52 protein-coding genes and 1 tRNA gene (2 of these 53 running past the window's edge) are annotated in these 57,671 nt (G+C 32.3%); 21 read left to right on the forward strand and 32 right to left on the reverse strand.

From position 1 onward, the window contains the following. Positions 1-2,507, forward strand: the 3' portion of a protein-coding gene (locus Ollyesu_RS02535; protein ID WP_279302235.1) for a T9SS type B sorting domain-containing protein. It extends 145 nt beyond the left edge of the window; 2,507 of the gene's 2,652 nt are visible here — the last part of the coding sequence; its start codon lies beyond the left edge, outside the window; the stop codon is at positions 2,505-2,507. Positions 2,508-2,513: 6 nt separating this feature from the next. On the opposite strand, the gene Ollyesu_RS02540 is transcribed toward Ollyesu_RS02535, so the two are convergent. Then, a complete protein-coding gene (locus Ollyesu_RS02540; protein ID WP_279302236.1) occupies positions 2,514-4,019 on the reverse strand; it encodes a potassium transporter TrkG in 1,506 nt (501 codons plus the stop codon). Further along, positions 4,019-5,368 (reverse strand): Trk system potassium transporter TrkA, encoded by a 1,350-nt coding sequence (gene trkA / locus Ollyesu_RS02545; RefSeq protein WP_279302237.1) that lies wholly within the window; start codon positions 5,366-5,368, stop codon positions 4,019-4,021. Before trkA ends, Ollyesu_RS02540 begins: the two co-directional genes overlap by 1 nt. A 118-nt stretch (positions 5,369-5,486) precedes the next feature. On the opposite strand from trkA, the gene ubiE reads away from it, so the two are divergent. Next, positions 5,487-6,215 carry a bifunctional demethylmenaquinone methyltransferase/2-methoxy-6-polyprenyl-1,4-benzoquinol methylase UbiE gene (gene ubiE / locus Ollyesu_RS02550; RefSeq protein WP_279303053.1) on the forward strand — a complete coding sequence of 243 codons (729 nt, stop codon included), beginning with the start codon at positions 5,487-5,489 and terminating at the stop codon, positions 6,213-6,215. A gap of 2 nt (positions 6,216-6,217) precedes the next feature. Next, entirely contained in the window at positions 6,218-6,943 is a 726-nt protein-coding gene (locus Ollyesu_RS02555) for a porin family protein (RefSeq protein WP_279302238.1), read from the forward strand. Between the two features lie 9 nt (positions 6,944-6,952). Here Ollyesu_RS02555 and Ollyesu_RS02560 read toward each other — a convergent pair whose 3' ends face one another. Both Ollyesu_RS02560 and Ollyesu_RS02565 read right to left on the reverse strand, forming a co-directional pair. After that, positions 6,953-7,261: a hypothetical protein gene (locus tag Ollyesu_RS02560; protein ID WP_279302239.1), complete on the reverse strand. Its 309-nt coding sequence runs from the start codon at positions 7,259-7,261 to the stop codon at positions 6,953-6,955. Positions 7,262-7,275: 14 nt separating this feature from the next. Further along, positions 7,276-7,989, reverse strand: a complete 714-nt coding sequence (locus tag Ollyesu_RS02565; RefSeq protein WP_279302240.1) for an RNA methyltransferase — start codon at positions 7,987-7,989, stop codon at positions 7,276-7,278. A 162-nt stretch (positions 7,990-8,151) separates the two neighbouring features. Here Ollyesu_RS02565 and Ollyesu_RS02570 point away from each other — a divergent pair, with 162 nt between their 5' ends. The 6 genes from Ollyesu_RS02570 (at position 8,152) to Ollyesu_RS02595 (ending at position 18,099) form a co-directional block, all read left to right on the forward strand. Then, entirely contained in the window at positions 8,152-10,689 is a 2,538-nt protein-coding gene (locus Ollyesu_RS02570) for a BamA/TamA family outer membrane protein (protein ID WP_279302241.1), read from the forward strand. A gap of 115 nt (positions 10,690-10,804) precedes the next feature. Continuing rightward, positions 10,805-11,872 carry a class II fructose-bisphosphate aldolase gene (fbaA, locus tag Ollyesu_RS02575; RefSeq protein WP_279302242.1) on the forward strand — a complete coding sequence of 356 codons (1,068 nt, stop codon included), beginning with the start codon at positions 10,805-10,807 and terminating at the stop codon, positions 11,870-11,872. 225 nt (positions 11,873-12,097) lie between these two features. Beyond that, the gene (accD, locus tag Ollyesu_RS02580) at positions 12,098-12,955 is read left to right on the forward strand and encodes an acetyl-CoA carboxylase, carboxyltransferase subunit beta (RefSeq protein ID WP_279302243.1); all 858 of its coding nucleotides are present in this window, start codon (positions 12,098-12,100) and stop codon (positions 12,953-12,955) included. A gap of 215 nt (positions 12,956-13,170) precedes the next feature. After that, positions 13,171-13,440, forward strand: a complete 270-nt coding sequence (gene rpsO, locus Ollyesu_RS02585) for a 30S ribosomal protein S15 (protein ID WP_279302244.1) — start codon at positions 13,171-13,173, stop codon at positions 13,438-13,440. 332 nt (positions 13,441-13,772) lie between these two features. Next, positions 13,773-16,010 carry a polyribonucleotide nucleotidyltransferase gene (locus Ollyesu_RS02590; protein WP_279302245.1) on the forward strand — a complete coding sequence of 746 codons (2,238 nt, stop codon included), beginning with the start codon at positions 13,773-13,775 and terminating at the stop codon, positions 16,008-16,010. 97 nt (positions 16,011-16,107) lie between these two features. Continuing rightward, positions 16,108-18,099 (forward strand): BspA family leucine-rich repeat surface protein, encoded by a 1,992-nt coding sequence (locus tag Ollyesu_RS02595; RefSeq protein WP_279302246.1) that lies wholly within the window; start codon positions 16,108-16,110, stop codon positions 18,097-18,099. 49 nt (positions 18,100-18,148) lie between these two features. Here the strand turns inward: Ollyesu_RS02595 and Ollyesu_RS02600 are convergent, their stop codons facing one another. Next, complete coding sequence (locus Ollyesu_RS02600; RefSeq protein ID WP_279302247.1) at positions 18,149-18,811, reverse strand: hypothetical protein; 663 nt, start codon at positions 18,809-18,811, stop codon at positions 18,149-18,151. A 117-nt stretch (positions 18,812-18,928) separates the two neighbouring features. Between Ollyesu_RS02600 and Ollyesu_RS02605 the strand changes: the two genes are divergently transcribed. The 3 genes from Ollyesu_RS02605 (at position 18,929) to rpe (ending at position 21,836) form a co-directional block, all read left to right on the forward strand. Next, on the forward strand, positions 18,929-19,897 hold the full coding sequence (locus Ollyesu_RS02605) for a hypothetical protein (protein WP_279302248.1): 969 nt from the start codon (positions 18,929-18,931) through the stop codon (positions 19,895-19,897). Positions 19,898-20,125: 228 nt separating this feature from the next. Beyond that, the gene (locus Ollyesu_RS02610; protein WP_055435630.1) at positions 20,126-20,989 is read left to right on the forward strand and encodes a sigma-70 family RNA polymerase sigma factor; all 864 of its coding nucleotides are present in this window, start codon (positions 20,126-20,128) and stop codon (positions 20,987-20,989) included. 184 nt (positions 20,990-21,173) lie between these two features. Continuing rightward, a complete protein-coding gene (rpe, locus tag Ollyesu_RS02615) occupies positions 21,174-21,836 on the forward strand; it encodes a ribulose-phosphate 3-epimerase (protein WP_279302249.1) in 663 nt (220 codons plus the stop codon). A 59-nt stretch (positions 21,837-21,895) separates the two neighbouring features. Here rpe and Ollyesu_RS02620 read toward each other — a convergent pair whose 3' ends face one another. The 18 genes from Ollyesu_RS02620 to mraZ form a co-directional block, all read right to left on the reverse strand. Next, positions 21,896-22,315 carry a CBS domain-containing protein gene (locus Ollyesu_RS02620; protein ID WP_279302250.1) on the reverse strand — a complete coding sequence of 140 codons (420 nt, stop codon included), beginning with the start codon at positions 22,313-22,315 and terminating at the stop codon, positions 21,896-21,898. An 80-nt stretch (positions 22,316-22,395) separates the two neighbouring features. Continuing rightward, entirely contained in the window at positions 22,396-23,259 is an 864-nt protein-coding gene (locus Ollyesu_RS02625) for a zinc-dependent peptidase (RefSeq protein ID WP_279302251.1), read from the reverse strand. 11 nt (positions 23,260-23,270) lie between these two features. Continuing rightward, entirely contained in the window at positions 23,271-25,673 is a 2,403-nt protein-coding gene (locus Ollyesu_RS02630; RefSeq protein WP_279302252.1) for an O-antigen ligase family protein, read from the reverse strand. A 310-nt stretch (positions 25,674-25,983) separates the two neighbouring features. After that, positions 25,984-26,057, reverse strand: a tRNA-Arg gene (locus Ollyesu_RS02635). Between the two features lie 8 nt (positions 26,058-26,065). Further along, entirely contained in the window at positions 26,066-26,515 is a 450-nt protein-coding gene (locus Ollyesu_RS02640) for a GatB/YqeY domain-containing protein (RefSeq protein WP_279302253.1), read from the reverse strand. Between the two features lie 272 nt (positions 26,516-26,787). After that, positions 26,788-28,767, reverse strand: a complete 1,980-nt coding sequence (gene ftsZ / locus Ollyesu_RS02645; protein ID WP_279302254.1) for a cell division protein FtsZ — start codon at positions 28,765-28,767, stop codon at positions 26,788-26,790. 67 nt (positions 28,768-28,834) lie between these two features. Further along, the gene (gene ftsA, locus Ollyesu_RS02650; protein WP_279302255.1) at positions 28,835-30,157 is read right to left on the reverse strand and encodes a cell division protein FtsA; all 1,323 of its coding nucleotides are present in this window, start codon (positions 30,155-30,157) and stop codon (positions 28,835-28,837) included. 3 nt (positions 30,158-30,160) lie between these two features. Beyond that, a complete protein-coding gene (locus Ollyesu_RS02655; RefSeq protein WP_279302256.1) occupies positions 30,161-30,880 on the reverse strand; it encodes a cell division protein FtsQ/DivIB in 720 nt (239 codons plus the stop codon). After that, entirely contained in the window at positions 30,870-32,222 is a 1,353-nt protein-coding gene (gene murC / locus Ollyesu_RS02660) for a UDP-N-acetylmuramate--L-alanine ligase (RefSeq protein WP_279302257.1), read from the reverse strand. The genes Ollyesu_RS02655 and murC overlap by 11 nt, the downstream gene beginning before the upstream one ends. Continuing rightward, positions 32,222-33,328: an undecaprenyldiphospho-muramoylpentapeptide beta-N-acetylglucosaminyltransferase gene (murG, locus tag Ollyesu_RS02665; RefSeq protein ID WP_279302258.1), complete on the reverse strand. Its 1,107-nt coding sequence runs from the start codon at positions 33,326-33,328 to the stop codon at positions 32,222-32,224. The genes murC and murG overlap by 1 nt, the downstream gene beginning before the upstream one ends. Before the next feature lie 2 nt (positions 33,329-33,330). Beyond that, on the reverse strand, positions 33,331-34,536 hold the full coding sequence (locus Ollyesu_RS02670) for an FtsW/RodA/SpoVE family cell cycle protein (protein WP_279303054.1): 1,206 nt from the start codon (positions 34,534-34,536) through the stop codon (positions 33,331-33,333). Between the two features lie 82 nt (positions 34,537-34,618). Further along, on the reverse strand, positions 34,619-35,950 hold the full coding sequence (gene murD / locus Ollyesu_RS02675) for a UDP-N-acetylmuramoyl-L-alanine--D-glutamate ligase (RefSeq protein ID WP_279302259.1): 1,332 nt from the start codon (positions 35,948-35,950) through the stop codon (positions 34,619-34,621). Between the two features lies 1 nt (position 35,951). Continuing rightward, positions 35,952-37,184, reverse strand: a complete 1,233-nt coding sequence (gene mraY / locus Ollyesu_RS02680) for a phospho-N-acetylmuramoyl-pentapeptide-transferase (protein ID WP_279302260.1) — start codon at positions 37,182-37,184, stop codon at positions 35,952-35,954. 14 nt (positions 37,185-37,198) lie between these two features. Beyond that, a complete protein-coding gene (locus Ollyesu_RS02685; RefSeq protein ID WP_279302261.1) occupies positions 37,199-38,662 on the reverse strand; it encodes a UDP-N-acetylmuramoyl-L-alanyl-D-glutamate--2,6-diaminopimelate ligase in 1,464 nt (487 codons plus the stop codon). Next, positions 38,659-40,611: a penicillin-binding protein gene (locus Ollyesu_RS02690; RefSeq protein ID WP_279303055.1), complete on the reverse strand. Its 1,953-nt coding sequence runs from the start codon at positions 40,609-40,611 to the stop codon at positions 38,659-38,661. The genes Ollyesu_RS02685 and Ollyesu_RS02690 overlap by 4 nt, the downstream gene beginning before the upstream one ends. 67 nt (positions 40,612-40,678) lie before the next feature. Beyond that, the gene (locus Ollyesu_RS02695; RefSeq protein ID WP_279302262.1) at positions 40,679-40,996 is read right to left on the reverse strand and encodes an FtsL-like putative cell division protein; all 318 of its coding nucleotides are present in this window, start codon (positions 40,994-40,996) and stop codon (positions 40,679-40,681) included. Between the two features lie 36 nt (positions 40,997-41,032). Next, positions 41,033-41,938, reverse strand: coding sequence for a 16S rRNA (cytosine(1402)-N(4))-methyltransferase RsmH (rsmH, locus tag Ollyesu_RS02700; RefSeq protein WP_279302263.1), 906 nt, complete (start codon positions 41,936-41,938; stop codon positions 41,033-41,035). Continuing rightward, positions 41,916-42,386 carry a division/cell wall cluster transcriptional repressor MraZ gene (mraZ, locus tag Ollyesu_RS02705; protein ID WP_279302264.1) on the reverse strand — a complete coding sequence of 157 codons (471 nt, stop codon included), beginning with the start codon at positions 42,384-42,386 and terminating at the stop codon, positions 41,916-41,918. The genes rsmH and mraZ overlap by 23 nt, the downstream gene beginning before the upstream one ends. Before the next feature lie 282 nt (positions 42,387-42,668). Here mraZ and Ollyesu_RS02710 point away from each other — a divergent pair, with 282 nt between their 5' ends. The 3 genes from Ollyesu_RS02710 to Ollyesu_RS02720 all read left to right on the forward strand — a co-directional run bounded on the left by Ollyesu_RS02710 (position 42,669) and on the right by Ollyesu_RS02720 (position 44,755). Further along, positions 42,669-43,433, forward strand: coding sequence for an alpha/beta hydrolase (locus Ollyesu_RS02710; RefSeq protein ID WP_279302265.1), 765 nt, complete (start codon positions 42,669-42,671; stop codon positions 43,431-43,433). 64 nt (positions 43,434-43,497) lie between these two features. Next, positions 43,498-44,103 (forward strand): ribosome biogenesis GTP-binding protein YihA/YsxC, encoded by a 606-nt coding sequence (gene yihA / locus Ollyesu_RS02715; protein ID WP_279302266.1) that lies wholly within the window; start codon positions 43,498-43,500, stop codon positions 44,101-44,103. A 103-nt stretch (positions 44,104-44,206) separates the two neighbouring features. Further along, positions 44,207-44,755, forward strand: a complete 549-nt coding sequence (locus Ollyesu_RS02720; RefSeq protein ID WP_279302267.1) for a hypothetical protein — start codon at positions 44,207-44,209, stop codon at positions 44,753-44,755. A 152-nt stretch (positions 44,756-44,907) separates the two neighbouring features. Here the strand turns inward: Ollyesu_RS02720 and Ollyesu_RS02725 are convergent, their stop codons facing one another. After that, a complete protein-coding gene (locus Ollyesu_RS02725) occupies positions 44,908-45,111 on the reverse strand; it encodes a hypothetical protein (protein WP_279302268.1) in 204 nt (67 codons plus the stop codon). Positions 45,112-45,192: 81 nt separating this feature from the next. Beyond that, on the reverse strand, positions 45,193-45,894 hold the full coding sequence (lipB, locus tag Ollyesu_RS02730) for a lipoyl(octanoyl) transferase LipB (protein WP_279302269.1): 702 nt from the start codon (positions 45,892-45,894) through the stop codon (positions 45,193-45,195). A gap of 158 nt (positions 45,895-46,052) precedes the next feature. On the opposite strand from lipB, the gene lysS reads away from it, so the two are divergent. The 3 genes from lysS to Ollyesu_RS02745 all read left to right on the forward strand — a co-directional run bounded on the left by lysS (position 46,053) and on the right by Ollyesu_RS02745 (position 49,269). Continuing rightward, positions 46,053-47,747 (forward strand): lysine--tRNA ligase, encoded by a 1,695-nt coding sequence (gene lysS / locus Ollyesu_RS02735; protein ID WP_279302270.1) that lies wholly within the window; start codon positions 46,053-46,055, stop codon positions 47,745-47,747. Between the two features lie 545 nt (positions 47,748-48,292). Then, positions 48,293-48,790 carry a hypothetical protein gene (locus tag Ollyesu_RS02740; RefSeq protein WP_279302271.1) on the forward strand — a complete coding sequence of 166 codons (498 nt, stop codon included), beginning with the start codon at positions 48,293-48,295 and terminating at the stop codon, positions 48,788-48,790. Between the two features lie 119 nt (positions 48,791-48,909). Continuing rightward, positions 48,910-49,269 carry a hypothetical protein gene (locus Ollyesu_RS02745; RefSeq protein ID WP_279302272.1) on the forward strand — a complete coding sequence of 120 codons (360 nt, stop codon included), beginning with the start codon at positions 48,910-48,912 and terminating at the stop codon, positions 49,267-49,269. A gap of 72 nt (positions 49,270-49,341) precedes the next feature. On the opposite strand, the gene hemL is transcribed toward Ollyesu_RS02745, so the two are convergent. Genes hemL through Ollyesu_RS02765 form a run of 4 tightly spaced genes read right to left on the reverse strand, consistent with a single transcriptional unit; the run spans position 49,342 to position 52,684 of the window. After that, the gene (gene hemL, locus Ollyesu_RS02750; protein WP_279302273.1) at positions 49,342-50,619 is read right to left on the reverse strand and encodes a glutamate-1-semialdehyde 2,1-aminomutase; all 1,278 of its coding nucleotides are present in this window, start codon (positions 50,617-50,619) and stop codon (positions 49,342-49,344) included. 6 nt (positions 50,620-50,625) lie between these two features. Then, on the reverse strand, positions 50,626-51,441 hold the full coding sequence (locus Ollyesu_RS02755; RefSeq protein ID WP_279302274.1) for a glucosaminidase domain-containing protein: 816 nt from the start codon (positions 51,439-51,441) through the stop codon (positions 50,626-50,628). 3 nt (positions 51,442-51,444) lie between these two features. Continuing rightward, on the reverse strand, positions 51,445-52,356 hold the full coding sequence (locus Ollyesu_RS02760) for a pyridoxal-phosphate dependent enzyme (RefSeq protein ID WP_279302275.1): 912 nt from the start codon (positions 52,354-52,356) through the stop codon (positions 51,445-51,447). Continuing rightward, entirely contained in the window at positions 52,346-52,684 is a 339-nt protein-coding gene (locus Ollyesu_RS02765; RefSeq protein ID WP_279302276.1) for a hypothetical protein, read from the reverse strand. Before Ollyesu_RS02765 ends, Ollyesu_RS02760 begins: the two co-directional genes overlap by 11 nt. Positions 52,685-52,731: 47 nt before the next feature. Between Ollyesu_RS02765 and Ollyesu_RS02770 the strand changes: the two genes are divergently transcribed. The 3 genes from Ollyesu_RS02770 to Ollyesu_RS02780 are packed head-to-tail and all read left to right on the forward strand — an operon-like array spanning position 52,732 to position 55,481. Beyond that, the gene (locus Ollyesu_RS02770; protein ID WP_279302277.1) at positions 52,732-52,899 is read left to right on the forward strand and encodes a DUF5522 domain-containing protein; all 168 of its coding nucleotides are present in this window, start codon (positions 52,732-52,734) and stop codon (positions 52,897-52,899) included. A gap of 14 nt (positions 52,900-52,913) precedes the next feature. Then, positions 52,914-54,899 carry a urocanate hydratase gene (locus Ollyesu_RS02775; RefSeq protein WP_279302278.1) on the forward strand — a complete coding sequence of 662 codons (1,986 nt, stop codon included), beginning with the start codon at positions 52,914-52,916 and terminating at the stop codon, positions 54,897-54,899. A 12-nt stretch (positions 54,900-54,911) separates the two neighbouring features. Beyond that, positions 54,912-55,481 (forward strand): DUF4136 domain-containing protein, encoded by a 570-nt coding sequence (locus tag Ollyesu_RS02780; protein ID WP_279302279.1) that lies wholly within the window; start codon positions 54,912-54,914, stop codon positions 55,479-55,481. A gap of 67 nt (positions 55,482-55,548) precedes the next feature. Here Ollyesu_RS02780 and Ollyesu_RS02785 read toward each other — a convergent pair whose 3' ends face one another. The 3 genes from Ollyesu_RS02785 to Ollyesu_RS02795 form a co-directional block, all read right to left on the reverse strand. Beyond that, complete coding sequence (locus tag Ollyesu_RS02785) at positions 55,549-55,791, reverse strand: hypothetical protein (protein WP_279302280.1); 243 nt, start codon at positions 55,789-55,791, stop codon at positions 55,549-55,551. Between the two features lie 65 nt (positions 55,792-55,856). Further along, a complete protein-coding gene (locus tag Ollyesu_RS02790; protein WP_279302281.1) occupies positions 55,857-56,186 on the reverse strand; it encodes a thermonuclease family protein in 330 nt (109 codons plus the stop codon). Positions 56,187-56,303: 117 nt separating this feature from the next. Beyond that, positions 56,304-57,671 carry the 3' portion of a M1 family metallopeptidase gene (locus Ollyesu_RS02795; RefSeq protein WP_279302282.1) on the reverse strand. The gene runs 942 nt beyond the window's last position, so only the last 1,368 of its 2,310 coding nucleotides appear in the window; its start codon lies off the right edge, out of view — the gene reads right to left on this strand; the stop codon is at positions 56,304-56,306.

Raw genomic sequence — 57,671 nt, forward strand, 5'->3', positions numbered from 1 at the left:
ATAGTAATGGTGATTTATTATTCTACACCAATGGTCAAACCGTATGGAATAAAAACCACGAGGTTATGACTAATGGTAATGATTTAAATGCAGAGATTGAAAACAACCAATCTTGCATTATCATTCCTGATCCTAGTGATATAAATAATTACTATATCCTGACCACAAGAATTAACCCAGATTATGGAGGTGTTTTTTATTCTAAAGTAGTCTTTAATGCTCAAAACCCTTTAGGGTTTATTTTTACCAAAAATAATAGAATCACAACTACTTCTACCGAAAGGATAACTGCAGTATATTCGCCAGAAACCAATTCTTACAAAGCAGTTGGATTGGGTAAAGTAGGTGGTTCTTCAGAACCAACATTTAATGCTCTATTTGTTATAAACGTTGGCACTTTAGGCACTGCGCCTTTAAATAATATAACTTTAGAGAATACTATAACGCTTCAAGAAACTTACTATACTACTCTTGGTCCAATTAAATTTTCTCCAAATGGACAATTAATAGCTATTGGTGATAGTAGCAGCAGCTCTAGTGTATATATTTATGATTTTAATCCACTTACAAATAGCGCATCTTATCAACAAAGCTTTAATGCTGGTTATATTTTCAATCCTATTCCAGTTGAAGGACTAGAGTTTTCTGCAGATTCTGAATACCTTTATATCACTGGTAATTTATTTGGTACAGCTTATCTTCATCAATATATTGTCAATTCTTCAGCATCATTTAACGAGAAAATATTATTAGCCACTTCACAATCAATTAATTTTGGAGCTTTACAATTGGCAAGTGACTCAAAAATTTATATGGCTAATTATGCTACAGATTCGCCTTATCATTTAAATACTTTAGGTGTCATACATAGTCCAGAAGATCCTGATGATATTAACTTTGAACCTTCAAGTATTACGCTAGTAAACTCTGCTAGCACCAAAGGATTACCCAATTTTGTAACCTCTTATTTTAGAAATAGAATTATTGCAAAAGACGATTGTTTTTATGAAACCATAGATTTCTCATTAGATGCTTATGGACCAATAACAAGCGCTAACTGGGAATTTGGTGATGGCAATACTGCTACTGGATTAAACCCATCACATCAATACACACAATCGGGAACGTATATAGTAAGAGCTGTAATTACTGTTGGGACGAATCAAATAGAACTTTTCAAAAAAATTAAAGCTCATCCAGTTGCGACCATGACAGATGGTTACACATTATCTCAATGCGATATTGATAACGATGGAATATCAAATTTTAACTTAACAGAAGCTTATAACGGTTTAGAAAATGGTGTTAGGGATAATTATCAATATCAATTTTATGAAACGCAATTAGATGCAGATAATGACACTAACCCAATTACTAATCCAGAATTTTACACTAACACCTCTAATCCGCAAGAACTATTTTTAAATATCACTAATGAATTTGGTTGTGTAAATATAGATTCATTTTATATTGAAGTGCAAAGTCAAGACTTAGTGGTTTTAGACCCTTATATTGTTTGTGAGGATTCTAATGATATTTATGGTGACTATATTGGACGATTTAATTTAGCAGATAAAATAGAAGAATTAAGCACGTATTTTAATCTTGCTGATGACGAATATATAAGATTTCATAGCACTTTAGAAGATGCATTATCAAACACAAACCCGTTGTATTTTGAATATGACACAATAAGTACAACCCTTTGGATAATTGTTAGAAAAACTAATGGTGACTGTGGTATAATTGCGTCTATGGAATTACAAGTAAATCAACCCATAGAATTTGATATTGAAGACAGCTATCAACTATGCATGCTACAACCTAACCCTGTTTTAGATGGAGGAGTATCCAATGATTCATGGAAATGGCAAGACACTACATCTGGTGCAATACTATCTACACAACGATTTTATGAATTATCAAATCCAGGAACCTATCAACTTACTGTTACAAAATTAGAAAATGGATTACTGTGTACAAAGTCAAAAGTATTTAACGTATTAGCACCTGTTTTACCAACTTTTGAAGTAATTGAAATTGATGGCACCAACCTATATATTTCAATCAATGGAAATAGTCAGTATGAGTTTTCATTAAATAATCAAAATTTCTTTGGACAAAATACAGCATACACATTTTACGATGTAGAACCAGGAATTATTGAGATTTTTGTGAGAGATGTTAATGACTGTGAGCAATCTATACAAACGGAAGTGTCTTTTATATATTACCCAAAATTTTTCACTCCAAACGATGATAATAAGAATGATAAATGGTCTGTTTTTGGTGTCAACGACAACCTATATAAGAAAGCAGAGGTTACAATTTTTGATAGGTTTGGTAAAAAACTATATGGTTTTACATTAAAAACTATCCATCGAGGTTGGGATGGTATGTATAATAACGTTCCATTACCAAATTCTGACTATTGGTTTAAAGTTACACTAGTAGATCAAAACGATCAAGTCATTGAAAGTTCAGGACATTTTACTTTAAAACGTTAGTTTTTTTTATCTATTACGCCAAAAGAAAGGTGTAAGCAAAATCAATACAGTAAACAATTCTAAACGACCAATTAGCATTAAAAATGCAGACCACCATTTACCAATTGGTGGTAAAGACGCGTAATTATTAACTGGTCCAAAATCTCCTAAAGCAGGTCCTACATTACCTAAACTAGAAGCTGCAATACCAACTGAAGATTCAAAATCAATTTGCATCATCGAAAAACCCAATGAGCCAATTATAAAGGCAATCATGTACAAAATAAAAAACCCTAGAATATTAAATACAATGTCTCCAGATACTGCTCTTTTATTATAACGGACTGGTAATATGGCATTGGGATGCAGCGTACGTTTAAATTCTAAAAATCCATTTTTAATTAACAGTAAATGACGTACTACTTTAACTCCTCCAGACGTACTTCCAGCAGAACCACCCAAAAACATTAATCCAAAAAAGAACACTACTAAAAATGGAGTCCACAACGTATAATCTGCAGTGACAAAACCAGTTGTAGTTATAATTGCTAGTACTTGAAATAATCCATGTCTAAAAGCACTTTCGCCTTCACCTAAAACTTGTGGATGTGCAATACTTGAAACTGATACATCAGCTCTAAAATAGATTAATATAGCAGCAACTAAGGTGAAAATAGCGATAAACTTAAAGTATAATTTAAACTCTTCGTCTTTTATAATTTTTTGTACTTTTCCTTTAAAAGCAAAATAACTAAGTACAAAGTTGGTACCTGCTAAAAACATAAAAACAATAATAATATACTGTATCATTGGTCTATCATTCCAAAACGCAATACTGGCATTTTTAGTAGAAAATCCTCCAGTAGACAAAGTACTCATAGAATGATTAATCGCGTCAAAAAATGACATTCCTGCGATATTAAGTAAAATTGTTTCTGCAGCAGTATACCCAAAATAGATTAACCATAAGCGCTTAGCTGTATCTGTAATACGAGGATGTAATTTATCTGCATTTGGTCCTGGTGCTTCAGCAGCAAATAGCTGCATACCTCCAATACCTAAAAGCGGAAGAATAGCCACAGCCAATACAATTATTCCCATACCTCCAATCCAATGGGTTAAGCTTCGCCAAAATAAAACACCATTAGGCAAGATTTCAATATCATTTAAAATAGAAGCTCCTGTGGTTGTAAAACCTGACATAGTTTCAAAAAAGGCGTCCGTAAAATTAGGTATGCTACCAGTTGCCAAATAAGGTATCGCGCCTGACAAAGACATGACTATCCATCCAAAAGCTACAACAATGTAACCTTCGCGTTTGTTCATCTCTTTGTTGTGGTTACGATGATGCAACATTCCAAACAATCCAAAAATTAGCACACCCAAACCAGACAAAAGTAATTGTAAGGTCACACCGTCTTGATACAACAAGCTTACTAAAGCTGATAGCAAAATAAAACCACCATTAAAGACTAGTAGTAGTCCAAAAAAGTATAATATAATTTTGTAATTAAGACGCAGTCTTTTTCCCATTATAAAAATAGTTTTTCAACCTCTTTAATAGATCGAGGTAAACAGCATACTACTATATAATCTCCTTCTTCTACTCTAAAATCTCCAAGTGCAATTAAACCTTCTTCATTTCTTATAACGCCTCCAACAATTGCAGAACGTGGAAACTCAACTTCTTTAATTAGTCGGTTACAAATTTTAGACGTTGCTTTTACTTTAAACTCTAACAACTCTGCATTCATGTTGTTTAGTTTAGTCATAGCCACTACTTCTCCTTTACGGATGTATCTAAAAATATTGTTTGCTGCTAATAACTTTTTATTAATTAGTGTATCAATACCTATAGATTGTGACAACTCAAAATAGTCCATATTTTCTACCAGAGCTATCGTTTTTTTTACACCTTTGGATTTTGCCATTAGGCAAGACATAATATTAGTTTCAGAATTACCTGTAACCGAAATAAATGCATCCATTTCGCTAATACTTTCTTCTTCCAAAAGCTCTACATTACGACCATCGCCATTAATAACTAACACATTTGGCAAATCGTCTGCGAGATCAAAAGCTATATCTTTATTACTTTCTACAAGTTTAACATTAAAGCTACCTGCAGATAAGTCTCTTGCTGTTTTAAACCCAATTTTACTACCACCTAAAATCATGACATCTTTGATTGGTGTATTGGATTTTCCTGTCATTTTACACAATTCATCGTCACCACCTTCGCTAGTTACAAAAACCACATGATCGCCTTCTCTAAACTCGGTATCACCTCTTGGAATGATTGTGTATTGCGTCCCAAATCGCTGAATAGCAATAGGTACAAAATGAATTTCTGAAAACAATTGAGCAGCTTCTTTAACCGTTTTACCAACAAAACTTGCAGTTCTTGACAAACTTAGACTCACCATAGTTAAAGCACCACCTTCAAACTCGTAACTATCTTTAAAGGCAGATTGATTAAGTAGTAATTCTATCTCTGATGCTGCTAAACTTTCAGGAGAAATTAACTCGTCTATACCAAATCTAGTAAAACCAACTTCATCCTTATGTGTAATAAATTCTGTATTAGATATTCTAGCAATAGTTCGTTTTGCACCCAACTGTTTAGCCAAAACACATACGGTAATATTAGTCGTCTCAGATGCAGTGACACCAATTAGTAAATCTGCCGAATCTATTCTAGCATCTTTTAAGACACTAATAGACGTAGCATCACCTTTTATGACCTTAATATCTAAATGGTTTTCTGCGTAGGTAAGACTGTCTCTATCAGTATCAATAAGTGTAATTTCTTGAGACTCGTAAGACAATAATTTTGCTAAATGAAATCCAACTTCACCAGCTCCAGCAATAATTATTTTCATATATCTTTTTAAGTAAAGGGAGTACAAAGATAATTAATTTAAAGATTTAAGTCTCAATTATTTATTCTTTTGAAGTTTTACAGACTATACTTAATGCATTATCTTTGCAAAAAAATTGATTTTGACAAAAGTAAATCCTTACAAGAATAGCGACTTGGGTAAAAAAGAGCAGGTAACCAAAATGTTTGATACCATTTCTAAAGAATATGATGGTTTAAACAGAGTTATCTCTTTTGGAATAGATATTAAATGGCGAAAAAAAGTTGTTGATTTAGTCAAAGCCACTCAACCTAAAAACATTTTAGATATAGCTACTGGAACTGGTGATTTAGCAATTAATTTAGCTGAAACAAGTGCTGAAAAAATAGTAGGCTTAGATATTAGTAGTGGTATGCTTGAGGTTGGAAAGCAAAAAATTAAAGCTAAAAATCTAGATAGCAAAATTGAAATGATTATTGGTGATTCCGAGAATATGCCTTTTGATGACAATACGTTTGATGCTATTACTGTTGCGTTTGGCATCCGTAATTTTGAAACTTTAGAAAAAGGATTAAAAGATATTTTACGTGTACTTAAACCTGGTGGTATTTTTGTAATACTAGAGACTTCCGTACCTACTAAATTCCCTTTTAAACAAGGGTATCAATTTCATTCTAAAGTTATTTTACCAACAGTTGGTAAATTATTTTCTAAGGACAAAACTGCTTATAAATATTTAAGCGAAAGTGCTAACGTTTTTCCTTATGGAGAGGCACTAAACAATATTTTACGTAATATTGGGTTTATAAATGTTACAGATATGCCTCAAACATTTGGTGTAGCTACAATTTACAAAGCATCAAAATAATAATGAATACAAAACATATTTACCTAATACTATTTGCGTTATGTTTTACAACTGCTTCTCAAGCGCAACTATTTTCTAAAGAAAAAGTAAAAAACTTAGAATCCGTTGATAAAGCCACACTAAGTTGGGGTTACTATTTAGGTTTTAATAACCTAGATTTTAAATTTGATTACAATAATAATTTAGGAGACATCCAAACAGAACGTACCATTGGTTTTAATGTTGGTCTTTTAGGTAATGTGCGTATCAACGATTATTTTGATTTACGTTTTGAACCAGGATTGGTCATATCGCAACGTAATTTGATGTATCAAGAAAATTATTTTGCAGATTTTGACGAAGACATTTCAGACTCGGATTTGTTACGTGAAGTTAAATCGACTTACATCTATTTTCCTTTACTATTAAAAATATCTACAAAGCGTGTTAATAATTTTAAACCATTTATTTTAACTGGTATTTCTACTGCGATTAACCTATCAAGTAACGAGCAAAATCCTGACGACAATTCTGCAGGAGAGTTTAGGATGGTAAAAAATATGCAATTTTTTGAGCTAGGTTTTGGTATGGATTTTTACTTAGACCGTTTTAAATTTACACCATCTATTAGAGGTGTTTTTGCTATGAAAGACGAGATTGTAAGAGATAAAGACCCAAATAGTCCTTGGACTAGCAACATAAGCTTGATGCAAACACGAGGTATTTTTATTAATTTTACAGTGCAGTAAAATCTATTTTTAATCAGTTATTGAGCTAAATATATCCATAGCAATTAAAAAATATGAATATGCAATTGGGATATTTAGAAGCATCAATAGGATGCTTAATTTAATTCTCTTTTTTTCATCACTTTCAGGATATTTTACAATTAAACCAATAAGAAAATTTACATTTATTAGCAAAGCAGCTATTAAATAAATCAAACCTATTATTAGAAATAATGAATTTTCTGATAAACAAAAAAACAATAAAATAAGTGAGCCAAATAAGAAAGAAAGCAAAGCAACTAATCTGCTTATTTCTATAATTCCTGTATCTGTTTGCAAAGCCTTCATAAAACTTAACCTCTCCTAAACTCACTTAACAAAATAGCACCTGCTGTAGCAACATTTAAACTTTCGGTTGCTTGAAGTTCTCCAAACCTTGGGATACTAATTTTATCGGTCACACAAGCTTCTATTGGTTTTGAAATTCCGTTAGCTTCATTGCCTAAAATTAAAATTCCTTCTTGTGGTAAGTTAGATTTGTATACATTTTTACCATCCATAAAAGCACCAAAAATAGGTAATTTAGCATCTTTTAAATAGCCTTCTAAATCTACGTAATGCACGGACACTCTAGTTAAAGAGCCCATAGTAGCTTGCACAACTTTAGGGTTATAACAATCTACAGTTTCTTGACTACAAATTAATTGCTTTACACCAAACCAATCGCATAACCGTATGATTGTACCTAAGTTTCCTGGGTCACGAACAGCATCTAAAGCTAATACTAAACCTTGGTCAGTTAGATTTTCCTTTTCTGGAATTTTAAAAACAGCCAAAGCTATGTTAGGTGTTGTTAAACAACTAATTTTTTTTAATTCGGTTTCAGAAATTAATGTTTCATTTTCAACATTAAAAGGCTGAGTTGTCATTAAATCCACCAAAGTAAAATTAGAATCTAAAAACTCTCGTATAACTTTAACGCCTTCTGCGATAAACAATTGATCTTGCAGTCTATATTTTTTTTGCTTTAAACGATTTATGTTTTTAATCTGATTTTTAGAAATCACAGCTTTAAAATTTTTATAAAGAAAACAAAAAAAAAGCAGTTAATATTTGTGGGTTTCTAATTATTTAAAATTTGTTTGTTCAATAAATAGTGTATTTTTGAATCTACAGTTTTTGTTAGGCATTATATTTGTAATTAACATCGTTATTAGTTAGCAATCCATTTGAAACATTTTAATATTAAAATATTAGTTTTAGTAGCTTTTATCCTGCTACTTTGTGGTTGTAACTCGGTAAAACGTGTTGCTAAAAACCAACACCTATTAACCAAAAATAATATTACTATTAACGATAAAAAAGTGTCCAACGATACGATTTCTAATCTGTTATACCAACAACCTAATACTAGATTACCAATTCCGTTTACAACAATTCCGCTTAGACTTTACATATTCAATACTGCGCGACCAAATATAGATTCTATTTTAAATGCTAAATACTATAGTCAGCCAGATAAAATGGCTAGACAATCTAGGTTTTTATCTAGAAAACAATTAGAGAAAAAAATACAAGCCAAAGCAAATTTTAATAGATGGTTAAAAAGTATTGGTGAAGCTCCAGTAGTAATAGACACTTCACTGACAAAAAAATCTGTTACACGTATAGAAAATTATTATAAAGTTAATGGTTGGTTTAATGCAAAAGCAGACTATAAAATTAATATAGTTGACGACAAAAAAGCAACTGTTGATTATTTTATAGACACTGGTAAGCCTTACATTTTAGATACTATTTCGTCTAGAATTAGTTCACCAATGGTAGAGAATATTTACAATCAACACAAACAAGACAGATTATTAAAATCTGGTAAACAATACAGAATCAACACGGTTTACGCAGAAGAAGATAGAATTGTGGAGTTAATGAGAAACAATGGTGTGTATCATTTTAGTCAAGATTATGTGCGATTTGTTGGTGATAGTATTTTAGGAAACAATAAAATTAACATCGAGACAATTATTGATGACCGATTAATTAGAGAAGAAGAAACCTCAAGACGTGAGCCTTTTAAAGTCTTTAAAGTTAAGGACGTTAACATCTACACCAATAGTTCGTTTAAAGACCGTAACCAAACCATAAATGACACGACTGAGTATGATGGCTACAATATATACAGTATTGGTAAACTTGAATACAAACCAAGAGCTTTGACCAATGCAGTTTTTATAACTCCAAATACTATATTTAAAGATAAAAACAGACCGCTTACCTCTAGAAAAATTAGTGACTTACGCACATTTAAATATCCAAATATTGATTATATAGAAAATCCAGATACAACGTTAACTGCTAATATATACTTAACTCCATTAAAAAAGTTTGAATTAGAATTTAGTGCAGAAGCTTTGCAAAGTAATATTCAAACTATTGGTTTTTCAATTAACCCTAGCTTATTAATTAGAAATGTATTTAATGCTGCAGAAACATTAGAGATTTCTGGTTTTATTTCTATAGGTGCCTCAAAAGATGGTAATAATAGTCAAGACGAGTTTTTTGATATTAATGAAACAGGAGCCAATTTAAAATTGACTATTCCTAGATTATTTTCTCCATTTAACACAGAAAATATCATCCCTAAATCCATGTTTCCATCTACGCGATTAACAGTTGCTACATCAAGCCAAACTAATATTGGATTGGATAGACAAACCTTTACTGGATCATTTAATTACAGGTGGTATCCTAACAACACAGTCACTAATAGATTAGATTTACTAAACATTCAGTTTGTAAAAAATTTGAATACTGCAAATTATTTTAATGTTTATGAAAGCTCATACAACTCCTTAAATAGTATCGCTCAAACTTCTGGATTTATTGGTGCTACAGACAATCTTGGTATTCCAACAGGAGCAGATACGTTTTTAAACCTTGTCGAAAACGGATCTTATGATACTATTTTATCTAATGACGATTTAGAAACTGTTAATGCAATAAACGAGAGAAAACAAAGATTAACAGAGGATAATTTAATTTTTTCTTCAAATTTTAATTATGTAAAAGATAAAAGAGATAACATTACAGATGAAGACTTTTCTATTTTTAGAGCAAGATTAGAGTTGGCAGGAAATGTTTTTGCTGCAACCTCAAAAATATTAGGCTTAGAAAAAAATGAAAATGGTAAATACGAATTATTTAACGTTGCCTTCTCTCAATATGTCAAAACAGAATTGGATTATATCAAACACTGGAGTTTAGGCTATAAAAATGTATTAGCCATAAGAACATTTTTTGGTATAGCAATTCCTTATGGTAATTCAACCAACATTCCGTTTTCTAAAAGTTTTTTTGCAGGAGGAGCTAATGACAACAGAGCATGGACAGCCTATAATTTAGGACCAGGACGTTTAGAAACAACTAACGAGTTTAATGAAGCCAATTTAAAAATTGCTTTAAGCGCAGAGCAACGCTTTAATCTTTTTGGACCATTAAATGGTGCTATTTTTGTTGATGCAGGAAATATCTGGAATGTCTTTGATGATATAGAACAAGATGAAGCCACTTTCTCTGGTTTTGAATCTTTAAAAGACATAGCTGTAGGCTCTGGTTTTGGATTACGTTACGACTTTAACTTTTTTGTACTACGTGGTGATATAGGCTTTAAAACCTACGATCCTTCCTACCCAATGGGCAATCGATGGTTCAATGACTACAATTTTTCAAATGCAGTGTATAACATTGGTATCAACTATCCTTTCTAATTAATTTTTATCATTTTAGCTAAAACGTTTGCGTGGTTTTATGAGTATTTCCTCATAAAATATTCCAATTTTCATTACTTTTGAAACCATACAATTTCAACTAAAATAAATAAAAATGGCTCATAATATTAAACCAGGAGTTGCAACTGGAAAAGAAGTTCAAGAAATTTTTAAACTAGCAAAAGAAAAAGGATTTGCCTTACCAGCAGTAAATGTTATTGGATCCAACACAATTAATGGTGTTTTAGAAACTGCAGCAGCATTAAATGCTCCAGTTATCATACAATTTTCAAATGGTGGCGCACAATTTAATGCAGGAAAAGGATTAAGTAACGACAATCAAAAAGCAGCAATTGCAGGATCTATAGCTGGTGCAAAACACGTACATTTAATGGCAGAAGCCTATGGTGTACCTGTAATTTTACATACAGACCATTGTGCTAAAAAATTACTTCCTTGGATAGATGGACTATTAGACGCAAGCGAACAACATTTTAAAGAAACTGGTAAGTCATTATACAGCTCACATATGATTGATTTAAGTGAAGAACCACTTGAAGAAAACATAGAAATATGTAAACAATACCTTGCAAGAATGAGCAAAATGGGTATGACTTTAGAAATAGAATTAGGGATTACAGGAGGTGAAGAAGATGGTGTAGATAATAGCGATGTAGACGAATCTAAATTATACACACAACCAGAAGAAGTGGCATATGCTTATGAAGAACTAATTAAAGTGAGTGACCAATTTACCATTGCAGCAGCATTTGGAAATGTGCATGGTGTTTATAAACCAGGAAACGTAAAACTAACTCCTAAAATTTTAAAAAATTCGCAAGAATTTTTATCTAAAAAACACAACTTGCCACACAACCATATAGACTTTGTATTCCATGGTGGATCAGGATCTACATTAGAAGAAATTAGAGAAGCAATTGGCTACGGAGTCATAAAAATGAACATCGACACAGACATGCAATACGCTTTTATGAGTGGTGTTAGAGATTATATGGCAGAAAAAACAGACTACTTACAATCTCAAATTGGTAGTCCAGATGGTGCAGATTCTCCGAATAAAAAGTACTACGACCCACGTGTTTGGCTACGTAAAGGAGAAGTAACGTTTGTTGAGCGACTTAAACAAGCGTTTGAGGATTTAAATAACGTCAATACTTTATAATAATATAATTTTCATTATAAAATCCCGCTTAAACTAGGTTTAAGTGGGATTTTTACTTTAAAGCACGACCATAAATTAATATAGCTTATACAATTTTTGAGATTGATTAATAAAAAATGTAATTTTGTACGCTTGCATAAAGCAAACTAAAACTAACTAATAGCAATAACGATTAGAGGTTATTTATTTAATCCAAAAATCGTAAATCTAAAATCGTAAATCAATATGGCTTGGTTTAAAAGAAAAGAAAAAGGTATACAAACTGCAACAGAAGAGAAAAAAGACATCCCAAAAGGATTGTGGTATAAATCTCCTACTGGTAAAATTGTTGACTCTAAAGAGTTAGAAAAAAACTTTTATGTGAGTCCAGAAGATGGTTACCATGTTAGAATAGGAAGTAAAGAATATTTTGAAATATTATTTGACGACAATAAATTTAAAGAGTTAGATGCTAATCTAACATCAAAGGATCCATTAAAATTTGAGGATACCAAAAAATACCCAGACCGTTTAAAAGCAGCAGAAGACAAAACAAAACTAAAAGACGCTGTGCGTTGTGCAGTAGGTAAATCTAAAGGTAAGGACTTAGTTGTAGCTTGTATGGATTTTGCGTTTATTGGAGGATCTATGGGTAGTGTTGTTGGAGAAAAAATTGCTCGTGCAGCAGACTATGCTTTAAAAAAGAAATTACCATTTATGATTATCTCTAAATCTGGAGGTGCACGTATGATGGAAGCTGCATTATCTTTAATGCAATTAGCAAAAACCTCAGCTAAATTAGGACAATTAGCAGATGCAGGAATCCCTTATATCTCATTATGTACAGATCCAACAACAGGTGGTACAACTGCTTCTTTTGCTATGTTGGGTGATATTAATATTTCTGAACCTGGTGCTTTAATTGGATTTGCTGGACCACGAGTGGTACGCGATACAACTGGACAAGAATTACCAGAAGGCTTTCAAACCTCAGAATTTTTGCTAGAGCATGGCTTTTTAGATTTTATTACACATCGTAAAGAATTAAAAAACAAAGTCAATCAATACATAGACCTAATTACTAATCAACCTTTAAGAGCGTAGATTAGATTTTAACTTATAAATCATAACCTCATTAATTTAGACTAGTGAGGTTTTTTTTATGCTCTATGAGTTTCAAACTTCTCGTAATAAAAAAATCAAATAAACTTAATAGGTCTTTTCTAGTTAAACTATTTGCCTTTCAATAAAAATAACTATATTTGCGCCTCGAAAGATAGACTTTCGTGTACATAACAATCATTTACAATAATATTAGCATGTATTTAACAAAAGAAGACAAGCAAAAGCTTTTTAAAAAGCACGGTAAAGATGCAAAAGACACAGGTTCTGCAGAAGGACAGATTGCATTATTTACAGAAAGAATTAACCACTTAACAGAACACTTAAAACAAAATCGTAAAGATTATAATACAGAGCGTTCGTTAGTAAAATTAGTAGGAAAGCGTCGTTCATTATTAGACTACCTAACTAAGAAAGATATCTTAAGATATCGTGCAATTGTTAAAGAATTAGGATTAAGAAAATAATCTAAATACAAAGACCACGCTTTTTAGCGTGGTTTTTTGATATATATAACTCGGGTTGGTCGAGTATAACCTCCAACATTGAAGAAGCTAATTACAGTTTTTCATTGGTCAAACACTAATTAAAACTAAAATGAACAATCAAAAAATTGAATTATTTTTTGATTAAACAAAGAAAAAAATTAAAACATAGCCATAGCTACGGTTTTATTTTATGATGACGTTTAAGCGAAAAAGAAACGATTTTTATTGTTTGATTTTGGATTTAAGAAGTATTAAAACAACAACTACTACCACAACACAACGACCATTGTTTAATTAGAATTAAAAAATTTATGATTCCAAAAGTTTTTAAAGAGGTCATAGACCTAGGCGACGGTAGAACTATTTCTATCGAAACCGGAAAATTAGCAAAGCAGGCACATGGTTCTGTTGTTGTACAATCAGGAAACTGTATGTTACTTTGTACTGTAGTTTCAAATTATAAGCAAGCAGATGTAGACTTTCTACCGTTAACAGTAGACTACAGAGAAAAATTTGCTGCAGCTGGACGTTATCCTGGAGGTTTCTTCAAAAGAGAAGCAAGACCAAGTGATGGAGAAGTATTAACTATGCGTTTAGTAGACCGTGTTTTACGTCCATTATTCCCAAAAGATTATCATTCTGAAACTCAGGTGATGATACAATTAATGTCACATGATGACGATGTTATGCCAGACGCTATGGCTGGTTTAGCTGCATCTGCTGCGATACAATTATCAGATTTCCCGTTTGAATGCCCAATCTCTGAAGCAAGAGTTGGTCGTATTAATGGCGAGTTTGTAATTAACCCAACACGTGCGCAATTAGCAGAGTCTGATATAGACATGATGATTGGTGCTTCTGCAGATTCTGTAATGATGGTAGAAGGTGAAATGGATGAAGTTTCTGAAGAAGAAATGACAGAAGCCATCAAATTTGCACACGAAGCTATTAAAGTACAATGTGCAGCACAAGTAAGATTAGCTGAAGCTTTTGGTAAAAAGGAAGTACGCGAGTATGAGCCAGAAAGAAATGATGATGAGTTAGCTAAGAAAATTCATGATATGGCTTATGATAGAGTGTATGCTGTAGCTAAAGCTGGATCTGCTAAACATGAGCGTGGAGCCGCATTTGCAGAAATTAAAGAAGAAATAAAAGCCACTTTCTCTGAAGAAGAATTAGAGGATTTTGGTGGACTAGTATCTAAATATTACAGTAAAGCTGAAAAAGCTGCTATTAGAGATTTAACCTTAAACGAAGGGTTGCGTTTAGATGGTCGTAAAACGGACCAAATCAGACCAATTTGGTGTGAGATTGATTACTTACCATCAACACACGGATCGTCAATCTTTACACGAGGAGAAACTCAAGCATTAGCTACTGTAACATTAGGAACGTCAAGAGAAGCTAACCAAATAGATATGCCATCTTTTGAAGGTGAAGAGCGTTTTTACTTACACTATAACTTCCCTCCGTTTTCGACAGGAGAAGCTAGACCAATTCGTGGTACTTCTCGTAGAGAAGTTGGACATGGTAACTTAGCACAACGTGCCTTAAAAGGTATGGTCCCAGAAGATTGTCCTTACACAGTACGTGTAGTGTCAGAAGTTTTAGAATCTAACGGTTCTTCAAGTATGGCTACAGTTTGTGCAGGTACTATGGCGCTTATGGATGCTGGTGTACAATTAAAAAAGCCTGTTTCTGGTATAGCAATGGGATTAATCACTGATGTAGAATCAGGAAAATACGCTGTTTTATCGGATATTTTAGGTGATGAAGATCACTTAGGAGATATGGACTTTAAAGTAACTGGTACTGCAGATGGTATTACTGCTTGCCAAATGGATATTAAAGTAAAGGGATTATCGTATGAGATTTTAGTAAACGCACTAAAACAAGCACGTGATGGTCGCATACATATCTTAGGTAAATTAACAGACACTATAGCAGAACCTAAAGCAGAAGTTAAAGAACACGCACCAACAATGGTAACAAGACGTATTCCAAACGAGTTTATTGGAGCATTAATTGGACCAGGTGGTAAAGTCATACAAGAGTTACAAAAAGAAACAGACACTACAATTGTTATTAACGAAGATCCTGTAACAGAAGAAGGGATTGTAGAAGTTTTAGGTGTTGGTAAAACAGGTATTGATGCTGTTATGGCAAAAATAGACTCTTTATTATTTAAGCCGGAAGTTGGTAAAGTTTACGAAGTCAAAGTAATTAAAATGTTAGATTTTGGAGCAGTTGTAGAATATACACAAGCACCAGGAAACGAGGTATTATTACACGTAAGCGAATTAGCTTGGGAGCGTACAGAAAACGTATCTGATGTAGTTAACATGGGAGACGTTTTTGAAGTGAAGTACTTTGGAGTAGATTCTAGAACTCGTAAAGAAAAGGTATCACGTAAAGCAATCTTACCAAAACCAGAAGGTTACGTTGCAAGACCACCAAGAGACAATAACCGTTCTGGTGGACGTGACAACAGAGGTAGAGATAACCGTCGTGACGACCGTAAACCAAGAGAAGATAAGAAGGAGGATTAATTCTTTTTAACTTCTTTAATATAAAAAACCTCACAATTATATAATTGTGAGGTTTTTTATTAAATAGTTATATTGCAACTATTTAAGTCCCATTTTTATGAAAATAAGAATTACTCTACTATACTTAATATTAGTTTCAATTCAATTTGCTTACTCGCAAAATGAGTTTATTACAACTTGGCAAACAACAACTACAAACGAAAGTATAACAATTCCAACAACTGGATTGGGTTATAACTATGATGTAGATTGGGAAAACGATGGAGTTTTCGATGCTATTGGTGTTACAGGAAATACAACTCATAACTATACTGATTCAGGAATACATACTATTGTAATACGTGGTAATTTTCCACGTATATATTTCAATAACTCAGGTGATAAAGCCAAAATACAATCAATTGAACAATGGGGAAATATAGCCTGGACTTCTATGGATCGTGCATTTTATGGTTGTAATAATTTAGTTATAAATGCTACTGATGCACCTGATTTATCGAATGTAACAAATATGGGAAGCATGTTTCGTGGAGCAACTATATTAAATCAAAATATTAACCATTGGGATGTTAGCACTATAACTAACATGAGTCACTTATTCAATGCAGCTAATAACTTTAATCAACCTCTAGATAATTGGGATGTAAGTAATGTTATATACATGAGTCATATGTTTGATAATAGTTGGTATTTTAATCAACCCATTGGAAATTGGGATACTTCAAATGTTATAGATATGGGTTACATGTTTGCTACTGCATATCTGTTTAATCAGCCTATTGAAAATTGGGATGTGAGTAATGTTATAGATATGTCTTCTATGTTTTATCTCACTTATTATTTCAATCAACCATTAGATAATTGGGATGTGAGCAATGTAATATACATGAATGAGATGTTTGAGAATACAACAAACTTTAATCAACCATTAAGCAATTGGGATGTAAGTAATGTAACAAGTATGATTAGTATGTTCCATAGCGCACAAAATTTTAACCAACCTATTGGAAATTGGAATGTGAGCAATGTCACTAATATGAGAAATATGTTTCTTTATGCCATATCTTTTAATCAGCCTATTGGTAATTGGGACGTTAGTAATGTAATTTTTATGAATGGGATGTTTCAACACGCTTGGAGCTTTAATCAACCTATTGGAAACTGGAATGTTAGTAATGTAACAAACATGAGTAATATGTTTAACGCTGCTATGGTTTTTAATCAACCTATTGGAAACTGGAATGTTAGTAATGTTACTAAAATGGGTGGAATGTTTGCGTTTACTGATTTTTTTAATCAACCAATAGGTAATTGGAATGTAAGCAATGTAAATACTATGCATGCAATGTTTAACAGTGCCATTTCATTTAATCAGCCAATTGGAAACTGGAATGTTACTAACGTAACAAGTATGAGAGGAATGTTTCAAAATGCTACATTGTTTAATCAACTTATTGAAAATTGGAATGTGGAAAATGTAACCGATATGAGTGCAATGTTTAGATCCGGACCTAACACTACTGTATTCAATCAGCTTATTGAAAACTGGGACGTTAGCAGTGTGCTTAACATGGATAATATGTTTCAAAACGCAACAACTTTTAATCAAAATCTAGAAAATTGGGATATCTCTAATGTAACTAGTATGGCTTCTATGTTTCAAGGCACAGGATTATCAACAGAAAACTATGATGCACTTTTAAATAGTTGGAGTAATTTAACCTTACAAAATAATGTGAATTTTCATGTTGGAAATAGCAACTATTGTAATGGTGAAGCAGCAAGAAATACTATTATAGGGAATCATGGATGGATTATTACTGATGACGGTTTAGATTGCACCACTTTGTCTACAACAGGTTTTTCTATGGATACTATTAAAATGTATCCCAATCCTGCTACTGAATTTATTTACATCAATAATAATTCTTCAAAAACAATAATACTATATAATGTAATAGGACAAGAAGTTAATTCATTTAATTTAAATGGAAACTTAGAAAACGAAAAAATAAACATCAGTCATTTAAAATCTGGTATTTATTTTATAAAAATAAATAATACTTTACAAAAAGTAATTATTAAGTAATTATAGAAGTCTATTTAACTTTAAATAGACTTCTACTATCCAAAAAATTTTAGAAACTATACATAATTCTGGGCGTAAAACTAATCGAGCCTATATTCTGTTTTACAGCGCCTTCTATTTTATAAGGTGTGTAATTTAAACCAAAACTAAAAGTAAACTGTTCATTATTTTTAAATGTTTTAACGTAATCTATTGTTGGTGACACCAAAAAAGCAGTTGCTGTTTCATATTTTTCTTCCTCTTGATTGTTTCCTGTAAAAAACGGGTTTCTGGCATCTGTTTTAATTACCGAAGCACCCAAAGCAAAACCCAAATGTAGTTGTGAAAATTTTGATTGACTTAGGTTTTTCTTAAATCTAAGCATAGGATTAAATATAAAAGATGCTTTGGCATTAATAGTATCTAGCGTTCTTACATAGACAAAAGATTCTTTCTGATCAGGTATTACAAATTGTAAAGCCAATTCTAAAGATTTAGTTTCCGTGACAGGAAAATCTAGGCTTAACTCAATTAAAGGAGACAGACCAAAATACCGCTTTAAATCGCCTTGAGGTAATAAAACTCCACCTCCAATTTTAAAAGTAACCCGTTTAAAATACGCAACTGTTGGATCATTATATTCAGTATCAGTTATTGAATACAAAGTTTCATTTTGAGCAATACTAAACTGTACAAGACTAAATAAGCCTAATAGTAACATTAATTTTTTCATAATTATAGTTTTTAGATTCAAGTCAAAATTATTGCTATAATCACATTTATATTAGTTGAAATCACGAAAAAAGAAACTAATTTTTGTGATTATCACAAATTAGATGTAATTTGCAATATGTTTCAAACCACATTTTTAGACCATCTAAAAACCGAATTACCTGCTAACACCTCTACTATTGAAGCAGTTGCAACAGCTTTGGACATAAGTTATGATGCAGCACACAGACGCGTGAGTTTAAAAAGTAAGTTATCTTTAGATGAAAGTGTTGCGCTAGCCAAATATTACAATCTGTCATTAGACCGATTATTTGAAACCACCTCTACAGAGTTTGTTACTATTGAAAAAACAAAACATATTGAAACCGAAGCAGAGCTTCAGCAATATTTTGAGGATTCATACAACTCGTTATCGCCTTTATTAAAAAGAACCGATAGTACTATTTTATATTCGGCTAAGGATATTCCTTTATTTTATAACTTAAATGGTGATGCGTTAAGCCAGTTTAAATATTATGTATGGCTAAAGTTGTTAAACCCAGAATTGGCAAACAAAAGCTTTGAAACTTTTGCACCTAATCCTGCTTTAGTTGAAGCTGGAAAACAATTAGGTAGCCTTTATCACAATTTAAACACCCATGAGATTTGGGATATTACCTCTGTAAACAGTACGTTAAAACAAATTTATTTTTATTACCAAGCTGGACAAGTCAAGACTAAAACCGCTTTACAGTTATGTGAATTATTAAAACAATTAATTACACGCATTTTAGATAAACTTATTAATAATCCAAATGAGTTTAAATTATATTATAACGAGCTACATTTAATGAATAATAACGTATTGGTCAGTACACCAGAGTCCAAGTTGCTTTATGTTCCTTTTACATTATTATCCTATTATAAAACCAGTGATAGCTATACGTGTAAAGAGGCAGAGGTCTTTTTAAATAAGCAATTACAAAACTCTAAGCTTTTAAATACTGCTGGAGAAAAAGAGCGTAATACGTTTTTTAATAAAATTGAAGCCAAAATTGGGGCGTTGCATAATTTAATTAAAGCTACACAGGTTTTAGATTTTGAGTAAGTCGCAGCAAAAAGCGCGCTAAGCCTGCCTGTTGGCAGACAGGGATTATTTGAAAAAGCCTGAAGTTTTTAGTTTTTTCAAGCTTAAAAAGGTAACGCAATATTTAGAAAAAAAACTACAAGTAAAAATAATTGAAACTTTTTGTAACAAAATGTGTCTTTTGTGCGTATAACCATTGATAGCAATTTATTCATAACCTATTTTAGGACAAAATCACAACTTATTTAGATGAGACAACTTAAGATTACCAAACAGGTAACTAACCGTGAAACCGCGTCTTTAGACAAATACTTACAAGAAATTGGAAAAGTTGACTTAATTACTGCAGACGAAGAAGTAGAATTAGCACAACGAATCAAGGCTGGCGACCAGATTGCACTTGAAAAATTGACAAAAGCTAATTTACGTTTCGTAGTATCGGTAGCTAAGCAATATCAAAACCAAGGGTTAACGTTACCAGATTTAATTAACGAAGGTAATTTAGGACTAATTAAAGCTGCACAACGTTTTGACGAAACACGTGGTTTTAAATTTATATCCTATGCTGTTTGGTGGATTAGACAATCTATTTTACAAGCGTTAGCAGAACAATCTAGAATTGTGCGTTTACCGCTTAACAAGATTGGATCTATTAATAAAATAAACAAAACGTTTGCCTTTTTAGAGCAAGCACATGAGCGTCCTCCAAGTGCAGAAGAGATTGCAAAAGAATTAGATATGACTATTAACGATGTTAAAGAGTCTATGAAAAATTCTGGACGTCACGTTAGTATGGATGCGCCTTTAGTAGAAGGTGAAGATTCTAATTTATACGATGTATTAAACTCTGGTGAGTCGCCAAATCCAGATCGTGAGCTTTTACATGAGTCTTTACGTACAGAAATTGAGCGTGCTTTAGAAACTTTAACGCCTCGTGAAGCTGATGTTATTAGATTATATTTTGGTTTAGGTAACCAACACCCAATGACGTTAGAAGAAATTGGTGAAACCTTTGATCTAACCAGAGAACGTGTAAGACAAATTAAAGAAAAAGCTATACGTAGATTAAAACATACGTCTAGAAGTAAAATACTGAAAACATACTTAGGATAACACTAAGTGACAATAACAAACAGTTATTCATAACTGTTCGTTTTTTGATTGATGAAAGAACCCGAAGCTGATTACTTCGGGTTCACTCATTTTATAAACTATCGTTAATATCTTTTAAAGCAATTAGTAAAGACATCGCTTCTACTTATTTATATTTGTGCAAACAACACAAACTACTACTCTAATGGCTGAAAAATTAATTGCTCCTTCCATGCTTGCTGCCGATTTTGGCAATTTACAACGCGATACCGAAATGGTTAATAATAGTGATGCCGACTGGTTTCATATAGATGTTATGGATGGACATTTTGTACCCAACATCTCTTACGGAATGCCAGTAATTGCTGCTATTAAAAAACACGCTACTAAGCCATTAGATGTGCATTTAATGATTGAAAAACCTGAGCGTTACATTGAAGAATTTGCAAAAGTTGGCGCAGATATTATTACTGTGCATCATGAATCTACAGTACATTTGCATAGAACATTAAGGCAAATTAAAGATGCTGGTTGCAAAGCAGGTATAGTCTTAAACATAACTACACCAGTGTCTGTTTTAGAAGATATTTTACCAGAATGTTACATGGTATTACTAATGTCTATAAATCCTGGTTTTGGTGGTCAAAAATTTGAAGAGGTCACTTACCAACGTGTACGCAAATTGCGTAACATGATTAACGAGCAAGGTTTAGATACTAAAATTGAAATTGATGGTGGTGTCACAGATAAAAATATCCAAAAACTAGTTGAAGCTGGTGCTGATGTTTTTGTTGCTGGTAGCCATGTGTTTAAAAGTAACAATCCAAAACAAACCATTGCTAATCTGAAAACTTTAGCAAACTCATAAAAAAAGGCTCCAAGATTTGGAGCCTTTATAAATTACTTATTTAGCAACATTGTTTTCCCTTAAAACTGATTAATTAAGTAATTTATTAAATCTGTTGTAGTTACAATACCAACCAATTTTCCGTTATCTACAACAGGTAATGCATGAAATTCTTTTGTTGCTAACAATTCTGCAACTTCTTTAATTGTGGTAGCACTAGACACGCTTACCAAGTTTTTAGCCATCACTTGCTCTATTGTAAACATATTATACACTACACTTTCTACGTCTAAAGCATACTCGTCTGCTGCATCTGCAAAACTAATTCTTAGTAAATCTGTGTAACTTAACATACCTATAATAGCCTCACCACTAACTACTGGAATATGTCTAATATTATGCTGTTTAAATAATTGTTCGGCTTGTTCTAAATCGTCTGTTTTATTTAATGAAATGACATGTTTAGTCATTATTTCTGCTACTGGTGTTCTTTTTTTCATGAGTATTGGCTTTTAAATTCATTATTAAAGTTAGTATTAATAAACCTTAATAAACATGATAAAAGTCAGTAGAATCGAAATTAGTAACCTGCAAAATTAAAATTAAGCATTTGCTTCACTTTTGTGTAAATCTCTGGAAATTGAGATTTGAAGTCTTGAGGAGTTTCTATAAAGGATTCGATAATTACAGAAACAAATTCAAATTGATTGGTATAAGCATAATCCCTAAAATATTTTGAAGCGACAAGGCGGTTTTTGTAATCTTCATTGTTTTCAAGATAATCAGCAATATCTGCAAAACTGTTTAAAAACACTGCTGCTTTTGGACCACGTGTCTGTAAATTATCAATATGAATAGCATGAACAAACTCATGAATAGCCAAGTTATAGTTGTCATTCTCTATAGAGTAACCATACAAGAAATCTTCCCATGAAAATACTATTGCATTGTAAGCTGGATTAAATTCGCCTTTATGCAACTGTTGGTTGGTATTAGAATAAAATGCTTCTGGGTACAGTATAACCTTATTTAATAATTTGATGTTATATCTTCTAAAACCAAAGGTTAACATAGTTGCTGTAGCAGCTACTAGCACTTTCATTTGGTCTGTAATTTGCAGATTGTCTTTACCAATATATTGATGTGTGCCTATAAATTGTGCGACACGATGTTCAAAATAGGTTTGATGTTTTGGAGATAATTTTTTAAAAAATGAAAACTCATTTTTTAAAATAAAAATCTGAGCTGGACTTAACTTTTTTAACCTTAAATAAAAATGATTATATAATGGTTTTTTAAATTTTGAAACATACTGAAACTCGACAATCAGATATATTCTGTACAGAACAAATAAGATAATTACAACGGTTCCTACAGCTAGGACATATTTGTAAACTAACGGATTTTCTTCAAGTTCTGATTGAGATTGAAATAAGCTAAACAATTTTATAACCATTATTCAAAAAAAGAATCATTAAGGTTTAGTGCTGCTTGCCAACCTTTTTGTCGACTCACTAAAAAATCTTTTTTTGCGTTTGCCATATCGTTTAGTTTTAAATAAGATACACCTCTACTATACTCTGGCCTACCATTATCTAAATATTTATCATCTATAACTTTAGTAAAATACGGTATTGCGTTTTGATAGTTTTTGGTAAGATTTTCAAGTAATCCTAATTTAAAATGCGTTGGTAGATTATTAGGCTCTATGTTTAACACTTTTAAAAAATTAACTCTGGCATTAGCATAATCTTTATTATTAAAATACTTATTTCCTTCTTGGAAATACTTAGTCATTTCTTCAATGACACTTTCATCTAATGTACTAGCTATGATATCAGATTTTGACTTTTTGGACATAATTGTTTTAAGCTCACTTTTAAACTTTAAAAGGTTTTCGTCATAAGGAAAACTTTCTAAAGCATAATTAATCTTACTTAGTGCCAAAGAGTCGTCTCTATAATACCTTCTAATATCGTTAGACATGCCAATCCATCCAAGTATATTTTTAGGTCTCACCCTAAAGTGTCTATCGTATAAGTTAAACAATGCTGCTGTGTCTTTTTTTCTTTTGTAATAATCTCTTAAAATGTAGAAATTTGATTCTATACTTGGTGCTAAATCAAAAACTTCTTTAGAATAAAACAGTGCGCTATCTTCTTTTTTAGTGGCATTAAAAACCATAGCTTTCAAAGTTTTTGGCCAGATATTATTTTCTACTGTAGCTATAGATTTATCTAAATGTACATTTGCTTTTTTATACTGCTTACTATTAATAGCGTACATTGCTTTAATATCATCATTAGTCATACCTATTTGGTTTACATAAGGAAAATCTGGCAACATTCTACTAACCTGATCATAAGTATAATTAAATTTTGAAGTAAAAGCGTCTTTAGTTTTCACTTCTCCCATTAAAGTGTACTGAACTGTTGATGATTTATAATCTTTGTAATGACTAAAAAGATTTATAAACATAATTACAGTAATTATTGATCCTATAATTTTAATACTTTTAGGTAATATATGCTTATCAGAGTTTTTATTTTTACTAATTGAAAAGCTTAAAATAATTGCAAGTATACATGCGAGAATAATTTGAATTGGAGCTCTATGATGAGGAAAATTAAAGAAGGCATCAATTGCGTAACTTAACAAAGCTAAAGCAATAGTAATTAAGAAAAATTTCTCTAAATCAGTTTTTAGATTTCTATACTTTTGGATAAGTATTATAAAACTTAAAACATAAACTATTACATATAGTAAAAAACCTATCACGCCAGTCTCTGCTAAAGCCTGTAAAAAATCATTATGGACGTGAGTTGAAAATAAAAATCCTTTTCTGTCATAATTAATCAAAAGTTCTTTTTTGGAATTATGTCGCCAATTACCAATCCCAACTCCAATTATTGGTGATGTTTTAAAATCTTTAATAGCCGATTTCCAAATGTACTCTCTACCGGAACCTTGTATTAAATTTGTTTTGGCTTTAGGATTATATAGGTCTTTCTCACTTTTTGGAAAAAACAACTCATTATAAGTATTAAATTTATCCTTGTAAATTTTATTCACTGATATTGAACTCCCATAAGCTATAATTGCAGTTATAAACAAAGGTAAAATCACACCTATACTTTTCTTAAACGAGTATTTGGAAACTACAAAATAAGCTATTGAAAACGTAGCTAAAACAACTAACATAATTAAAACTGATGTTCTCGCTCCAATTAATAACAAGCTAGTTATCACAAATAACACAGCCACCAAACTAATTATTTTTTTTAGACCCTTTAACTGTAGGAATAAGTATAATAAAAATGGCAACTTTATTACTATTGCAGATCCAAGAATATTTGGATTACCATATCTATGTGGAATTCCAAAAATTAATTCTTCTGTTCTTAACTCATTTAGTCTTGAAAAAAAATAGTAGACTACCTCAAATGATTCTATAAATAATATGATACTCATTACTATACTCAGTCCTAAAAAACCAAATCCTTTTTTTCTTCTAAAGACAAGAAATAAGTTAAAGACTGAACATATAAAAGTGAAAATCCTAGATAGATAGATGACGCTTTCGTCAATTATAATGGATTGTGTCATGGAAATGCAAGACACTAAAAAAATTGCCAATTGAATACCAAAAAATAGTTTAACATATTTTGACATTGAAAAGGACAAATATTCTAAATTAAAAAGATAAAATATAAAAACACCAGTATTAAGAATACCAAGATAAAACCACTGTGTTGAAGCAAAATCAAATGCCCCAAAATTAGGCACAAAAACTGTCAATAGATATAGTACTACTATTATATAGTCAGAAATTTTGGTTGTATTTGAAAGTTCTTTCATTATTAAAATCTAAATAATATAATTAGTGTTAATTAGCTACAAAATAGCATTTTTACAAATCAACTTACAAAAAATACATAATTTAATTTTATCAATCTCTTAGTATAAACGTATGTTGATTGCTATGACTTAAAGCTCCGCTTTGATAATAAAAAAGATTTTTTTACAAATTCAAGCAAGCTTGATTTGACTTTTATTAGGATTACTTCGCTTCGCTTCGTTATCCTCAAAGCTCCGCTTTGATAATAAAAAAGATTTTTTTACAAATTCAAGCAAGCTTGATTTGACTAAAATCTTTTTTATTCATTCGTGACCTCGAGAGGATTCGAACCTCCAACCCTCAGAGCCGAAATCTGATATTCTATCCAGTTGAACTACGAGGCCTAATACTATTAAGATAATTTAGCCTTTACAATAGTAGATATGGTTTTACCATCTGCCTTTCCTGCCAATTGTCCACTAACCATTCCCATAACTTTACCCATATCTTTCATACCATCTGCTCCTGTTTTTGCGATAACATCATCTACTATTTTAGCAATCTCTTCCTCACTCATGGCTTCTGGTAAAAACTGAGCTATAACTTCTGCTTCAGCTAATTCTGGTGCTGCTAAATCTTCTCGACCTTGTTCTAAAAATATTGCTGCACTGTCCTTACGTTGCTTAACTTGTTTTTGAAGTATTTTAAGCTCTTCTGCTTCCGTTAATTCTGCTTTTGCGCCAGTTTCTGTCTGTGCTAAAAGTATGGCAGATTTAACTGCTCTTAAAGCTGTTAACGCAACAGTATTTTTACTTTTCATTGCCTCTTTTAAGGCTGTCATTATATCTTTAGATAAACTCATTTTATTTTGTTTTTTAGAACTACGAATATAAGTAAAAGTATTGATTTTGAATGTGATTAGGTTTAGTCTACAGAAACTAGTCTTAATAAACCTTACTGTAAGCTCAACCAACTATTTTGAGTGCGACTATGTGCTTTCAAAATTGGGTTTTACTAAAAAAAACCCGGAAAGTTTGAGGGAACTTTTCGGGTTAAAAATGGATTAATTTAAGTGATTAGTTTCCGAAACATTTCGGAATAAATTCAACTAACTATTTTAATAATAGCGTTTTATTAATCTACGTTATCATGTAAGAAAGAGTTGTTACTTCTTAATTGAATATCATCATTATCATCAACACTTAGTGTTGTTTTAGAAATATTATTATCTGATGAATGTTGACTATCGTCTAACTCTAATCCTTGACGTTTATATGCTGGAATTTTCTCTATATCTTCAATTTTAGAACTATTGAATTTATGATTAAAATTCTTCATTTTTTTTCTGCGCTCGTCTGCTCTACTTTTTAATAACTCTGAGATTGGCGTATTCATAGGATCCACCTCTGTTTCAGTCACATCTTCCTCAGCATCTTCAACAGTTTTTTGTTCAAAAGCTACTTCTTTATCAATTTCAACTTTAGGTTCAGCCACTTTATTAATTGCAGAATTTACCTCAACATAATCATCTAATGCGTATCTTACTTCACCTGTTTCAGAGTTTTCGGTCACGGGAATAATTTCGACAAAATCATTCACTTCCATATCGTTAACCTCTTCCGTTAAATTCATAACCACTGGACTATCCTCTTCAACTTTTGGCTCAACAACTGGCTCTGATAATGGCATATCAAAACTTAACGTGATTTGTTGTTTCTCTTCTTCCTCCTCTATTCTAATAGGTTCTTCTACCTCTGCATTAGAAACAGTTGTAATATTAAAATCTTCTGTATCTTCTACATTAACATCAACTTCAGAGTAAATAACATCCATATCTTTAATAAGCTCACTAGTTGGTATTAAATCCAAATCGTCATAGCTTACTGCTGCTTTTTGTTTGTTTATTTGAGCCATTTCAAAAGCAGACAACTCATCTTCGGTATCTTCTTCAATATCTAAGGTATGTTTTACTACTGCTTGAGGCGTGTCTTGTGCATCTTCTAACTCTATATTTGGTAAGATTATAGCAGGCTCTCTATCGTTACCACTTAAATCTTGTTCCATATTTTGATCATCTTCCAAAGCATGGATTACTTTTTTAATTTCAGTATTCGAAATTTCGTTTTGCTGCTCGACATCAAATCCAGTTGCAATGATTGTTACAGAAATTGACTCTTCTAAGCTTTCATCTTCACCAACACCCATAATGATATTGGCACCATGACCAGCTTCGTTTTGTATGTGATCGTTAATTTCTCCAATTTCATCAATAGTAATTTCTTGAGCTCCAGAAACGATTAGCAACAATACGTTTTTGGCTCCAGTTATTTTATTATCATTTAATAACGGAGAATCTAATGCTTTTGAAATCGCTTCGTGTGCTCGGTTTTGTCCCGAAGCTTCAGCAGATCCCATTATAGCAGTTCCGCTATTACTTAATACTGTTTTAGCGTCACGTAAATCGATGTTTTGTGTGTAGTGATGTGTAATAACTTCTGCAATACCACGTGCTGCAGTAGATAATACCTCATCTGCTTTAGAAAAACCTGCTTTAAAACCTAGGTTACCATAAACCTCACGTAATTTATTGTTGTTTATTACTACTAAACTATCGACTTCTTTACGTAATTTTTCAATCCCTTCTTGGGCTTGTTCATTACGCATTTTACCTTCAAACTGAAAAGGCATGGTAACAATACCTACTGTTAAAATATCTAAGTCTTTAGCCATTTTAGCAATTATTGGTGCTGCACCTGTACCAGTTCCTCCACCCATTCCTGCAGTAATAAATACCATTTTTGTGTTAGTATCTAACATACGTTGGATGTCATCAAAACTCTCAACCGCAGATTGCTCTCCTACATTTGGATTAGCTCCTGCACCAAGTCCTTCTGTAAGGTTAACACCCAATTGAATTTTGTTTGGCACTCCACTGTTTTGTAGTGCTTGCGCATCTGTATTACAGATTACAAAATCTACACCTTTAATGCCTTGAAGGAACATGTGATTGATAGCATTACTACCTCCACCACCTACACCGATGACTTTAATGACATTAGATTGATTTTTTGGAAGATCGAATGCTATGTTTTCGAATTCGTTGTTGCTGCTCATAAATTCTAGTTTTCTGGATCAATTATTATTTTAAAGCGATACATACTCGCTTATGTTATCTTTAATTTTATTCTGCGTTATCTAAAAAGTCTTTGACTCTTTCTGTTAACGTATCTAAAAACGACTTACGTTGTTTTTTTGGTGGTTCTACTTTTTCTACTTCTGGAGTATTTTCATCTTCGCCTTGAGCCTGAATTTCTTCTTCAATTTTAGCTTCCGCTTTTTTGCGGTCTTGACGTTTTAATCCGTCCATCACTAATCCTACTGCTGTTGCAAATAAAGGACTTGTAATCGCATCATCACTATCTCCTGCAAGATGCTCGTTAGGATACCCAATTCTGGTATCCATTCCTGTAATATATTCTACTAATTGTTTTAAATGCTTTAACTGGCTTCCTCCTCCTGTTAAAACAATACCTGCTATTAGCTTCTTTTTTTGTTCTTCGTGTCCGTAATTTTTAATTTCGACATAAACTTGCTCTACTATTTCTACAACACGTGCATGAATAATTTTAGACAGGTTTTTTAAGGTGATTTCTTTAGGATCACGACCTCTTAAACCTGGAATAGACACTATTTCATTATCCTTATTTTCTCCTGGCCATGCGCTACCGAATTTGATTTTTAATAATTCGGCTTGCTTTTCTATAATAGAACAGCCTTCTTTAATATCTTCTGTAATTACATTACCTCCAAATGGGATAACTGCTGTATGACGAATAATACCATCTCTGAAAATAGCTAAATCTGTTGTACCACCTCCTATATCAATTAAAGCAACTCCTGCTTCTTTTTCTTCTTGACTTAGTACTGCATTAGCACTTGCTAAAGGCTCTAAGGTGATCCCTTCTAATGCTAAACCTGCACTTTGTACACAGCGTCCAATATTTCTAATAGATGATACTTGCCCAACTACTACATGAAAATTTGCTTCTAAACGTCCACCATACATGCCGATTGGCTCTTTAATTTCGGCTTGACCATCAATTTTATACTCTTGTGGTAAGACGTGTATAATCTCTTCTCCTGGAAGCATTACCAATTTATGTACTTGATTGATTAATCGTTCTATATCATCTTCATCTATAACTGTTTCGCTATTAGGTCTTGTAATATAATCGCTGTGTTGTAAACTTCTTATGTGTTGTCCAGCAATTCCAACAGTTACACCTTCTATCTTTAATGCTGCAGCAGCTTCTGCTTCTTGAATGGCTAATTGAATAGATTGAATAGTTTGTGTTATGTTATTAACCACACCACGATGCACACCCAAACTTTTAGACTTACCAATGCCTAAAATTTCGACTTTATCATATTCGTTTTTACGACCAATCATAGCCACAATTTTTGTGGTTCCTATGTCTAATCCTACTGCAATGTTTTGCTCCATAACTTATGCTTTTGTACACACAACTTGATTACCAAATTGCAAGTTTACTTTACTGTAATTGTTTAAGGTTTTATCCTTTGTCGCTTTAAGATAAAAGGCTTTTAGATTGTTTATTTTTTTATCCAATTGCTTCAAACTTCCTAATTTGACTATAAACTCACATTGTCTCAGCTTAAGATCTATAGTCCCATTCTTATTTTGATGAATGCGAACTACATGCTTTTTTAAAAATTCGTCTTCCTGAATTTTTATTGCCATTTTATGTGCGTTCTCTAAGGTTTTTTTATTGACAAAACCGGTAACAATTGGGACGCGTTCTGTATAGTTTTTTGATAATGGCATATAACCTCCATTACTATCTATATAGTACGACGCGTCTGTTACCACTCTAGCAATAGGTGTTTTTTGTTTAACCTTAGCTGTTAAATTACCTGTTACACTAACGTAAACGTCTGCAAACTCTACAATTGGGTTTGCGTTTAGAGTCGTTTCTAACAAGTTCAAATCTAAAATTTCTTTAGGTTCATTTGTAACGGACTGTTGATTTTGTATTAACAACTTACTAACATCTTCTTGTGTCATAAAAAGATTGTTGTTTCCAAGGAATTCCACATGAGGTTTGGATACTGTTCTTTTAGCATTTCTTTTAGAAGAAAACGCATACAAAAACACTACTAAACCTAGTAGAACTAACAGTTTTATGTCATTCCAATTAACTTTCATTTTGAAGTGCTTTTTTAATTTTTAAAACTTCTGCACCTATATCTCCAGCTCCTATAGTTAAAATAATATCTGCTGTACTTTCTTTTATATTTTTAATTAAAGTGTCTTTGGTTACTAGTTTTTTATTTTTTGAAGTCATTAAACTAAATAACCATTCTGAAGTCACACCGTCAATTGGTAACTCTCTTGCTGGATAAATATCTAACAATAAGACCTCATCAAATTGCGATAAACTTGTAGCAAATTCTTGAGCAAAATCTTGAGTCCTTGAAAACAAATGTGGTTGAAAAATGGCTAATACTTTTTTATTAGGATACATTTCTCTAACTGCCTGATGGACTGCATTAATTTCTTCTGGATGATGTGCATAATCATCGATATACACTAAATTATCTGTCTTTATCTGATAAGTAAATCTACGCATTACACCTTTATAAGACGCTAAAGCTTTGGCGAGCTGCTGGACAGGGACTCCATATTCTACAGACATCGCCAGAGCGACTAAAGCATTTGATAAATTATGTCTACCAGGTAGGTTAAATTGCAAATTTTTAAGCACTGTTTTTGGTGTTTTTACATCAAAAACATAGGTGCCATTTTCTATTGTTATGTTTTGTGCAGCATAATCTGCATCATCATCTATTCCGTAAGTTATTCCTTTAATTGGAAGACCATTTTTGACAAATAATTTTCCGTTAGGTTTTAATTGTTTTGTAAAATCTTCAAACGAAGCTATCAATGCTGAAGCATCTCCATAAATATCTAAATGGTCTGCATCCATGGACGTGATACAAGCCATATCTGGATGTAAGGTTAGGAAGGAACGATCAAACTCGTCTGCCTCAACCACACTCACCTCAGTTCCGTTAAGAATTAAATTGGAATTGTAATTTTCGCTAATTCCGCCCAAAAATGCAGTTAGTGGTACATTACACTCGTGTAACAAATGCCCTAAAATACTAGTTGTAGTTGTTTTACCATGTGTACCAGCAACTGCTAAACAAAACGTATTTTGAGTAATTAACCCTAATACCTGCGAGCGTTTTAAAACAGTAAACCCATTGTTTTTAAAGTAAGTCAGCTCCATGTGACTTTTAGGCACTGCAGGTGTATAAATAATTAAGGTCGTTTCTGGATTTAAAAAACGGTTATCCAAATTAGCTACAGAATCTTTAAAATGAATGGCGATATCTAAATCTACAAGACTATCTGTAATATGTGTTTTAGTTTTATCATAACCAGCAACACACTTACCATTGGCTTTAAAATAGCGTGCTAATGCAGACATACCTATGCCTCCAATACCTATAAAGTAAATGTTATGTATGTTATTTAAATTCATTACTTATTTAGAAGTTTTTCTACTTCGTCTGCGATATCTTTTGTAGCATTAACTAATGCTAATTTTTTTATATTTTTACTTAACTCTTCTTGTTTTTCTCTTGAAGCTACTAATTGCCCAAATTTATTTTTAAAGTCTACTTTTAAATCTTCTTGTGCTATTAAAAGTGCTGCATTTTCATTTACAATAGCTGCAGCATTTTTGGTTTGATGGTCTTCTGCAACATATGGAGAAGGCACAAAAATGGTTGGCTTACCAACTATACACAGCTCGCTTACAGAACTTGCTCCAGCTCGAGAAATAATAAAATCTGCAGCTGCATAAGCATAATCCATTCTGTTTATAAATTGATGCACTTGTACATGCTTTGTGTTTCCGTAAAGTTTATAATTTTGGTAGTATAACTTTCCACATTGCCATATGATTTGAATGTTTAGCGTTTGCAAAAAATCCAATTCATTAACCATTAATTCGTTAATCGCTTTTGCACCAAGACTCCCTCCTAAAACCAATAAGGTTTGTTTGCCTTCTTCTAATTGAAAATGCTTGATGGCTTCAACTCTTTTAGAGGAAATGTCTAATAAATCTTGACGCACAGGATTACCTGTTTTTATAATTTTGTTGGCAGGAAAAAAACGCTCTAATCCATTATAGGCAACACAAATTTTTTGAACTTTTTTTGATAATAATTTATTAGTGATTCCTGGATATGAGTTTTGTTCTTGAATTAAACTTGGAATTCCTTTTGAAGTAGCTACTTGTAAAAGAGGTCCACTTGCAAAACCACCAGTTCCAATTGCTACGTCAGGTTTAAACTGATTTACAATTTGTCTAGCATTCCATAAGCTATTTATTAACTTAAATGGAAACATCATATTTTTAAGCGTTAGTTTTCTTTGAATACCAGAAATCCATAACCCTTTTATAGCATAACCTGCTTGCGGAACTTTTTCCATTTCCATACGGTCTTTAGCTCCAACAAATAAAAATTCTGCGTTTGGAAAACGTCTTTTTAATTCGTTAGCTATCGCAATTGCAGGATAGATGTGACCACCTGTTCCGCCACCACTTAAAATAATTTTATATGCTTTGTTTGTGTTACTCACTTTTAATCCTCTAATGTTTCTGATAAAATCTCTAACGGATTCTCTACAACTACTTGTTTTTCTTTTTGTATAATTTCTTCACGCTTTGCACTAACGCTTAAAATAATACCAATTGCTAAACAGGTCATCCAAATACTAGTCCCACCACTACTTATTAATGGTAGTGTCTGTCCTGTTACAGGAAACAACTCAACTGCTACAGCCATATTTATCATTGCTTGAAAAATAATGGGTATACCTACACCCAATACTAATAACTTACCAAAAATGGTATCTGCTTTTTGTGCGACAATTATGATTCTAAATAATAACCACATATATAAAATCATTAAAGCAAAACCACCTAACAATCCATATTCTTCAACAATTATGGCGTAAATAAAATCTGAAGACGATTGCGGTAAAAAGTTTTTTTGAATACTTTTTCCAGAACCAACACCAACAACTCCTCCTGATGCTATTGCTATTTTAGCTTTCTCTATTTGGTAATCTTCTTCTGTGTCTTCTCCATTAAAAAAACTTTCAATTCTACTAGTCCAAGTATCAACTCTATTAGGCATAGCTTCAGGAAATGCTCTTGCGATTAATACAAACAATGCTAAGCCTGCAACTCCTGCTAAGCCCATTGCAATAAGATATCTTAATGGATAACCACCTAAAAATAGTAATGCGCAAGCCATCACAAAAATAATAGCTGTTGTAGAAAAATTAGATGGTAAAATAAGTGCTAATATGATAAAAACCGGAATCCAAAGAGGTAATATAGACTCTTTAAATGTGATGGTTTTATCTTTAATTTTTGATAAATATCTCGCGATGTAAACCATTAATACTACTGCTGCCAAAGTAGACGTTTGAAAAGACATATTAACAAACGGTATGCGTATCCAACGACTAGCATTAGCACCTTGTATTGTGGTGCCTTGTAAAATAGTCAATATTAATAACACAAATACAATTGGCAACATCACCATAGATAAGCCTCTAAAGTATCGGTACGGAATTTTATGCACACCATACATAATAGAAAACCCTAAAAATAAATGCATGAAATGTTTAACAAAATAACCAAAGGTATTTCCATCGCCACCAATATATGCTAAGTTACTTGCTGCACTGTAAACAGGCAAAAAAGAAAATATAGCTAATAGTGCAGCTATTGCCCATATTAACCTGTCTCCTTTTATGTTATTAAATACTGTTTGCATCACATCTACCCTTACGGACATTTCCCAAAGGGAAAGATTTTTTTATTAATGTTTTTTAGATTTCTTCCTATACAGGAATTTGTTATAAATTTCTTACTGCATCTTTAAATTGACGACCTCTATCTTCATAATTTTCAAATAAATCAAAACTTGCACAAGCTGGTGATAGTAATACATTATCTCCTGCTTCCGCAATTTTGTATGCTATTTTTACAGCTTCACTCATAAACTGAGTTTCTACGATAATATCAACCATTTTCCCAAAGCTTGCCATAAGTTTTTCATTATCTACACCTAAACAAACAATAGCCTTTACTTTTTCATTTATAAACGGATACAACTCTTCATAATTATTTCCTTTATCTACACCTCCAACTATCCAAACTGTTGGTGCTTCCATACTTTCTAACGCAAAATACGTTGCATTAACATTGGTAGCTTTAGAGTCGTTTATGTACTGTACTTTATTAATCTTCAATACATTTTCTAATCGATGCTCTACACCTTGAAAGTTTTCTAAACTTTCACGAATAGTTTGTTTTCTAATTTTAAGTAAATGTGCTACTGTAGAAGCAGCCATTGCGTTTTTAATGTTGTGTTTACCCTCTAATGCGATGTTTTTTGTTGGCATAATTATCTGGTTATTATCTATGGTTATCTTAATATTATCTTGATCTAAATACGCTCCGTTTTCAATTGTTTTGGTTAGTGAAAACGGTAATAGTGTGGATTGAATGGAATTGTTTTTTAGGTACTCTATAATCACTTCATCATCCGCATCATAAATCAAATAATCGTCTTTAGTTTGATTTTGAGCTATTCTGAATTTTGAAGCGATATAGTTTTCAAACTTATAATCGTAGCGATCTAAATGATCTGGAACAATATTAGTTATGATGGCTATTTTAGGATTAAAATTGAAACAACCATCTAATTGAAAACTGCTAATTTCTAACACATAATTATCAAAATCATGATTCAAAACTTGCTTTGCAAAACTGTCACCAATATTACCTGCTAAACCAACATTTATCTCTTGATTTAACACGTGATGCGTTAACATAGATGTTGTGGTTTTACCATTACTTCCTGTAATGGCTACAATGGTAGCATTAGTATATTTTGAAGCAAATTCTATTTCAGAAATTACCGGAATACCCTTTTTTAAAAGTGCTTTTACCATAGGCACCTTATCTGGTATTCCTGGGCTTTTCATCACGACATCTGCATTTAAAATTTTAGCTTCTGTGTGCTGTTGGTCTTCCCATTCAATATTATTATTTATAAGAACGTTTTTATATTTTTCTTTTATTATTCCTTTATCAGAAACAAAAACTTCGTAGCCTTTTGCCTGCCCTAAAAGTGCTGTGCCTACTCCACTTTCTCCTCCTCCTAATACTACTAAGCGTTTCATTTTATCTTAATTTCAAGGTCACAATGGATAGTATGGCTAGAAAAATTCCGACAATCCAAAACCGTGTCACTATTTTACTTTCGTGATATCCTTTTTTCTGATAGTGATGGTGTAAAGGCGACATTAAAAATACACGTCGTCCTTCACCATACTTTTTTCTTGTATATTTAAAATAGGTGACTTGTATAATGACTGATAAAGATTCTGCAAAGAAGATTCCGCATAGTAAAGGAATTAGTAATTCCTTTCTAACCGCAACTGCTATAACTGCAATCACACCACCAATAGTTAAACTTCCAGTATCACCCATAAAGACTTGTGCTGGATAGGTATTGTACCATAAAAATCCAATGAGAGCTCCCACAAAAGCAGCTATAAACACTACCATTTCACCTAAACGAGGGATGAACATAACATTGAGATAATCTGAGAATACGATGTTTCCAGAAATGAAAGCAAAAATGGCTAATGCAAATACAATTATGGCAGAACTACCTGCTGCTAATCCGTCTATTCCATCTGTTAGATTAGCTCCATTAGAAACAGCTGTTACTATAAAAATGACAATTGGGATAAAAATTAACCACGCATATTTTGCATAATCATCTCCCATCCATGTTATTAAATCTGAGTAATCAAACTCGTTATCCTTTACAAAAGGAATAGTTGTTTTAAGCGATTGCTCTTCTACATTAAACTCCCTTGGTGAATTTTGAGTGATTAATTCGGTTTCATAAATTGGATTAACTTTTTCAGTCTTGATGGTGATTCCTGGGTGAAAATACATGATTGCACCAACAAACAAGCCTAACCCAACTTGACCCATAACTTTAAATTTTCCGCTAAGTCCAGCTTTATCTTTTTTAAATACTTTTATATAATCATCTGTAAAGCCAACAGCTCCCATCCAAAGCATGGTAACAATTAGCATAACTACATAAATATTATCTAATTTGGCTAATAACAATACAGGAATTAAAGTTGCTAATATGATTATAATTCCACCCATAGTAGGTGTACCAGCTTTTTCTAACTGTCCTTCTAAACCTAAATCTCTAACCGATTCTCCAACTTGTTTTTTCTGTAATGCAACTATAATACGTTTACCGAAAATTGTAGAAAACAACAAGGATAATATGATTGCTAAAGCAGCTCTAAAGGTGATAAATTGAAACACACTTGCTCCAGGCATTTGGTATTGTTTTTCTAAAAATTCAAATAAGTAGTATAACATTTATGTTGGTTTTTCTATTTCTGTAATTGTTTTAAAAATTCTTTAACCATTTTAAAGTCATCAAAATCATGACGCTTACCATTAACTTCTTGATAGGTTTCATGTCCTTTACCTGCTATTAAAATGATGTCGTTAGGATTTGCCAATTGACAAGCTGTTTTAATGGCTTGTTTTCTATCTACTATGGACATTGTTTTTTTAAAGTTTTGAGGCTCGACACCTTTTTCAATCTCTTCAATAATAGCTTCTGGTTTTTCGCTTCTTGGATTGTCACTAGTAAAAATGACTTTAGTACTTAAGGCAGAAGCAATGTGACCCATTTTTGGACGTTTAGTGGCATCTCTATCTCCACCACAGCCCACAACAGTAATCACTTCTTCATTTTTGGTTCTAATATCATTGATAGTTTCCAATACATTTTGCAAGGCATCTGGTGTGTGTGCATAATCTACAATAGCAGTTATTTTATCGTCAGATATTAAAAACTGAAATCGTCCACTAACACTTTCAAGTTCACTAATAAGTCTTAAAGTTTCTTCTTTTTCAAGACCAAGTAATTCTGCAGTAGCGAAAATGGCTAGAATATTATACGCGTTAAATGTGCCTATTAATCTTACCCAAACTTCATTACCATTTAGCTTTAATAACAAGCCATTAAACTGGTTTTCTAAAATTTGTGCTTTATAATCTGCGAAGCTTTTTAAAGCATATGTGTATTGCTTTGCCTTAGTGTTTTGAAGCATCACACTTCCATTTTTATCGTCTGCATTAGTTAGTGCAAACGCTGTTTTTGGCAACTCGTCAAAAAAGCGTTTTTTTACATCTCTGTATTCTGCAAACGTGTCGTGATAATCTAAATGGTCATGAGAGAGGTTTGTGAAAATACCGCCTTCAAATTTTAATCCAAGTGTGCGGTTTTGATGAATTCCATGAGAACTTACCTCCATAAAGCAGAATTCTACACCTTCATCATTCATCATTTTTAAATATTGATTTATGGTCAATGAATCTGGCGTCGTATGCGTCGCTGGATATTCTGTGTTATCCACCATAATTTTTACAGTTGATAACAATCCGACTTTATATCCCGCTTTTTTAAATAACTGATACAATAATGAAGCAATAGTGGTTTTACCATTTGTACCAGTTACACCGACTAATTTTAAATTCTCTGAAGGATTGCCATAAAAATTGGCTGCCATAATTGCTAACGCACGACTAGAATCATCAACCTGTATATAGGTTATTCCAGATTTTGTCTTTTTTGGAAGTTGCTCGCAAACTATAGCAATAGCACCTTGTTTTACTGCATTTTCGATAAACTGATGTCCATCTGTCACACTACCTTTTATAGCAACAAACACATCGTTAATAGCTACTTTACGAGAATTAAAATGAACATTGCGCACCAAAATATTAGTACTTCCCACTACCGCATCTAAGGTTACCTTATATAATATGTCTTTTAATGAATTCACGAAGCTTCTAAAACTATGGTTTGATTATTTTTTAATTTGGTGTTTTTACTTACAGATTGGCTTTTTACTGTTCCGACTCCTTGGCATTTTACATTAACTTTTACATTCATGTTTTCTAACAAAGCCAATGCATCCATAACAGGAAGACCAGTGACATCTGGCATAATGGTTTTATAAGTTCTTGCTAGGTTATAATACCCTTCATATTCTTTTTCTACTGAAGCATCTTTAACCTGTAAAGAAGCCACTTGGTCAATTAATGGTGTGTCTGTAAATATTTTTTGAGCTATTTTTTTAAATACTGGTCCAGATACATCTGCACCATAAAATCCTTTTTTAATACTTGGTTTATGAATAATTACAATGCACGAATATTTAGGAGTTTCTGAAGGAAAATAGCCAGCAAAAGAAGAAATGTACCTAGGGTTATCTGCCCAATCTTTCATCCAATATTCAACTCTGGCAGTTCCAGTTTTTCCGCTCATAGAAAAATAATCAGAGTACAAAGAACTACCGGTACCTCTAACTACTACGTTTTTAAGCATCTCTTTTGCAGCGTTAAGCGTTGCATCAGAGCATATCTTGTTATTTATAACTGTTTTTTCAAATACTTCTATAGTTTGATCTAAATCTTTAACTTCTTTGATAAATCTTGGCTTTACCATAACACCATTATTAGCAACTGCGTTATAAAACGCTAGTGTTTGCAATGGTGTAATTTTAAGATTATATCCATAGGCTATGGATGGCAAAGCATTTCTGCTCCACAATTTATCACCAGGTTTCGGCAATACTGGAGCACCTTCACCTTTAATAGATACTCCTAATTTTTTATCAAGATTCCAACTTCTTAAAATGTCTAGAAATCGATTAGGGTCTTTTGCATACGCATTATCAATAACTGTAGCTAAACCAATATTTGAGGATACTTCTAACGCTTTTGCTACTGAAATTTTACCATGTCCACGAGAATCTTTAATACCTCTACCATAAAACACTTTATACCCATTTCCTGTATCAACTACGTCTGATGTATCTACTTTTTTATCTTCCAAAGCAGCCATTAAAGCCATTAGTTTGAATGTAGAACCTGGTTCGTGCGCTTCGTAAACTGCATAGTTTCTTTTTTCGTAGTAATAACCAGCTTCTGTTTTTCCTAGATTGGAAATTGCTTTAACTTCACCTGTTTTTACATCCATAACAACTACAGTTCCATGCTCTGCTTCATATAACTCTAATTGCTCTAATAATGCATGATGAGCTATATCCTGAATATTAACATCTATAGTTGTATATACATCAAAACCATCTTTTGGCTCTACTTGATCGTAGTCTAAAATGGGTTTCCATTGTCCTTTACCAATTTTTTGTTTTAAACGCTTTCCATCTTTTCCTCTTAGATAATCTACACCAAAAGCACCATCAATTCCTGCTCTGGTTATATTGCCTTTATCATCTGTACGCTCATAACCAATGGTACGTTGCGCAACTTCTCCTAAAGGATGTTCGCGTTTTACTTTTTGCTCTACTATTAGTCCGCCTTTAAAAGCGCCTAGTTTTAATAATGGAAACTCTCTAAATTTTAAATAATCCGAATACCCAATATTTTTAACTAAGGAGAAATAACGGTTTTTGTTTGCTCGAGCTTTTGCTAATTCTTTTTGATAATAATTAGACGATTTACCTGTGTACTTAGCTAATGCGTCACTGAGTGGTTTTAACTGAGTTTTGAAGTTTTTTTCTGATGGTGTTACAGCATCAAATAAGATATCGTACTTTGGAATTGACGTTGCCAACAAACTACCGTCAGCAGAATACACATTACCTCTATTAGCAGGAATAACCACATCTTTTAAAGTACGCTCATCTGCTAAGGCTCTATATTTATCTCCATGAACCATTTGTATGGTGATTAATTTTCCAACCACCAAAAGTCCGAAGATGAACATACATCCTGCGACAAAATACAATCTGTTTAATATGTTCTTTTCGTTAACTGACACGATTATTTTGAACTTAGCTTTGTGGTTTAACAATTATCTTTTTTGGCGGAATTACTGAAGGCGCCAAACCCTTTTCTTTCATTTTTTTAACTACGGACGATTCCATTTTAAGTTGCATCAACTTGGTCCTTCCGTCATACAATTGAGACCGTAACTCTTTAACTTGATTATTAAGCTTAGCTATCTCATGTACTTTTTTATCCAAACTGTGCGAACTAGCAATCATTACAATTGCCAAAGCTGAAATAAACAGAATAAGCCTCCAGTTTTTAAAAGAGTCTTCGCTAACTAGAAATGTTCCTCTTAATATGCTGTAAATGCTTTTTTTCATTTTTTTTAGCTTTTCGCTACTAGCACGACTTAAATTCTATAACTTCTCTGCAATGCGCAATTTTGCACTACGCGCTCTGTTGTTTAATTTTATTTCTTCTTTAGTGGGCACTATTAGTCCACCAACTTTTTTTAATGGTACTTCAAAATGTCCAAACACATCACGTTCTGGCTCACCTTCAAACAATCCGTTTCTTATAAACCGTTTAACTAATCTATCTTCTAGACTGTGATAAGAGATTAAACTTAATCGGCCTTTTGGTTTTAAAATTTCTGGTGTTTGTTGCAAAAACTCTTTTAAAGCTTCAATTTCTTGATTAACTTCAATCCTTATGGCTTGATAGATTTGAGCTAATATTTTGTTTTCGTGTTTAGGAGCTAAAAACTTTTGAAGCACTTTTTTAAGTTGCTCGCTGGTTTTTATAACTTCATTTTTACGATGCTCGACAATTAATCTTGCCATAGCTGGAGCAGCACGAAGCTCTCCATATTGAGATAAGACTTGTCTTAGTTGCTCTTCTTCATATTCATTGACTACATGGTAAGCAGACAATTGACTATTTTGGTTCATGCGCATATCCAAATTGGCTTCAAAACGTGTTGAAAACCCTCGTTCTGCGACATCAAACTGATGTGAGGATACTCCAAAATCTGCTAAAACTCCATCTACTTCTTTGACTCCATGAAAGCGCAAAAAGCGTTTGATATATCTAAAATTTTCATGAATAAGTGTAAATCTAGGATCATCAATAGCATTTTCTAGCGCATCTTTGTCTTGGTCAAACGCATATAACTTTCCATTTTCACCCAAACGATTTAAAATTTCTTGACTATGTCCACCACCTCCAAAGGTGACATCTACATAAACGCCATCTTTTTTGATTGCTAAACCATCAACCGTTTCGTGTAATAATACTGGATTATGATATGCTGTCATCTCCATCGTCTTGACCCATTACCTCTTCCGCTAAATCTGCAAAATCACCTGTTGCATCATCAATAGCTTTTTCATACTTCGTTTTGTCCCAAATTTCTACAATATTCACAGCAGAAGACATTACGATATCTTTGGTTATAGAAGCAAAACCAACTAAGTCTTTTGGAATTAACAAACGTCCATTAGCATCTACTTCTACCATTTTTACACCAGCAGTAAACCTGCGGATAAAATCGTTATTCTTCTTTTTAAAACGATTTAGCTTATTTACTTTTTGCATTAACGCATTCCATTCTTGCATAGGATACAATTCCAAACATTCTTGAAACACCGCACGTTTTAACACAAAGCCATTTTGCAACTCAGACGCCAACTGTTTTTTTAATGCAGCAGGTAGCATTAGCCTTCCTTTTGCATCTACTTTACATTCGTATGTTCCTATTAATGAGTTCAAAACCGTTTTGTCTTTGAAAATTTTGTAAAAATCAAATATATTGAAAATTTTACCACATTTTACCACATTTTACCACATTGTTAATAAGTATTCTAATTTTAACAGTTTTAAGGAGTAATAAAATCTTGTGAAACAAGTAAAACAGAACGTTTAAAGAGTTATCATCAAGTGGGAGTTTATTAAGTTTATTTAAACTAAATATCAACAGAACTAAATTATTAAAATAGCTGTTTTTTAAATGAAATAGTTATATTTGCTTTTGATGTAAACTACTAACCGTTAATGACGCGTACTCTTAAAAAAGAAGGAAAATTCAACTACATAGAAGTTGGTGAAGGTCAACCAATAATTGTACTTCATGGACTAATGGGAGGGCTAAGTAACTTTGAAGCAGTCACTACTTTTTTTAGTGAAAAAGGCTACAAAGTTATTATTCCTGAATTACCTATTTACAGTATGTCTTTATTAAAGACTAATGTTAAAGCATTTGCTAAATACTTACACGATTTTATTGCTTTTAAAGAGCTTAACAATGTGGTTTTACTAGGTAATTCTTTAGGAGGACATATTGGATTATACCACACTAAAATGTTTCCGGAAAAAGTCAAAGCTTTAGTCATTACAGGGAGTTCTGGTTTGTATGAAAGTGCAATGGGTGGAGGCTATACCAAACGTAGCGATTACGAAGTAATTAAGAAAAAAGCACAAGAAGTATTTTATGATCCTGCGGTAGCTACCAAAGAGATTGTTGATGAGGTTTATGAAACAGTAAACGATAGACATAAACTTATCAAAACTTTAGCAATTGCCAAAAGTGCCATTCGACATAATATGGCAAAAGATTTGCCTAAAATGCAAACTCCAACTTGTATTATTTGGGGGAAAAACGATGGAGTTACTCCTCCAGAAGTTGCAGACGAGTTTAATAGTTTATTACCAGATTCTGATTTGTTTTGGATTGATAAATGTGGTCATGCTGCCATGATGGAACATCCAGAAACCTTCAATCAGATTTTGTTAGACTGGTTTAAAAAAAGAAATATTTAGATTTCAAATAAACCCACAATACTTATATAAAGTCCGTTTACACGAAAAATAAAAAACTTTATCTATGCATATTAAATCTGCAGAATTTGTAGTAAGTAACTCTGATGTTACCAAATGTCCCAAAGATCGTATACCAGAATACGCCTTTATTGGACGTAGTAATGTCGGAAAATCTTCCTTAATTAATATGCTGACTAGTAGAAAAAGCTTAGCAAAAACCTCTGGACGCCCAGGAAAAACACAGTTAATTAATCATTTCTTAATTAATGACAATTGGTTTTTGGTAGATTTACCTGGCTATGGTTATGCAAGGGTTTCTAAAAGTACCAAAAAAGTCTTTCAAAAATTTATAACTCAATATTTTGAGCATCGTGAGCAATTAGTTACTGCATTTGTATTGGTTGATATAAGACACAAACCACAACCTATTGATCAAGAGTTTATGCAATATTTGGGCGAAAGTGGCATCCCATTTTCAATAATATTTACTAAAGCAGATAAGCTAAGACCTAAAGCTATTGAAGACCATGTTGAAGCTTACAAAAATATCTTGTTAGAAACTTGGGAAGAAATGCCAAATTACTTTATAACTTCCTCAAGCAAAGACATTGGCAAAGACGAGGTCTTAAGTTATATTGATGGATTGAATACAAGCATAATAATAGATTAAATTATATCAACATTAATATAATGTGATTACACTTAATTTCTAATTCTTAATAAACAATTAATACTATCACGAAGGTTATTAGTAATAACTTTTAGACTACCGTATGAATATCAAAAAAACACTATACAATTTTGCAAACTGGATATTTACTGGTTTGACTTTTATAGGATTTATATTGATTTACATTGGTATTGGCGCACGAGGTAGATTTAGAGGAGGCGGAGAACCAAATATATATTTTGTTCTAATTGGAATTGTATTGATTTTGCCACTTATAATTTATTTGATAAAATCAAAGATTATGATTAGAAAAGCGATTGATAAAAACACCAACCGTGTCAATACATTAATAAAAAATGGAGATAAACTTATAATTGATTTAGATACACTAGTTATAAAGTCTAATAGTTACAAACAAGACATAGAAGTTGGAAGGGGATATAATACACGAAATGAATATATAGATATCAATCACAATGTAATTGTACTTGAAATTCCATATAAAAATATTTTAATTAAATATAAATTGAATATTAATATGGATACTACCAAATTAAAAATGCACTTTGCAATTAAAGAGAGAACGGAGTTATATATTGATCCTAATAATCCAACCAATAACTATTTAGATTTGAGGTTCTTAGAAAATTAACTAGTGCTTCAATTATAAAGTGTACATTATTTAACTATTAATTCTTTTCAAAAATTTATTTATTGCCACTAATATTTATAAACAAAAAAAATTAAGAACCTAAAATTAGATTCTTAATTAGTTTTATAGAAATACTTCTAATAATAAATAAATTAATCTTTCTTACCTCCTAAAAAAGCGACTATTAAAGCCACAACACCTAAACCTATTGTAATATATGAGTTAGTATTGTCTTGAGCTTCCATATTTAAAGGCCCTACGCTAATTGCTGCTTCTGGAGCAATCATAGTATAAATTCCATAAATTAATAGTGCAATTCCTGCAACCATTAATACTAATTTGATAGTTTTATTCATAAAAATTAAGTTTAGTTAGTTTTTGAAAGATAGTTATTTTTATTTAAAACCAACTAAACACATAATTATAAAGCTTTTAAACTAATGTTCAAATTTGGCTTCAAATAAATGAGCAAAATGCTTCAAAATTTTTGCTTTAACCTCTGCTTCATCGACAGTTTTGGCACCTAATTCTACATGTAAAGAAGTGACAGCTTTTCCTCGTATTCCACATGGAATAATATTATCAAAATAACCCAAATTAGCATTTACATTTAGTGCAAATCCATGCATAGTAACCCATCTGCTAGCTCGCACTCCCATTGCACAAATCTTTCTTGCAAACGGTGTTCCTACATCTAACCAAACACCAGTTTCTCCTTCGCTTCTTGTGGCTTTCAAACCGTATTCATCTAACGTTAAAATAATCACTTCTTCCAGAAAACGTAAGTATTTATGGATATCCGTAAAGAAATTATCTAAATCTAAAATGGGATAACCAACAATTTGTCCAGGACCATGATACGTAATATCACCTCCTCTGTTAATTTTATAGAACGTAGCATCTTTTTCTTTAAGTTGATTTTCGTCTAATAATAAATTAGACAAATCACCACTTTTACCTAGAGTGTAAACATGTGGATGCTCTACAAATAAGAAATAATTATCGGTTTGCAATCCAGCAGCTTCACGCCTATTTTTGATTTTAGTGTCTAAAACACCTTTAAATAATTGCTCTTGGTAATCCCAAGTTGATTTAAAGTCTTTGGTTCCTAAATCTTGTAATTTAATGCTTTTATTCATTCCAAAAATTAATACCACAAAGATACACTTTATCTAAGTCATTCACCAATAAAAGAAAACGCAAACATCATGTAAACCGCCTTTAAATTCTTTAATTTAATTGAAAAAATCGTAAATCAAATCGCTATATTTGTGCCTTTAAAATTTACAAAGGTATTATGTCACAATTATCTGAGCAAGAGCTCGTACGAAGAGAAAAACTTGCAAAATTACGCGAGTTAGGTATCAATCCTTATCCAGCAGATTTATTTCCAGTTTCTGATAATTCTAAACAGATTAAACAGGACTTTAAAGAAGGTAAACAGGTTATTATTGCTGGTCGTTTAATGTCTCGTCGTATTCAAGGTAATGCTAGTTTTGCAGAATTGCAAGATAGCGAAGGACGTATACAAGTGTATTTTAATAGAGACGAAATTTGTACTGGAGAAGACAAAACAAAATACAATACTGTCTATAAAAAACTACTAGATATTGGTGATTTTATAGGTGTTGAAGGTGAGTTATTTACCACTAAAGTAGGCGAAAAAACTGTTTTAGTTAAAGATTTTAAAGTACTAAGTAAAGCTTTAAAACCGTTACCGCAACCTCGTGTTGATGCAGACGGAAAAGTACACGATGCTTTTACAGATCCAGAACAACGTTATAGACAACGTTATGCAGATTTAGTAGTTAATCCTCACGTTAAAGACGTGTTTATTAAGCGAACAAAGTTGTTTAATGCCATGCGTGAATTTTTTAATACATCAGGATATTTTGAAGTCGAAACGCCAATTTTACAACCTATTCCTGGTGGTGCAGCAGCACGACCATTTGTAACGCATCATAACAGTTTAGATATTCCGTTGTACATGCGTATTGCTAACGAACTGTACTTAAAACGACTAATTGTTGGTGGTTTTGAAGGTGTGTATGAGTTTTCTAAAAACTTCCGTAACGAAGGGATGGACAGAACACACAACCCAGAATTTACAGCAATGGAAATTTATGTAGCCTACAAAGACTACAATTGGATGATGGACTTTTGCGAGCAACTGTTAGAACATTGTGCTATTGCTGTAAACGGAACATCAAAAGCCACTTTTGGTGAGCACGAAATTGACTTTAAAGCACCTTACGCTAGAGTCACTATGGCGGATTCTATTAAACATTTTACAGGGTTTGACATCACAGGTAAAACAGAAGCTGAAATTAGACAAGCTGCAAAGGACTTAGGTGTTGAAGTAGATGAAACTATGGGTAAAGGAAAATTGATTGATGAGATTTTTGGTGAAAAATGTGAAGGCAATTACATACAACCTACATTTATTACTGACTACCCTAAAGAGATGAGCCCATTGTGCAAAGAGCATAGAGATAATCCAGAATTAACTGAGCGTTTTGAGCTTATGGTTTGTGGTAAAGAAATAGCTAATGCGTATTCAGAACTTAACGATCCTATAGATCAGCGTCAACGTTTTGAACATCAATTAAAACTAGCTGCTAAAGGAGATGATGAAGCTACCGAATTTATAGACCACGACTTTTTACGCGCCTTAGAATACGGAATGCCTCCAACCTCTGGAATGGGAATTGGAATGGACCGTTTAATTATGTTTTTAACTAACAATCAATCCATACAAGAGGTGTTATTTTTCCCGCAAATGCGACCAGAAAAGAAACCACTCGCTATAAGTGATGAAGCTAAAGAAGTACTAAAAACATTAAAGACTGCTGAAAAGTTAGAGTTATCAGATTTAAAAACACAATCTGGCTTAAGTAACAAAAAATGGGATAAAACCATTAAAGAATTAACCAAAAATAATTTGGCTAAAGTTGAAAAAACAGATAGCGGATTATTTGTTGAGATTGTCTAAATCAATTTCATTGACAACATAATGTTATAATTAAAGGAATTGCAGAAATGTGATTCCTTTTGCATTCAATTAAACTTTAGTTTAAAAATTTCTGATAAAATATTTAGACAAGATTTTATAATATCAATTCTTTTTTGACAATCCAATCCTAGTTGTCTTAATACTTTTATTCTGATACTTTTGTTTTGATAAAGTAATAACAGATATTATAGTTTTAAATGCAATACACACTTATAACTGTAAACCATTATTAGTTTTCAAAGTCATCATCTGTTTCTAAATCACCATCCAAAGCATCAGAAAAAAGCATAAAAATAGATTGTAATAAATTCATGATTCAATAATTTTTTGGTTTCATTATTCTTACGAAAATTAAGCGTACTTGGTTTTATTATTAAACTTAAAGTACTAATCTACTATAAACTATACATTTATTAACCTACAAGATTTTTACTGTTAATTAAAAGCTAAAAATACTAAGACAATTAAACTATTTTAAAATAGTAATGTCTTAGCAGTATATAAATTTTAAACAAAAAATAAACATGAAACAATTAGTAATAGTAGCTTTAGCTTTAATCACTTTTCAAGCTAATGCACAAGACAGAAAAGAAAATAAAAGAGGAGATAGAGCAGACCGTTTAGAAAAACGTATGGAATTAGAGCCTCAAGAAATGGCTGAATTACAAACAAAAAAAATGACCTTGCATTTAGATTTAACAGAAGCACAACAAAAAAAGGTGATGGCTTTAAATTTAGAAAATGCTAAAAAGCGTAAAGAGGTTATGAAAAAACGTCTTGAATCAAAAGATGAAAAAACAAAGCCTACTAAAGAGGAAAAGTTAAAACGAATCAATGACAGATTAGACCAGCAAATAGCTACGAAGAAGAAAATGAAAGAGATTTTGACCGCTGAGCAATATGATAAATGGGAAAAGTCTCAAGTAAAAAGAGGAAACAGAAGTAAAAAAATGAAACAAGGTGCAAAAAAAAGAATGGCACATAAAAAAGAATTAGGTAAAGAAGAACTTAACGAAGATTAAACCTAATAATTTACGTTTAAAGGTAAAAAAGCACTGATTATCTATTCAGTGCTTTTTTATTTGTAATTATTAAACAAAAAGTGTTACTTTGAGAGTATAATTAATTAACTCTTACAACAATGAAAAAATTATTTACGCTTTGCCTTTTTGTATTTGGTTTGTTTTTAGCAACCAACTCTGCTCATGCTCAACAAAAATTTAGTGCAGAAATTAATGATGCTGCTCAAACTAAAGCAATTGAGTTTGGTCGTTTTTTAAAGGCTGACAAAGCAACACAAGAATCTATATTTATTGCTTATCAAGAATTTTACGCTAAATCTGAAACTTTAAATAATATCTATAAAAAAGGAACCAGTGATTACACTGATTTAGAAACAAAACTAAACCAGCGTTTACTATCTCAGATGGATGAAGCTCTGACGGACGAACAATATGCTAAGTATTTAGAATTAACAGATCAATCTGGTAATCAAGAGTAAATAATTAACACTTATATAAAAAAGCCGATTATATTTCTATAATCGGCTTTTTTATGTTTAAAGATATATTGATTAACTAAAAACTGCTTCGCAAGCTGCAATAGTTTTGTCTAAATCTTCATAGGTTAAGGCATCATTTAAAAACCAGCTTTCAAAAGCACTAGGTGCTAAATAAATTCCTTGATTAAGCATCCCATGAAAAAAGGATTTAAACGTATCATTATTCCCTTTTGCAGCAGTTTCAAAATCTACAACTTCATCGTCACAAAAATGAACAGAAATCATTGAGCCTACTCGATTGATAGTATGTGTAACCTGTAATCGCTCTAAAATCTCAGAAAGACCTTTATGTAAGTATTCTGTTTTTTTTGCTAAACTTTCAAAAACGTTTCCATTATTTAACTCGGTTAACATCGCTAATCCTGCAGCCATAGCTAAAGGGTTTCCGCTTAATGTTCCTGCTTGATATACAGGTCCTAAAGGTGCTAAATGATTCATAATTTCTGCTCGAGCAGCAAATGCACCAACAGGTAATCCTCCACCTATCACTTTCCCGAAGCATACAATATCTGCTTTAATACCTAATAACTCTTGCGCACCACCTTTAGCCAATCTAAAACCTGTCATGACTTCATCAAAAACTAGTAATATATTGTTAGCATCACATAAACTTCGTAAGCCTTCTAAAAATCCTTGTTTTGGCGGAATACAACCCATGTTCCCTGCAACTGGTTCAATGATAATACATGCTATTTCACCTTTATTTGCTTGGATTAATGCTTCAACATTATCCAAATCGTTATACTTTGCCAACAACGTATCTTTTGCTGTGCCTTGTGTTACACCAGGACTATTTGGTGTACCAAAGGTGACTGCTCCACTTCCTGCTTGTATTAAAAACGAATCTGAATGTCCATGATAACAACCAGCAAATTTGATGATTTTATCTTTTTTAGTGTATCCTCTTGCTAATCTAACAGCACTCATACAAGCTTCTGTCCCAGAATTGACAAAACGTATTTTGTCAATATTTGGTACCATAGACACAGCTAATTCAGCAATTTGAGTTTCAATTTGAGTGGGCATCCCAAAAGAAGTTCCTTTTTTAGCTTTATCAATAACAGCATCAACAACTGGTTGATGCGCATGACCTAATATCATTGGTCCCCAAGATGCAATGTAATCTATTAATTGGTTTCCATCTTCGTCATATAAATAGGCTCCTTTGGCTTCTTTAACAAAAATTGGTGTTCCGCCTACTGCTTTAAATGCACGTACTGGTGAGTTAACGCCTCCTGGAATAACTTGCTCTGCTTCTGCAAACAAAGCGCTACTTCGTTTATAAATCATAAACTTTTAAAAATCTTTTGGTATAGGTTTTACAAATAGGACTTGACCGATAAATAAATCGTTATTTTCAAGACCGTTTAACGACTTTAAATCATCAACAGAAATGTTGTATTTTTTTGATAATGAGAACAAGGTATCTCCTTTAACAACAGTATGCTTATCGTTAGAAGAAGATTGTTTTCCTAAAACATCTGCATCAAAACGATATAATTGATAACGCTCTATCAAGCTAATTAACTTGTCTGGATATTTTCTATCTGTTGCGTAACCAGCAGCTCTTAGCTCTTTAGCCCAACCTTTGTAGTCATCTTTTTCTAATAAGAAAAGTTTAGCATATCGTTTGCGTTCTGTTAAGAATAAGGAATGGTCTCTAAACGAATATTTAGAGTTTTTATATTTTCTGAAACACTCTTGAGACGCATCATCATCATGATATATTTTTGCGCCTGTCCAACCATGACATTTAATGCCAAAATGGTTATTGGCTTCAACAGACAATCGTCCTTGACCAGAAGCAGACTCTAATATACCTTGGGCTAATGTAATGCTTGCTGGTATATTGTAATTACGCATTTCGTCTTGAGCGATATCGCTGTAAATAGCAATATACTCTTCTGTTTTATTAGCGTAAACTTCTGGAGTTTCTTTAATGGTTTCTTCAACAATCACAACCTCTTCTTTTGGAGAATCTTTTTCTGTTTGTTTTGTGTTTTTTACAACTCTGACTGTTTTTTGTTTACTTTTTCTGGTGGTCACTTTTTTTGAAGATCCACAACTAGAAATCAATATTACTAAACTTAATATGGTAATTATTTTTTTCATTAATTATAAAATTAATTGTTGTTGCTTTTGTTTTAATCGTTTATTCATTCCTTCAATACCTTGTAAACCTCCAGTATGTATTGCTAATATTTTAGAATTAGGTTTGAAAAATTCTTTTTTAATTAAATCGAATATTCCAAATAGCATTTTTCCTGTATACACTGGGTCTAAAGCAATAGCATATTGTTGTTTAAACTGATTGATAAACGCAACCAGTTCTGCATTTATTTTGGCATAACCACCAAAATGATAATCTGTTATTAAATCCCAATTGGTTTGTGTTGCAAATTTACTAATATCTTGTTTTAAAAAGTCACCTTTTAAAGCCGAAAATCCCAAAACTTGTTGACTAGGTTTTGAACAATTTATTAATCCTGCAATGGTCCCTCCTGTACCAACAGAGCTACAGATATAGTCAAAATCTAAGTCTGTAGAATTTAAGATTTCTTCGCAACCTTGTATAGCAAGAGGGTTAGTACCACCTTCTGGTATTATAAAAAAGTTACCAAATTCCTGTTTTAATTTTTCTAAAAACGAGTCTGTAGATTTATAATTAAACTGATCTCTAGAAACAAATTTAAAGGTCATACCACAAGATTGCGCATATTTAAGCGTTGGGTTTTCATTCATTTTTGCTTCCAACTCCTCTCCTCTAATGACACCAATAGTTTTAAAACCATATATACGACCAGCTTCTGCAGTTGCTGCAATGTGGTTGGAATAAGCACCTCCAAAAGTCAATAATGTTTGATGATTATTTTTTTCCGCGAAAGCGATATTATATTTTAATTTACGGTACTTATTACCCGAAATTATTGGATGTATCAAGTCCTCACGCTTTAGATATAAAGACACAGAACTCTCCAAAGGAAGTTCAATTTTTTGATTAATACTAAGCTTTGGCTTAAAAGTCATGTGCGCTAAGATACTTTAAAAAATGCCAAAATGGTCTAGATTTTAAGTAGTCTAAATTGACATCGTTACAAAAGGCTTCACGCTCAAAACTAATATTTTTATAAGCTAAAAACCAATTTCTATATTGTATATATCTAACAACAAACTCTATAATATACCACATGTAAAATGGTAAAATTAGTAGCTCCAGCTGCTGTTTTAAATGTATTTTCTCGTGATTAATTAAAATAGCACTTGTCTTTAATCCTTTACTTTTAAGAAAAATAAAAGGAAAAATGGTCATTCCTGTATAACCTTTAGGGACTAAATATTTTAATACTACTATCATAGTTTTTACCATTCAAAATGTATTCCAATTTACGTTATCTTTGTGAAATGAAGAAGATAATACCTATTGAAGATGGCGATTTTTACCTAACACCAGAGGGTTATCGTTGTTTTACCGAGCAATACCTTTTAAAACGAGGTTATTGTTGCGAAAGCGGTTGCAGACATTGTCCCTACGGATTTTCAGTAAAAACTAATTCAATAAAAAAAAAGTAAAGTCAGCATCTACTATGACATTTAAAGAACAAATATTAGAGGGTATTCCAGAAAAACTACCTCAGCCAAAACCGTATGATGCATCAATCAATCATGCACCAAAACGTAAAGCCATTTTAAGTAAAGAAGAAGAAAAATTAGCTTTAAAAAATGCTTTACGTTATTTTGATAAAAAGCATCATGCGACGTTGCTACCTGAGTTTAAAAACGAGTTAGATACTTATGGTCGAATTTATATGTATCGCTTTAGACCAGATTATAAAATGTATGCACGTCCAATATCTGACTATCCAGCACAATCAACACAGGCTGCAGCAATCATGTTAATGATACAGAATAATTTGGACTATGCAGTAGCACAACATCCACACGAGTTGATTACTTATGGAGGAAATGGTGGTGTTTTCTCAAATTGGGCACAATACAGATTAACCTTGAAGTATTTGGCAGAGATGAATGATGAGCAAACTTTAGTCATGTACTCTGGACATCCAATGGGTTTATTCCCTAGTCATAAAGAAGCACCCAGAGTTGTGGTAACTAATGGAATGATGATACCCAACTATTCCAAGCCAGACGATTGGGAAAAATTTAATGCATTAGGTGTCACGCAATATGGACAAATGACCGCAGGAAGCTACATGTATATTGGTCCACAAGGTATTGTTCATGGTACAACCATAACTGTTTTAAACGGATTTAGAAAAATTAATAAAGAACCAAAAGGTAACTTATTTGTAACGTCTGGTTTAGGTGGAATGTCTGGCGCTCAGCCTAAAGCAGGTAACATTGCTGGTTGTATTACCGTTTGTGCAGAGGTTAATCCAAAAATTACACAAGTCCGTTTAGATCAAGGTTGGATTGATGAAAAGATCACTGATTTAAATGAATTAGTAATACGAGTAAATAAAGCTAAAGCTGACAAAGAAACCGTATCAATTGCCTATTTAGGTAACATAGTTGACGTTTGGGAAGCTTTTAACAAAGCAAATATCCATATAGATTTAGGAAGCGATCAAACCTCATTACATAATCCTTGGGCAGGTGGTTATTATCCTGTTGGTTTGTCTTTTGAAGACGCCAATACTATGATGGCAAATAATCCTGTATTATTTAAAGAAAAAGTGCAAGACAGTTTACGTCGTCATGCATTAGCAATAAACAAACACACCGCAAAAGGCACTTATTTTTTTGATTATGGTAATGCGTTTTTATTGGAAGCTTCAAGAGCTGGTGCAGATATTATGGCAGATAATGGTATAGATTTTAAATATCCAAGTTATGTACAAGACATTATGGGACCTATGTGTTTTGATTATGGATTTGGACCTTTTAGATGGGTTTGTGCTTCAGGAAAACCAGAGGATTTAGCAAAAACAGATGAGATTGCATGTACTGTTTTAGAAGAAATAAAACAACATTCGCCTAAAGAAATCCAACAACAAATGGCAGATAATATCCAATGGATTAAAGGTGCACAAGAGAACAAGTTAGTAGTTGGCTCTCAAGCTAGAATATTATACGCTGATGCTGAAGGACGTATGAAAATTGCTGAAGCTTTTAATGAAGCAATTGCTAATGGAGACATTGATACAGTTATTTTAGGTAGAGACCATCATGATGTTTCTGGAACAGATAGTCCCTATCGTGAAACTTCTAACATTTATGATGGCTCACGCTTTACCGCAGATATGGCTATCCAAAATGTGATTGGAGACAGTTTTAGAGGTGCAACTTGGGTGAGTATCCATAATGGTGGAGGTGTAGGTTGGGGCGAAGTTATTAACGGTGGATTTGGTATGGTTCTTGATGGTAGTAAAGAGGCATCAAAGAGATTAAAATCCATGCTGTTTTGGGATGTTAATAATGGTATTTCAAGACGAAGCTGGGCAAGAAACAACGAAGCTATTTTTGCTATCAAACGTGCTATGCAAGCAGAACCTAATTTAAAGGTCACGATACCTAATCTAGTTGATGACGATTTATTGAATTCAATTTAAAAAATTAATACTATGAAAAAAATTATTAAACTTCTACCTATTGTGTTAGTGGCAATTGTCCTAACATCCTGTAGTTCTGTTAAAGTAGCTGCAGATTATGATAAAGCTGTTCAATTTGACAACTACAAGACCTTTGCTTTTTTTAAGTCGGGAATTGACAAAGCAGAAATTAGCGATTTAGATAAACGTAGAATCCTACGTGCTATTGAAGCCGAATTAATGGCTAAAGGTTACACAAAATCTGAAAACCCTGATTTATTAGTTAGTATTTTTACTAAATCTAACCAACGTGTTAACGTATACAACAACGCCTGGGGAATGGGTGCTTGGGGTTGGGGAGGCTTCGGTTGGGGAGGCGGATTTGGACCAGGATGGGGTTGGGGTTGGAATAACCAACCTAACGTCACTACCTCTGTACAAGGTATGCTATTTATAGATTTGATTGATGCTGATAAAAAAGAATTAGTTTGGCAAGGTCAAGGTACTGGTTACTTATCTAGAAATGTAGAAAAAAAAGAAGCTAGAATTAAAGAGTTTGTGTCTAAGATTATGGAAAAATATCCACCTGGAATGGACAATTAATTTACATTAGATTATAAAAAAAGCGACTTAATTAAGTCGCTTTTTTTATTTCTAATAGGGTTAAAAATTAATTGTCTGTATCTACTTTTATTTTAGTTTCACCATCATCTTCTTTAATTTTTACCTCTTTATCTTCGGTTTCCATTTTTATTTTAGTCTCATCACCATCCTTTTTAACTTTAATGTCAGCGCCTTCCGCTTTCATTTCGTCAATTAATTCTTCTTTTTCTGTTTTCTTCTCTTCTCTACATGAAGTAAAAGATGCACCCAGAAATAATGCGCATAAAGCAATTGCTAATGTTTTTCTCATATTGTAAAATTTTAGTTAGTATTTTATGGTCTTAATATAAACAATTCTTTTTATAAAGACTTAGGTTATTTCAAATAAGGCTGTGCATGACCATTGTCAACTAACCATTGGTTAAGTTCTAATCCATCCTCTAATATGATATTAGCTAAATAGCGACCGTATTTTCCTTGTTTGTCTTTGTAAGAGCGTATGGTGACTTCTTTATCTAAGATCATACTTCTAACTATATCTCTAACCTTTTTACCTTCAACCTTCTCTACTCCTCTTAGTTCTGGTGTATCTATTCCGTATAAGCGTAGCTTCATTTCTTGAAAATGCAAAAATCCTAAATCTACTACTGCTGTGACAGTATCACCATCATAAACGTCTATAATTTTAGCTTTATATGTATACATATCTCAATATTTTAATAGTCTTAAAGCTACAAATTAAATTAGTAATACTCATAAAAAGACATAAAAAAACCCTCAAAACAGTTGTTTTAAGGGTTTAAATTATATTAAAAAACTTGATTAGTTTTTATTGTTCTTAAAATTTTCAAACTCATTAGCTTTTTCTTCTCTTGGCCAAGAGTTATTAGAAGTATCTACATCTGCCGTCTCTAATTTAGGGTCAACAGTAATACTAACGATTTCTTTTTCTGAAGCAACAGCTTTACTAATTTCTTTATCATTAAGTCTCCAAATTTGTGCTGGATACGTTTCTGTTTTAGACGTTCCGTCTGCATAAGTATACTCAACTATAATAGGCATCACTAAACCTCCTGGCTTTTCAAAAGTTACATTGTAAAAGTATTTAGGCTCTTTTAGGGCTTTTTGTTCTTCTGGAGTGAAGTTATCCATAATATACTCCTTTAAAGTCACAGAACTTTCCATTAAACTTTTTGTTTTCATGTCTTCTTTAAAGTCTTCACTACCTTCTTCTACCATATACACTAAAGGTGGTAAGTCGCTTAAACTCATTCCTCTTTGCGCAACCATGTCTTTAATTTCTTTGTTAGGCTCACTAGACACGTAATATTTTTTAACGTCTTTAACACCAATATCTACATAGTCTGTAGTATAAAACCATCCTCTCCAGAACCAATCTAAATCAAATGCAGATGCATCTTCCATAGTTCTAAAAAAGTCTTCTGGTGTTGGGTGTTTAAACATCCAACGGTTTGAATACTCTCTAAAAGCATAGTCAAATAACTCACGACCCATAACCGTTTCACGTAAAATATTAAGTGCTGTTCCTGGTTTTCCGTATGCGTTATTACCAAACTGATATGTGTTTAATCCTTTGGTCATAATAGGAGCAATATAATCTTGATCGCCTCCCATATAATTGACGATGTTAGCTGCTGGACCACGACGTGAAGGGTATTTATCCATACCTTCAGATAGACAATCTGGATACCATTCTGCAAAATCTTGCTCTGCTACGTACTGTACAAAGGTATTTAAACCTTCATCCATCCATGTCCATTGACGCTCGTCACTATTTACAATCATTGGGAAAAAATTATGTCCCACTTCATGAATAATTACAGACATCATTCCGTATTTAACTCGGTCACTATAATTACCGTCTTTATCAGGGCGTCCATAATTCCAGCAAATCATTGGGTATTCCATACCTTGATTTTTAGCATGTACAGATATTGCTTTGTGATATGGATAATCAAAAGTCATACGCGAGTACGATTTTAATGTACTTGCAACCGCTTTTGTTGACCAGTCTTCCCATAGTGGATTACCTTCTTTTGGATACATTGACACAGCCATAACATCTTTATTACCAATCTTTACAGCCATCATGTCCCAAATAAATTTACGAGAAGTTGCAAAACCAAAGTCACGTACATTCTCTGCATACAACTTCCATGTTTTTTTCTT

It is taken from the genome of Olleya sp. YS, from assembly GCF_029760915.1.
Taxonomy (GTDB): domain Bacteria; phylum Bacteroidota; class Bacteroidia; order Flavobacteriales; family Flavobacteriaceae; genus Olleya.

Excerpts from the sequence above, each read along its gene's own strand:
- rpsO (WP_279302244.1), top strand. The coding sequence starts at position 13,171 with ATGTATTTAACAAAAGAAGACAAGCAAAAGCTTTTTAAAAAGCACGGT.
- Ollyesu_RS02780 (WP_279302279.1), top strand. The coding sequence starts at position 54,912 with ATGAAAAAAATTATTAAACTTCTACCTATTGTGTTAGTGGCAATTGTC.
- mraY (WP_279302260.1), bottom strand. The coding sequence starts at position 37,184 with ATGTTATACTACTTATTTGAATTTTTAGAAAAACAATACCAAATGCCT.
- Ollyesu_RS02725 (WP_279302268.1), bottom strand. The coding sequence starts at position 45,111 with ATGAATAAAACTATCAAATTAGTATTAATGGTTGCAGGAATTGCACTA.
- rpe (WP_279302249.1), top strand. The coding sequence starts at position 21,174 with ATGGCTGAAAAATTAATTGCTCCTTCCATGCTTGCTGCCGATTTTGGC.
- fbaA (WP_279302242.1), top strand. The coding sequence starts at position 10,805 with ATGGCTCATAATATTAAACCAGGAGTTGCAACTGGAAAAGAAGTTCAA.
- Ollyesu_RS02760 (WP_279302275.1), bottom strand. The coding sequence starts at position 52,356 with ATGACTTTTAAGCCAAAGCTTAGTATTAATCAAAAAATTGAACTTCCT.
- hemL (WP_279302273.1), bottom strand. The coding sequence starts at position 50,619 with ATGATTTATAAACGAAGTAGCGCTTTGTTTGCAGAAGCAGAGCAAGTT.
- Ollyesu_RS02540 (WP_279302236.1), bottom strand. The coding sequence starts at position 4,019 with ATGGGAAAAAGACTGCGTCTTAATTACAAAATTATATTATACTTTTTT.
- Ollyesu_RS02695 (WP_279302262.1), bottom strand. The coding sequence starts at position 40,996 with ATGAAAAAAAGCATTTACAGCATATTAAGAGGAACATTTCTAGTTAGC.
- Ollyesu_RS02605 (WP_279302248.1), top strand. The coding sequence starts at position 18,929 with ATGTTTCAAACCACATTTTTAGACCATCTAAAAACCGAATTACCTGCT.
- Ollyesu_RS02785 (WP_279302280.1), bottom strand. The coding sequence starts at position 55,791 with ATGAGAAAAACATTAGCAATTGCTTTATGCGCATTATTTCTGGGTGCA.
- Ollyesu_RS02740 (WP_279302271.1), top strand. The coding sequence starts at position 48,293 with ATGAAACAATTAGTAATAGTAGCTTTAGCTTTAATCACTTTTCAAGCT.
- Ollyesu_RS02670 (WP_279303054.1), bottom strand. The coding sequence starts at position 34,536 with ATGCAAACAGTATTTAATAACATAAAAGGAGACAGGTTAATATGGGCA.
- Ollyesu_RS02720 (WP_279302267.1), top strand. The coding sequence starts at position 44,207 with ATGAATATCAAAAAAACACTATACAATTTTGCAAACTGGATATTTACT.
- Ollyesu_RS02745 (WP_279302272.1), top strand. The coding sequence starts at position 48,910 with ATGAAAAAATTATTTACGCTTTGCCTTTTTGTATTTGGTTTGTTTTTA.
- murD (WP_279302259.1), bottom strand. The coding sequence starts at position 35,950 with ATGAAACGCTTAGTAGTATTAGGAGGAGGAGAAAGTGGAGTAGGCACA.
- Ollyesu_RS02655 (WP_279302256.1), bottom strand. The coding sequence starts at position 30,880 with ATGAAAGTTAATTGGAATGACATAAAACTGTTAGTTCTACTAGGTTTA.
- Ollyesu_RS02765 (WP_279302276.1), bottom strand. The coding sequence starts at position 52,684 with ATGATAGTAGTATTAAAATATTTAGTCCCTAAAGGTTATACAGGAATG.
- rsmH (WP_279302263.1), bottom strand. The coding sequence starts at position 41,938 with ATGGAGATGACAGCATATCATAATCCAGTATTATTACACGAAACGGTT.
- Ollyesu_RS02600 (WP_279302247.1), bottom strand. The coding sequence starts at position 18,811 with ATGAAAAAATTAATGTTACTATTAGGCTTATTTAGTCTTGTACAGTTT.
- Ollyesu_RS02690 (WP_279303055.1), bottom strand. The coding sequence starts at position 40,611 with ATGTTCATCTTCGGACTTTTGGTGGTTGGAAAATTAATCACCATACAA.
- ftsA (WP_279302255.1), bottom strand. The coding sequence starts at position 30,157 with ATGGAGCAAAACATTGCAGTAGGATTAGACATAGGAACCACAAAAATT.
- yihA (WP_279302266.1), top strand. The coding sequence starts at position 43,498 with ATGCATATTAAATCTGCAGAATTTGTAGTAAGTAACTCTGATGTTACC.
- Ollyesu_RS02610 (WP_055435630.1), top strand. The coding sequence starts at position 20,126 with ATGAGACAACTTAAGATTACCAAACAGGTAACTAACCGTGAAACCGCG.
- murC (WP_279302257.1), bottom strand. The coding sequence starts at position 32,222 with ATGAATTTAAATAACATACATAACATTTACTTTATAGGTATTGGAGGC.
- Ollyesu_RS02640 (WP_279302253.1), bottom strand. The coding sequence starts at position 26,515 with ATGAGTTTATCTAAAGATATAATGACAGCCTTAAAAGAGGCAATGAAA.
- Ollyesu_RS02595 (WP_279302246.1), top strand. The coding sequence starts at position 16,108 with ATGAAAATAAGAATTACTCTACTATACTTAATATTAGTTTCAATTCAA.
- Ollyesu_RS02770 (WP_279302277.1), top strand. The coding sequence starts at position 52,732 with ATGAAGAAGATAATACCTATTGAAGATGGCGATTTTTACCTAACACCA.
- Ollyesu_RS02555 (WP_279302238.1), top strand. The coding sequence starts at position 6,218 with ATGAATACAAAACATATTTACCTAATACTATTTGCGTTATGTTTTACA.
- ftsZ (WP_279302254.1), bottom strand. The coding sequence starts at position 28,767 with ATGAGCAGCAACAACGAATTCGAAAACATAGCATTCGATCTTCCAAAA.
- Ollyesu_RS02590 (WP_279302245.1), top strand. The coding sequence starts at position 13,773 with ATGATTCCAAAAGTTTTTAAAGAGGTCATAGACCTAGGCGACGGTAGA.
- Ollyesu_RS02710 (WP_279302265.1), top strand. The coding sequence starts at position 42,669 with ATGACGCGTACTCTTAAAAAAGAAGGAAAATTCAACTACATAGAAGTT.
- Ollyesu_RS02775 (WP_279302278.1), top strand. The coding sequence starts at position 52,914 with ATGACATTTAAAGAACAAATATTAGAGGGTATTCCAGAAAAACTACCT.
- lipB (WP_279302269.1), bottom strand. The coding sequence starts at position 45,894 with ATGAATAAAAGCATTAAATTACAAGATTTAGGAACCAAAGACTTTAAA.
- trkA (WP_279302237.1), bottom strand. The coding sequence starts at position 5,368 with ATGAAAATAATTATTGCTGGAGCTGGTGAAGTTGGATTTCATTTAGCA.
- Ollyesu_RS02620 (WP_279302250.1), bottom strand. The coding sequence starts at position 22,315 with ATGAAAAAAAGAACACCAGTAGCAGAAATAATGACTAAACATGTCATT.
- Ollyesu_RS02755 (WP_279302274.1), bottom strand. The coding sequence starts at position 51,441 with ATGAAAAAAATAATTACCATATTAAGTTTAGTAATATTGATTTCTAGT.
- lysS (WP_279302270.1), top strand. The coding sequence starts at position 46,053 with ATGTCACAATTATCTGAGCAAGAGCTCGTACGAAGAGAAAAACTTGCA.
- Ollyesu_RS02630 (WP_279302252.1), bottom strand. The coding sequence starts at position 25,673 with ATGAAAGAACTTTCAAATACAACCAAAATTTCTGACTATATAATAGTA.
- accD (WP_279302243.1), top strand. The coding sequence starts at position 12,098 with ATGGCTTGGTTTAAAAGAAAAGAAAAAGGTATACAAACTGCAACAGAA.
- Ollyesu_RS02790 (WP_279302281.1), bottom strand. The coding sequence starts at position 56,186 with ATGTATACATATAAAGCTAAAATTATAGACGTTTATGATGGTGATACT.